57 protein-coding genes and 1 pseudogene (2 of these 58 only partly in view) are annotated in these 56,857 nt (G+C 46.4%); 34 read left to right on the forward strand and 24 right to left on the reverse strand.

Going from position 1 to position 56,857, the window contains the following annotated elements; translation table 11 throughout:
* The 10 genes from dnaG to JWH17_RS04970 all read left to right on the forward strand — a co-directional run.
* Window positions 1-1,468 carry the 3' portion of a DNA primase gene (gene dnaG, locus JWH17_RS04925; protein ID WP_205221463.1) on the forward strand. Its footprint begins 320 nt before the window's first position, so 1,468 of the gene's 1,788 nt are visible here — the last part of the coding sequence; its start codon lies beyond the left edge, outside the window; its stop codon occupies window positions 1,466-1,468.
* A gap of 249 nt (window positions 1,469-1,717) precedes the next feature.
* Complete coding sequence (locus tag JWH17_RS04930) at window positions 1,718-3,271, forward strand: sigma-70 family RNA polymerase sigma factor (protein WP_332468370.1); 1,554 nt, start codon at window positions 1,718-1,720, stop codon at window positions 3,269-3,271.
* A 4-nt stretch (window positions 3,272-3,275) separates the two neighbouring features.
* The gene (gene dprA, locus JWH17_RS04935) at window positions 3,276-4,394 is read left to right on the forward strand and encodes a DNA-processing protein DprA (protein ID WP_205221465.1); all 1,119 of its coding nucleotides are present in this window, start codon (window positions 3,276-3,278) and stop codon (window positions 4,392-4,394) included.
* A gap of 144 nt (window positions 4,395-4,538) precedes the next feature.
* Window positions 4,539-5,210, forward strand: a complete 672-nt coding sequence (gene rpe / locus JWH17_RS04940) for a ribulose-phosphate 3-epimerase (protein ID WP_205221466.1) — start codon at window positions 4,539-4,541, stop codon at window positions 5,208-5,210.
* A gap of 11 nt (window positions 5,211-5,221) precedes the next feature.
* The gene (locus tag JWH17_RS04945) at window positions 5,222-6,832 is read left to right on the forward strand and encodes a glucose-6-phosphate isomerase (protein WP_205221467.1); all 1,611 of its coding nucleotides are present in this window, start codon (window positions 5,222-5,224) and stop codon (window positions 6,830-6,832) included.
* Between the two features lie 211 nt (window positions 6,833-7,043).
* The gene (gene dsrA, locus JWH17_RS04950; protein ID WP_205221468.1) at window positions 7,044-8,330 is read left to right on the forward strand and encodes a dissimilatory-type sulfite reductase subunit alpha; all 1,287 of its coding nucleotides are present in this window, start codon (window positions 7,044-7,046) and stop codon (window positions 8,328-8,330) included.
* A gap of 57 nt (window positions 8,331-8,387) precedes the next feature.
* Window positions 8,388-9,527 carry a dissimilatory-type sulfite reductase subunit beta gene (dsrB, locus tag JWH17_RS04955; RefSeq protein WP_205221469.1) on the forward strand — a complete coding sequence of 380 codons (1,140 nt, stop codon included), beginning with the start codon at window positions 8,388-8,390 and terminating at the stop codon, window positions 9,525-9,527.
* A 73-nt stretch (window positions 9,528-9,600) separates the two neighbouring features.
* Entirely contained in the window at window positions 9,601-9,846 is a 246-nt protein-coding gene (locus tag JWH17_RS04960) for a dissimilatory sulfite reductase D family protein (RefSeq protein ID WP_205221470.1), read from the forward strand.
* A gap of 121 nt (window positions 9,847-9,967) precedes the next feature.
* Entirely contained in the window at window positions 9,968-10,696 is a 729-nt protein-coding gene (locus JWH17_RS04965; protein WP_205221471.1) for a biotin--[acetyl-CoA-carboxylase] ligase, read from the forward strand.
* Between the two features lie 257 nt (window positions 10,697-10,953).
* Window positions 10,954-11,928 carry a KpsF/GutQ family sugar-phosphate isomerase gene (locus JWH17_RS04970; protein WP_205221472.1) on the forward strand — a complete coding sequence of 325 codons (975 nt, stop codon included), beginning with the start codon at window positions 10,954-10,956 and terminating at the stop codon, window positions 11,926-11,928.
* A gap of 53 nt (window positions 11,929-11,981) precedes the next feature.
* Here JWH17_RS04970 and JWH17_RS04975 read toward each other — a convergent pair whose 3' ends face one another.
* Window positions 11,982-14,384, reverse strand: coding sequence for a ubiquitin-conjugating enzyme E2 (locus JWH17_RS04975; protein ID WP_205221473.1), 2,403 nt, complete (start codon window positions 14,382-14,384; stop codon window positions 11,982-11,984).
* A 235-nt stretch (window positions 14,385-14,619) separates the two neighbouring features.
* Between JWH17_RS04975 and JWH17_RS04980 the strand changes: the two genes are divergently transcribed.
* Window positions 14,620-15,240, forward strand: a complete 621-nt coding sequence (locus JWH17_RS04980) for a DUF4388 domain-containing protein (protein WP_205221474.1) — start codon at window positions 14,620-14,622, stop codon at window positions 15,238-15,240.
* A 13-nt stretch (window positions 15,241-15,253) separates the two neighbouring features.
* On the opposite strand, the gene JWH17_RS04985 is transcribed toward JWH17_RS04980, so the two are convergent.
* From JWH17_RS04985 to larB, 5 genes are all read right to left on the reverse strand, one after another.
* Complete coding sequence (locus JWH17_RS04985; RefSeq protein ID WP_205221475.1) at window positions 15,254-15,904, reverse strand: HAD family hydrolase; 651 nt, start codon at window positions 15,902-15,904, stop codon at window positions 15,254-15,256.
* A gap of 11 nt (window positions 15,905-15,915) precedes the next feature.
* Window positions 15,916-16,587: an HD domain-containing protein gene (locus JWH17_RS04990; protein ID WP_205221476.1), complete on the reverse strand. Its 672-nt coding sequence runs from the start codon at window positions 16,585-16,587 to the stop codon at window positions 15,916-15,918.
* 25 nt (window positions 16,588-16,612) lie between these two features.
* Entirely contained in the window at window positions 16,613-17,356 is a 744-nt protein-coding gene (locus tag JWH17_RS04995; protein WP_205221477.1) for a YkgJ family cysteine cluster protein, read from the reverse strand.
* The gene (gene secD / locus JWH17_RS05000; protein WP_205221478.1) at window positions 17,356-19,914 is read right to left on the reverse strand and encodes a protein translocase subunit SecD; all 2,559 of its coding nucleotides are present in this window, start codon (window positions 19,912-19,914) and stop codon (window positions 17,356-17,358) included. The genes JWH17_RS04995 and secD overlap by 1 nt, the downstream gene beginning before the upstream one ends.
* 139 nt (window positions 19,915-20,053) lie before the next feature.
* Window positions 20,054-20,806, reverse strand: coding sequence for a nickel pincer cofactor biosynthesis protein LarB (gene larB / locus JWH17_RS05005; RefSeq protein WP_205221479.1), 753 nt, complete (start codon window positions 20,804-20,806; stop codon window positions 20,054-20,056).
* A 145-nt stretch (window positions 20,807-20,951) separates the two neighbouring features.
* On the opposite strand from larB, the gene JWH17_RS05010 reads away from it, so the two are divergent.
* Window positions 20,952-21,974 (forward strand): hypothetical protein, encoded by a 1,023-nt coding sequence (locus JWH17_RS05010; RefSeq protein WP_205221480.1) that lies wholly within the window; start codon window positions 20,952-20,954, stop codon window positions 21,972-21,974.
* 34 nt (window positions 21,975-22,008) lie between these two features.
* Window positions 22,009-22,572 (forward strand): P-loop nucleotide/nucleoside kinase family protein, encoded by a 564-nt coding sequence (locus tag JWH17_RS05015; RefSeq protein ID WP_205221481.1) that lies wholly within the window; start codon window positions 22,009-22,011, stop codon window positions 22,570-22,572.
* An 81-nt stretch (window positions 22,573-22,653) separates the two neighbouring features.
* Here the strand turns inward: JWH17_RS05015 and JWH17_RS05020 are convergent, their stop codons facing one another.
* On the reverse strand, window positions 22,654-23,427 hold the full coding sequence (locus JWH17_RS05020; protein WP_205221482.1) for an outer membrane protein assembly factor BamD: 774 nt from the start codon (window positions 23,425-23,427) through the stop codon (window positions 22,654-22,656).
* A gap of 207 nt (window positions 23,428-23,634) precedes the next feature.
* Window positions 23,635-23,964, reverse strand: coding sequence for a thioredoxin (gene trxA, locus JWH17_RS05025; RefSeq protein WP_205221483.1), 330 nt, complete (start codon window positions 23,962-23,964; stop codon window positions 23,635-23,637).
* A gap of 274 nt (window positions 23,965-24,238) precedes the next feature.
* Here trxA and hemL point away from each other — a divergent pair, with 274 nt between their 5' ends.
* The 7 genes from hemL (at window position 24,239) to rimO (ending at window position 29,492) form a co-directional block, all read left to right on the forward strand.
* Window positions 24,239-25,528 (forward strand): glutamate-1-semialdehyde 2,1-aminomutase, encoded by a 1,290-nt coding sequence (gene hemL / locus JWH17_RS05030; RefSeq protein ID WP_205221484.1) that lies wholly within the window; start codon window positions 24,239-24,241, stop codon window positions 25,526-25,528.
* A gap of 83 nt (window positions 25,529-25,611) precedes the next feature.
* Window positions 25,612-25,845, forward strand: coding sequence for an AtpZ/AtpI family protein (locus JWH17_RS05035; RefSeq protein WP_205221485.1), 234 nt, complete (start codon window positions 25,612-25,614; stop codon window positions 25,843-25,845).
* 1 nt (window position 25,846) lies between these two features.
* On the forward strand, window positions 25,847-26,290 hold the full coding sequence (locus JWH17_RS05040) for an ATP synthase subunit I (RefSeq protein WP_205221486.1): 444 nt from the start codon (window positions 25,847-25,849) through the stop codon (window positions 26,288-26,290).
* A gap of 3 nt (window positions 26,291-26,293) precedes the next feature.
* Window positions 26,294-27,016, forward strand: coding sequence for a F0F1 ATP synthase subunit A (atpB, locus tag JWH17_RS05045; RefSeq protein ID WP_205221487.1), 723 nt, complete (start codon window positions 26,294-26,296; stop codon window positions 27,014-27,016).
* 69 nt (window positions 27,017-27,085) lie between these two features.
* Window positions 27,086-27,343 (forward strand): ATP synthase F0 subunit C, encoded by a 258-nt coding sequence (gene atpE / locus JWH17_RS05050; RefSeq protein ID WP_232370907.1) that lies wholly within the window; start codon window positions 27,086-27,088, stop codon window positions 27,341-27,343.
* 77 nt (window positions 27,344-27,420) lie between these two features.
* Window positions 27,421-28,146, forward strand: a complete 726-nt coding sequence (locus tag JWH17_RS05055; protein WP_205221488.1) for a nucleoside phosphorylase — start codon at window positions 27,421-27,423, stop codon at window positions 28,144-28,146.
* Window positions 28,143-29,492, forward strand: a complete 1,350-nt coding sequence (gene rimO, locus JWH17_RS05060; RefSeq protein WP_205221489.1) for a 30S ribosomal protein S12 methylthiotransferase RimO — start codon at window positions 28,143-28,145, stop codon at window positions 29,490-29,492. Before JWH17_RS05055 ends, rimO begins: the two co-directional genes overlap by 4 nt.
* A gap of 24 nt (window positions 29,493-29,516) precedes the next feature.
* On the opposite strand, the gene JWH17_RS05065 is transcribed toward rimO, so the two are convergent.
* From JWH17_RS05065 to JWH17_RS05100, 8 genes are all read right to left on the reverse strand, one after another.
* Entirely contained in the window at window positions 29,517-29,801 is a 285-nt protein-coding gene (locus JWH17_RS05065) for an HU family DNA-binding protein (RefSeq protein WP_205221490.1), read from the reverse strand.
* A 107-nt stretch (window positions 29,802-29,908) separates the two neighbouring features.
* Window positions 29,909-30,649: a pseudouridine synthase gene (locus JWH17_RS05070; protein ID WP_205221491.1), complete on the reverse strand. Its 741-nt coding sequence runs from the start codon at window positions 30,647-30,649 to the stop codon at window positions 29,909-29,911.
* 312 nt (window positions 30,650-30,961) lie between these two features.
* Window positions 30,962-31,177, reverse strand: a complete 216-nt coding sequence (locus JWH17_RS05075; RefSeq protein WP_205221492.1) for a hypothetical protein — start codon at window positions 31,175-31,177, stop codon at window positions 30,962-30,964.
* A gap of 33 nt (window positions 31,178-31,210) precedes the next feature.
* Window positions 31,211-31,612, reverse strand: a complete 402-nt coding sequence (locus JWH17_RS05080) for a secondary thiamine-phosphate synthase enzyme YjbQ (protein ID WP_205221493.1) — start codon at window positions 31,610-31,612, stop codon at window positions 31,211-31,213.
* A 16-nt stretch (window positions 31,613-31,628) separates the two neighbouring features.
* Window positions 31,629-32,072 carry an RT0821/Lpp0805 family surface protein gene (locus JWH17_RS05085; protein WP_205221494.1) on the reverse strand — a complete coding sequence of 148 codons (444 nt, stop codon included), beginning with the start codon at window positions 32,070-32,072 and terminating at the stop codon, window positions 31,629-31,631.
* Window positions 32,069-33,424 (reverse strand): DNA recombination protein RmuC, encoded by a 1,356-nt coding sequence (locus JWH17_RS05090; protein WP_205221495.1) that lies wholly within the window; start codon window positions 33,422-33,424, stop codon window positions 32,069-32,071. The genes JWH17_RS05085 and JWH17_RS05090 overlap by 4 nt, the downstream gene beginning before the upstream one ends.
* Before the next feature lie 28 nt (window positions 33,425-33,452).
* A complete protein-coding gene (locus JWH17_RS05095) occupies window positions 33,453-33,758 on the reverse strand; it encodes a chaperone modulator CbpM (protein WP_205221496.1) in 306 nt (101 codons plus the stop codon).
* A 1-nt stretch (window position 33,759) separates the two neighbouring features.
* On the reverse strand, window positions 33,760-34,710 hold the full coding sequence (locus JWH17_RS05100; RefSeq protein ID WP_205221497.1) for a DnaJ C-terminal domain-containing protein: 951 nt from the start codon (window positions 34,708-34,710) through the stop codon (window positions 33,760-33,762).
* A gap of 147 nt (window positions 34,711-34,857) precedes the next feature.
* On the opposite strand from JWH17_RS05100, the gene JWH17_RS05105 reads away from it, so the two are divergent.
* The 4 genes from JWH17_RS05105 to gap all read left to right on the forward strand — a co-directional run bounded on the left by JWH17_RS05105 (window position 34,858) and on the right by gap (window position 39,146).
* Window positions 34,858-35,385 carry a shikimate kinase gene (locus JWH17_RS05105; RefSeq protein ID WP_205221498.1) on the forward strand — a complete coding sequence of 176 codons (528 nt, stop codon included), beginning with the start codon at window positions 34,858-34,860 and terminating at the stop codon, window positions 35,383-35,385.
* An 84-nt stretch (window positions 35,386-35,469) separates the two neighbouring features.
* Entirely contained in the window at window positions 35,470-37,122 is a 1,653-nt protein-coding gene (locus JWH17_RS05110) for a glycogen synthase (RefSeq protein WP_319549439.1), read from the forward strand.
* Entirely contained in the window at window positions 37,119-38,030 is a 912-nt protein-coding gene (locus JWH17_RS05115; RefSeq protein WP_205221499.1) for a hypothetical protein, read from the forward strand. The genes JWH17_RS05110 and JWH17_RS05115 overlap by 4 nt, the downstream gene beginning before the upstream one ends.
* Before the next feature lie 111 nt (window positions 38,031-38,141).
* Window positions 38,142-39,146: a type I glyceraldehyde-3-phosphate dehydrogenase gene (gap, locus tag JWH17_RS05120; RefSeq protein WP_205221500.1), complete on the forward strand. Its 1,005-nt coding sequence runs from the start codon at window positions 38,142-38,144 to the stop codon at window positions 39,144-39,146.
* Window positions 39,147-39,302: 156 nt separating this feature from the next.
* Here the strand turns inward: gap and JWH17_RS05125 are convergent, their stop codons facing one another.
* The 4 genes and pseudogenes from JWH17_RS05125 to JWH17_RS05140 form a co-directional block, all read right to left on the reverse strand.
* Entirely contained in the window at window positions 39,303-39,476 is a 174-nt protein-coding gene (locus JWH17_RS05125; protein WP_205221501.1) for an ankyrin, read from the reverse strand.
* 104 nt (window positions 39,477-39,580) lie between these two features.
* The gene (gene metC, locus JWH17_RS05130) at window positions 39,581-40,759 is read right to left on the reverse strand and encodes a cystathionine beta-lyase (protein WP_205221502.1); all 1,179 of its coding nucleotides are present in this window, start codon (window positions 40,757-40,759) and stop codon (window positions 39,581-39,583) included.
* Between the two features lie 47 nt (window positions 40,760-40,806).
* A pseudogene (locus JWH17_RS05135) lies at window positions 40,807-41,370 on the reverse strand (DsbA family oxidoreductase); the annotation flags it as partial.
* A gap of 112 nt (window positions 41,371-41,482) precedes the next feature.
* Window positions 41,483-43,258, reverse strand: a complete 1,776-nt coding sequence (locus tag JWH17_RS05140) for an SLC13 family permease (RefSeq protein ID WP_205221503.1) — start codon at window positions 43,256-43,258, stop codon at window positions 41,483-41,485.
* Window positions 43,259-43,460: 202 nt separating this feature from the next.
* Between JWH17_RS05140 and JWH17_RS05145 the strand changes: the two genes are divergently transcribed.
* Both JWH17_RS05145 and JWH17_RS05150 read left to right on the forward strand, forming a co-directional pair.
* A complete protein-coding gene (locus JWH17_RS05145; protein ID WP_205221504.1) occupies window positions 43,461-44,369 on the forward strand; it encodes a cation diffusion facilitator family transporter in 909 nt (302 codons plus the stop codon).
* A 162-nt stretch (window positions 44,370-44,531) separates the two neighbouring features.
* A complete protein-coding gene (locus JWH17_RS05150) occupies window positions 44,532-44,882 on the forward strand; it encodes a DsrE family protein (protein ID WP_205221505.1) in 351 nt (116 codons plus the stop codon).
* An 83-nt stretch (window positions 44,883-44,965) separates the two neighbouring features.
* Here JWH17_RS05150 and JWH17_RS05155 read toward each other — a convergent pair whose 3' ends face one another.
* Entirely contained in the window at window positions 44,966-46,033 is a 1,068-nt protein-coding gene (locus JWH17_RS05155; protein WP_205221506.1) for an iron-containing alcohol dehydrogenase family protein, read from the reverse strand.
* Window positions 46,034-46,423: 390 nt separating this feature from the next.
* Here JWH17_RS05155 and JWH17_RS05160 point away from each other — a divergent pair, with 390 nt between their 5' ends.
* Window positions 46,424-47,311, forward strand: a complete 888-nt coding sequence (locus JWH17_RS05160; protein ID WP_205221507.1) for a DUF2971 domain-containing protein — start codon at window positions 46,424-46,426, stop codon at window positions 47,309-47,311.
* Window positions 47,312-47,358: 47 nt separating this feature from the next.
* On the opposite strand, the gene JWH17_RS05165 is transcribed toward JWH17_RS05160, so the two are convergent.
* A complete protein-coding gene (locus JWH17_RS05165) occupies window positions 47,359-48,228 on the reverse strand; it encodes a PfkB family carbohydrate kinase (protein ID WP_205221508.1) in 870 nt (289 codons plus the stop codon).
* 373 nt (window positions 48,229-48,601) lie between these two features.
* Between JWH17_RS05165 and JWH17_RS05170 the strand changes: the two genes are divergently transcribed.
* Window positions 48,602-49,186: a thioredoxin family protein gene (locus JWH17_RS05170; RefSeq protein WP_205221509.1), complete on the forward strand. Its 585-nt coding sequence runs from the start codon at window positions 48,602-48,604 to the stop codon at window positions 49,184-49,186.
* 201 nt (window positions 49,187-49,387) lie between these two features.
* Here JWH17_RS05170 and JWH17_RS05175 read toward each other — a convergent pair whose 3' ends face one another.
* Window positions 49,388-50,320, reverse strand: coding sequence for a DMT family transporter (locus JWH17_RS05175; RefSeq protein ID WP_205221510.1), 933 nt, complete (start codon window positions 50,318-50,320; stop codon window positions 49,388-49,390).
* Between the two features lie 76 nt (window positions 50,321-50,396).
* On the reverse strand, window positions 50,397-50,993 hold the full coding sequence (locus tag JWH17_RS05180; RefSeq protein WP_232370909.1) for a nucleoside deaminase: 597 nt from the start codon (window positions 50,991-50,993) through the stop codon (window positions 50,397-50,399).
* 147 nt (window positions 50,994-51,140) lie between these two features.
* Between JWH17_RS05180 and JWH17_RS05185 the strand changes: the two genes are divergently transcribed.
* The 6 genes from JWH17_RS05185 to JWH17_RS05210 all read left to right on the forward strand — a co-directional run.
* Window positions 51,141-51,608, forward strand: coding sequence for a CYTH domain-containing protein (locus tag JWH17_RS05185; protein ID WP_205221511.1), 468 nt, complete (start codon window positions 51,141-51,143; stop codon window positions 51,606-51,608).
* A gap of 686 nt (window positions 51,609-52,294) precedes the next feature.
* The gene (locus JWH17_RS05190; protein WP_205221512.1) at window positions 52,295-53,551 is read left to right on the forward strand and encodes a (Fe-S)-binding protein; all 1,257 of its coding nucleotides are present in this window, start codon (window positions 52,295-52,297) and stop codon (window positions 53,549-53,551) included.
* A gap of 792 nt (window positions 53,552-54,343) precedes the next feature.
* Entirely contained in the window at window positions 54,344-54,829 is a 486-nt protein-coding gene (locus tag JWH17_RS05195) for an RNA polymerase sigma factor (protein WP_205221513.1), read from the forward strand.
* Window positions 54,829-55,416, forward strand: a complete 588-nt coding sequence (locus tag JWH17_RS05200; protein ID WP_205221514.1) for a glycogen-binding domain-containing protein — start codon at window positions 54,829-54,831, stop codon at window positions 55,414-55,416. The genes JWH17_RS05195 and JWH17_RS05200 overlap by 1 nt, the downstream gene beginning before the upstream one ends.
* Entirely contained in the window at window positions 55,413-55,760 is a 348-nt protein-coding gene (locus JWH17_RS05205; RefSeq protein WP_205221515.1) for an early set domain-containing protein, read from the forward strand. Before JWH17_RS05200 ends, JWH17_RS05205 begins: the two co-directional genes overlap by 4 nt.
* A gap of 129 nt (window positions 55,761-55,889) precedes the next feature.
* A protein-coding gene (locus JWH17_RS05210) for a hypothetical protein (RefSeq protein ID WP_205221516.1) crosses the window boundary here: on the forward strand, window positions 55,890-56,857 show its 5' portion. The gene runs 40 nt beyond the window's last position; only the first 968 of its 1,008 coding nucleotides appear in the window; the start codon lies at window positions 55,890-55,892; its stop codon lies beyond the right edge, outside the window.

Consider the following 56,857-nt stretch of genomic DNA (forward strand, 5'->3'; position numbering starts at 1 on the left):
TAAAAAACGGCTTCAAGAGCGTGAGGCCTTGTATACAGTTAACGAGGCGGCTGTAGATCTTTACCAACGCTGCCTCGCCGGCGGGGAGGGAGCAGCTGCCGCCAGGAAGTATCTTGAGCAGAGAGGTGTTCCTGATGCCTTTGTGGAGAAGTTCAGGCTTGGGTTTGCTCCGTCTGCGGAATCAGTCGGGTGGACTTACCAAACAGATACACTGCGAAGGCGTTCACTGTCGCACAAGGTGATTGTAAAAGCTGGGCTGGCTGTCGAGAAAGACAGAGGAGGTTTCTATGACCGGTTTCGTTCCCGGATCATGTTTCCTCTACTCGATATGACCGGCAGAGTGGTTGCCTTTGGCGGGCGCATTATTGGCGAAGGGAAACCTAAGTATATGAATTCCCCAGAAAGTCTTGTGTTTGAAAAAAATCGACTTCTTTTCGGGTTGTACCAGCATAAAGAGGCGATCCGTAAAGCTCGAACCGCGCTGGTTGTAGAAGGGAATTTTGATCTGCTGCTGCTTGCTGTTCATGGAATAGACAACACCGTAGCTCCTTTGGGCACATCGTTGACAAAGCACCATGTCAAAACGCTCAGGGGGTACTGCAGGGAGGTAGTTTTACTTTTTGATGCAGATGCCGCCGGGCTGAAGGCGGCGATGCGCAGTATTCCTTTTTTTCTGGCAGAGCAGTTGGAGTGCCGTATTGCCGTCCTGCCCCAGGGGCAGGATCCTGATAGCCTGGTAAGAGAAGAAGGGCGATCCGGAATAATAAAATACGTAGAGGCTGCCCGTCCCCTGGCAGAATTTTTCTTTGATACACTTGTTGAGCGGCACGGGCTGACCCTCAGCGGGAAAGGGAGAATTATTCAAGAGTTGAAACCCGTACTGGAAGAAGCTGCAGATGTCTCGCAGAAAGCGCTTATGGTTGCCCATTTCAGCGAGAAACTGGGTCTTGACCCTGGCCAGTTTATTAGTGGAAAGACCAAGGAGAGGACTGTTGTGCAAACGGTTTCCGCAAAAGGAGGGCTTCTCGACCTGCCCCGCCAAGAACGTCAGTTGATAGAGTTCGCTATTCTTTATCCGGAATACCTGAAACAACTGCAGGAGGCAGGCATGGGAAAAGTAGTGAAAGGAGATATCTCCCAGCGTATTGTGGTTTTGCTACAGAGACTGCAGGAAGAGGGGAGCCATTCTCCTGAGCAGTTGCTGACACTGTTGGTCGAAGGGGAGGAGCGCCAATATGTTGCTGAATTGCTTATGGAGGGGGGTAGCGCCGGCAACGAAATGAATAATGAGATCGTGCAAGGCATGCTGCATGAGTTGGTACGATGGCTTAAAACTACTTCTGATCAGGAGGAGGGCCTTCGCCTTCAAGAACAAATCAAGGAAGCTGAGCAAAAAGGCGATATGGGATTATTGATGGAGCTTTTACAAAAAAAGATGATTGCTGAGAAAAAAAGGACGGGGTACTGATATAACCTGTTGAAAAAATGTGAAAATCTGGTAGCTTACAAAATTGTATTTATTGCAAGGTTGAATTGGGAAGAAGTAATCTTTTTCGGATAACGTTGTCTAATCAGGTAGTTGTGGGTTCGTGAAGATGCATGTTTCTATCTGGTTGATGTTGCATTTTTTTATTGCTTTCTCAAAGGTTGCGTGGTCAAGGCTTCTTTTTCATAACTTGGATTGTTATCTTGGGGTGAGGTAATGGAGAGTACGCATGTGAGTAGTGAAGAAGATTTAGCAAAGGGTAGTCTTAATGCTAAAGATGAGCAAAAAGCGGTTAAAAAAGTAGTGAAAGATAGGCGAAAACGCGTGGACAGACGTTCCGGCGGAGACCGACGGAGTTCTGACCGGCGTGGCGAGGGGACGAGTATTGACCCTATGAATATTTACCTTCGTGAGATGGGGAGTCAGCGTCTGCTGAGTCAGGCAGAGGAAATTGAACTTGCCAAAATGGTGGAGGAAGGTGAATCGAAAATTCAGTACGCTGTTTTGCGCCTGACTCTTGGCATTACCGCACTCAATGATATCGCTGAAAATATTCTGCGCGGCAGTCTACGAATAAACACGGTTATCAGGGGCGTGTCTGAGAATGATCCGGACAGGCTGAAAGAAATTCGCAATTCATTTCTTGACCAGGTTGAAGTGGCCAATGAAATAGATGGGAGGCGAAGGGAGCTGTTTGTTCAACTGAAAAATAATGCAAACGGTGCAGAAGCAGAACAGCAGATATTGGCAGATATCATCCAGGCAGGATGGAATATATCCAACCTTTTTCGCGAGTATCGCCTGTGCTCAAAAGGGTTACTCTCCGTCGCTGATGCCGTGAAGGAGTTAAGTGGCAAATTCAACCGAGTGCGGGTGGTCGCGCAGCAACGTGAGCTACTTGCTGCCAGAAGGGAAGTCTCACAGTCCGGGAGTAACGTCGAAGTTTCTCCGGCGGAAATCGAGCGACGAGTCACCTTGGAGCTTGCGGAGACTATCGGCGTAAGCTGGGCAGCTTTTACAGAGGTGCAGCAAGATATTGAGCTTGGTAGAGAGATTGCGAAGCAAGCCAAGGAGGCACTGGTTCGGGGTAATTTACGACTGGTTATCTCCGTATCTAAAAAATTCCTCAATCGTGGCATGCAGCTTCCCGATCTTATTCAGGAAGGCAATATAGGGCTTATGAAGGCGGTTGAGAAATATGACTACAAGCGTGGGTATAAATTTTCCACCTATGCTACGTGGTGGATCAGGCAGTCTGTAACTCGGGGCATCGCAGATCAGGGGCGTACCATCCGCTTGCCTGTTCATATGATCGAAACCATCAACCGGATGCTACGTTTTTCCAAAGATTTTCAGCGGCTGGAAAGCCGTGAGCCGACTCCGGAAGAAATGGCGGAACAATTAGGTACTGATGTCGATAAGGTCAACGTGGCTTTAAAAACAGCAAAAGACGCCATTTCCCTCGATGCGCCGGTGAATGATGAAGAGGATGCCATGCTCAGTGATTTCATTGAGGATCATGCTCATCCCGATCCGCAGGAAAATTCCATCACCGAGAGCCTGAAACGTTGCCTCTGTACAGTCATGGGATCGTTGACCCCCCGCGAGGAAAAAGTTCTACGAATGCGATATGGGATAGAGATAGGGTGTGATCATACGCTGGAGGAGGTCGGACAGTGTTTTTCCGTCACCAGAGAACGCATAAGGCAGATTGAGGCGCAAGCCATAAAAAAACTTCGTCACCCGTCACGAAGTGGCGATTTGCAGGCCTTTATGAGCGATTAAACGCGTGGCGGAGATTTGCCCGCTCGCCCAGGAATGGTTGACGCTTGGCTTTATACCCGGCCTTGGGTGCGCGCTCACCAATAAACTTATTCAATATTTTGGATCACCTGTTGAGGTTTTGCAGGCCGGCGATAAGTTACAGCAGGTTGCAGGGGTGGGACCTGAAATTTGTCGTCGACTCACTGATACTTCCTGCGTTGATGCTGCCAAAAAACGGGCAGCTGCCGAGTTACACCTTCTGACTCAAAAAAATATTTCTCTCTTCTCCCTCCAGTGCAGCAATTATCCTGCATCGCTTCGTACTATTCAAGAGCCGCCATTGCTGTTGTATTGCAAAGGAGATCTTTCTATTTTTAAAGAACCTGCGGTTGCCATAGTAGGGTCTCGGGCTGCCACGGAGTATGGGAAAAGGGTCAGTCTGTTATTGGCTCGAGGGCTGAGCGATCATGGAGTGACTATTGTTTCCGGGGGGGCTTACGGTATTGATGCTGCTGCACATCAGGGTGCTCTTCAGGTTGGAGGTAAAACTGCAGCTATTCTTGGCTGTGGTATTGATGTAACGTATCCAAAATCGCATCAAAAACTGTTCGCCGAAATAGCCGAACATGGTGCACTCCTTTCTGAGTATCCGCTGGCGAGTAAACCCGAGGGATTTCGTTTTCCGGCGCGCAATAGAATTATAAGCGGCCTTGCCATCTGCGTTATAATTGTTGAAGCTACGGAAAAGTCCGGCTCGCTTATTACAGCGCGTCTGGCACTGGATCAGGGTCGTGATGTATTTGCAGTGCCGGGCCGTATTGATTCAGTGAAAAGCAGTGGTTGTCATCGGTTGATTCAGCAAGGAGCACATCTTGTGCAGGGAGTTGACGATATCCTGGTTGAATTGCAGTTATTGGACGCTGGGAGTGGTTTCGCCAAAACTACGCAGCAAAAAAAAAGCGGAATGGAAAGTGAGGCGGAACAGGTGTTGATGTCTTTTCTTGATGTCTATCCTGTGGATATAGATACCCTGGCCAGGGTGTCAGGATTGACTACCAATGAAATTCATATGTTGCTTCTACAGCTTGAACTCAAAGGGCTGGTGCGGCAGCTCCCTGGACAGCAATACGAAAAAAATGTGTAGCCCGGATGAGAAATGCGGGGGAGCTGTCTCCGGTTGGTCGTTTTGCTTCTCATTTGATTTTATTTACGGTAGTCTGGTCCGTATTGAAGAGTAGCTGTCGGCACTCCACAGCTCATGGACAATTTTATTTTATAGGAATCTGTAATGCGATCAACAATGATAGCCCCCTCTATTCTTTCGGCTGATTTTACAAGGCTTGGCGATGAGATAAAGGCGGTTGAACAGGCCGGTGCTGATGTCATTCACGTTGATGTAATGGATGGTCATTTTGTGCCAAATATCACCATGGGACCGATGGTGGTAAAAGCTGTTCGGAAAGTAACCAGTCTGCCAATAGATGTACACCTCATGATAAGTAATCCTGATCAGTATATACAGCCATTCAGCGATGCGGGAGCAGATTGGATAACCGTTCATGTGGAGGCTTGCACGCATTTACATCGAACTATTGCTGCAATTAAAGCGTTAGGGAAGAAGGCTGGGGCGGTGCTCAACCCCGCAACCTCTTTGACCACCTTGGAGTATGTTTTGGAGGAGGTTGACTTGGTGATGCTGATGAGTGTAAACCCAGGATTTGGCGGCCAATCATTTATCGAATCCAGTCTTGGGAAGATCTCCGCTCTGCGAGCTGCTCTTGATAAAGTGAATTCAGGTGCCGGAATCGAAGTTGATGGTGGGGTCAGCCCTGCTACTATAGAGCGGGTAGCAGCGGCAGGGGCAAATATTTTTGTTGCCGGTTCTGCTGTTTACGGCAAAGAGAACTACGCTGCTGTTATAGATGAGTTGCGACTTCTGGCAACCTCTCACGATAATTAAAGGGGGGAGAAATGGAGTACCAAGATTTCAATCAACTACCTGCAGTTGCAACTTTGTCAGCCTTGGCTGCAGATCCTCACGACTTGAGTGGTCCTCATGGACTAACTGTTGAACGATTGCAAAAGTATCGTGCTTCGGCAAATGGATTTGATTTTTTATATGCCGGCCAGCGTGTCGAGCACAAGGTGCTTGACGCGCTGCAGGAATTAGCCGATCAGGCTGGTTTGGTGGACCAATTCCTTGCCATGAAGAGTGGCGCGGTCATGAATGCCATCAAGGGGTATGAAAGTGAAAACAGGCAGGTTCTGCACACAGCCTGCCGCGATATTTTTACCACATCCCGTTATGCAGAAAAAGCATCCAAGGAGGCTGAACAGGAATTGTTTAAACTCAAACAGTTTCTTGAAGCTGTTCGTACCGGCGAAATTGCCAATGCAAAGGGTGAAAAATTTACCACCATGATCCAGGTTGGGATTGGTGGCTCTGATCTTGGCCCCAGGGCTGTGTATCTGGCGTTGAAGCCTTATCGGGTCCCCGGAAGAGATGCCGAATTTATTGCTAATGTCGACCCCGACGACTCCGCAGAGATACTGGGTGGAGTTGACTTATCACGGACGTTGATCAATGTGGTTTCCAAAAGCGGGACTACCCTTGAAACCCTGACCAATGAAAAGTTGGTGCGTCAAGCTTTGAGAACTGCAGGTCTTGATCCCGCACTGCATGTACTTTCGGTGACGGGTAAAGGGAGTCCAATGGATGATCCGGATAATTATCTCGCTTCATTTTACATGTACGACTATGTCGGGGGCAGATATTCTGCAACGTCGATGGTCGGCGGGGTAACGCTTGGGTTTGTTCTGGGGTATGAAGGATTCGTTGATATCTTGCGAGGGGCCAATGAGGTCGATATTGCGGCGGAACAACGTGACATAAGAAATAATATTCCATTGCTGATGGCGATGCTGGGTATATGGAACAGGAATTTTCTCGGTTACCCAACAGTCGCTGTCCTTGCATACAGCCAGGCATTGGTAAGGTTTGCAGCCCATTTGCAGCAGTGTGATATGGAGAGCAACGGCAAATCAGTAACCAGGACGGGAACTGACGTACAATGGAAAACAGGGCCTGTAATCTGGGGTGAACCTGGTACCAATGGGCAACATGCTTTTTACCAACTGCTCCATCAGGGAACGGAAATCGTGCCTGTGGAGTTCATAGGGTTTCGCACCTGCCAGTACGGCAAAGACATAACCGTTGCCGGGACAACCTCTCAGCAGAAATTGGTTGCAAATATGTTGGCCCAGTCGCTGGCAATGGCTACCGGTAGAGGGAATGAAAATCCGGCCAAGCGGTTTTCTGGAAACAGGCCAGGTTCAATTCTACTGGCAGACAGGCTGAACCCCGAGACAATGGGTCGGCTATTGGCGATGTATGAAACCAAAATAGCCTTCCAAGGATTTTGCTGGAACATTAATTCGTTTGATCAGGAAGGGGTACAGTTGGGCAAGGTGCTAGCTGAAAAATTATTGGCACAAATGGCACTGCAAGATAGTGATGATAAGGCAAATAATGAGGAAAAGACTGTGGAATGCACCCTGTTGAAAATAGCAGGCATGGTATGATTGCCTGGCGAAAATTGTCGTTATTTTGATGGTGCTACAGCGGGTTAGGTTTTTTGTTGACAAAGATCTGTCCTCCGTTTATTGTCGCTCAGATGAATGAGCATTCAATACTGTATTGTCCGCTTTTATTCCGTGTCAACGCTTAACTGTTGATTAGTTTATTACTTTTTACCGGTTGTAATATAACCACATAATTCTAGGAGGAACACTGATGGCAAAGCATGAAACGCCTCTACTGGACGAACTGGAAAAAGGTCCATGGCCGAGTTTCGTCACCGACCTCAAGCGACAGGCTGAGACAAAGCCGGAGTGCTGGGACATTCTTGGTCAGCTTGAGCTTTCATACAAAGACAGGATTACTCACTGGAAACACGGCGGAATCGTAGGTGTTTTCGGCTACGGCGGTGGTATCGTTGGACGTTACTCCGACGTTCCTGCTCAGTTTCCTGGTGTTGAGCATTTTCACACCGTTCGTGTTGCTCAACCATCCGGCCTCTACTATACCACAGAGAACCTGCGCGCTCTGATGGATCTGTGGGAAAAATATGGTTCCGGTGTTACCAACTTGCATGGTTCCACCGGTGACATGATTTTTCTCGGTACCCGTACTGAAAATCTTGAGCCACTGTTCTGGGATCTGACCCATGATCTGGGACAGGATCTTGGTGGTTCCGGTTCTAACTTGCGTACCCCTGCCTGCTGTCTTGGTGAGTCCCGCTGTGAGTGGTCTTGTTATGATACCCAGGAAATATGTAATCACCTGACCCAGCACTATCAGGATGAGATCCACCGCCCTGCATTCCCTTATAAATTTAAGTTTAAGTTCTCCGGTTGTGCAAATGACTGTGTTGCTGCCGTTGCCCGCTCTGACTTCTCCGTTGTCGGTACCTGGAAAGACCAGATCCAGATTGACCAGGCAGCAGTTAAGGCCTATCTCAATGGTGACGAAGGCTATCCTGTAAACGGTGGTGCCCATAAGGGTGGCGACTGGGGTCCATTTGACATCCAGAAAGAAGTTTTTGATCTGTGCCCAACCCAGTGTATGTGGATGGAAGGTGATGAGCTGAAGATCGACGATGCTGAATGTACCCGTTGTATGCATTGCATCAACGTTATGCCACGTGCTCTTCGTCCAGGTAAAGAGAAAGGCGCAAGTATTCTTATGGGTGCAAAAGCTCCTATTCTTGATGGTGCACAGTTCTCAACTTTGGTTATTCCATTTATCGAAATCAATAAAGAAAACGATTTCGAAGAAGTAATTGATGTTATTGAGAAGGTTTGGGACTGGTGGATGGAAGTTGGTAAAAACCGTGAGCGCGTTGGTGAAACCATGCAACGTGTTGGTCTGCCGACCTTCTTGAGTGTTATGGAAATTGAGCCTCTGCCGCAGCACGTGAGAGAGCCACGTTCCAACCCATATGTCTTCTGGAAAGAAGAAGAAGTACCTGGCGGCTGGGACCGTGACGTTAAAGAATTCAGAAAGCGTCACGCAGCATAATTGAGTCCCAACTGACCTATAACCGAATTGAGACGTATATTATAAGGAGACAATACAATGGGTTACGATCCTAAAAATCCTATGGAAGGTCGCATTAGTGACTTAGGACCGAAGTACTACGGAGACATGCTTGCTCCGGTAATCAAGAATAATAAAGGCAAATGGCTGTATCACGAAATTTTAGAGCCTGGTGTACTGGTACATGTAAGTGAAACCGGTGATAAGGTATTTACCGTACGTTGTGGTACCCCTCGTTTGGTGACCGTGAGCTATGTTCGTGATATTTGTGACATCGCTGACGCACACTGTGATGGATTCGTTCGTTGGACAACCCGTAACAACGTTGAGTTCATGGTAGATGCGGAAGACAAGGTTGCTCCGCTGAAAGAGGCTATTGCTGCAGCTCCGAGTGGTTTACCTATCGGTGGTACCGGTGCTTGTGTAACCAACATCGTTCATACACAGGGTTGGGTACATTGTCACACCCCTGCAACAGACGCATCCGGTCCTGTTAAGGCTGTTATGGATGACCTGTTCGACTACTTTGGTTCCATGACCTTGCCGGCGCAGGTTCGTATCGCTTTGGCGTGCTGTCTGAACATGTGTGGTGCTGTCCATGCGTCTGATATTGCTATTCTTGGAATTCACCGTACACCGCCTATGATCGACCACGAGCGTATTACAGGCGTGTGTGAGATCCCACTGGCCATCGCTTCCTGTCCGCTTGGTGCTATCAAGCCTGCCAAAGCTGAAGTGAATGGTGAAGAGGTCAAGACCGTTAAGGTTAACAACGAACGGTGTATGTTTTGTGGTAACTGTTACACCATGTGTCCTGCAATGCCTCTTGCTGATCCGGAAGGTGATGGTATCGCTATTTTGGTTGGTGGTAAGGTTTCCAACGCCAAAAGTGGACCTAAATTTTCCAAATTGGTTGTTCCATTTTTGCCAAACACCCCACCTCGTTGGCCAGAAACCGTTAAAGTCGTGCGGGATATCCTTTTAGCTTACGCTAAAGGCGCCAATAAGTATGAGCGTCTAGGTGAGTGGGCTGAGCGTATTGGTTGGGAAAAATTCTTCGAGGAAACTGGCGTTCCTTTTACCGACAAATCTATTGATGATTATCGGTTGGCATACGACACTTGGAGAACAACTACTCAATTTAAGTACACCAGCCATACCGCTGCGTACACGAAGTAAATTTTACGCGATCGGCTCTGATTTTCAGAGCCGATCGTTTTTTTGACCTTTTTATATCGGTAAGGAGTCTATCATGGCACTCAGTCTAGAAGAACTGGAAGCTGCAATTATTGAAAAGGCAACCAAATCGCCTAAGCCGCAGTTATATGTTAAGGATTTTTATAAATGTGATCCTGATGCAAAGCCGCGACAAATCAAGAATGTTGCTAATGATTTGGTAAAGAAAGGTGAGTTGATGTTCTGGTCTTCAGGGTCAACCACCATGTATGCTCGTCCTGACCGAATCAAAGACGAAGAGGGAGCTGAAGGTATTAATTAGTTTTTATCTTTCTCTTTGTAAGTGAAAAAAGCGGAGCCTTTAAGGTTCTGCTTTTTTTTTTTGGGCGGAGGGGGAGGCTGTAGATAGTGAAGCTATATAACAAATTTCTATTTATCTGATAATGAAGATTCTGCACATTGATGATATCGCATCAACCAATAGTTATGCGAAGCAGTTAATACGGTCAACGCCTGATGAGCCATTACTGTTAGTTGCCCAGCAGCAATCAGGAGGAAAAGGGCAATATGGAAGAATCTTCAGCTCACCTAAAGGGGGGCTCTATTTTACAATCCTCTTTCAACCTCTGTTGCAAACCAAACATCTTCCGCTAATAACACTGGCGACCGGGGTTGCATGTGCTAGCTGTTTGGTTGCTGAAACCGGGCTGGAGCTAACACTTAAATGGCCAAATGATATCTACGTTGCTGGGAAAAAACTGGGCGGCATTCTTTGCGAATCGGAGGTTGTTGATAGCAACCACCTCCCCTATGTCATAATTGGTGTAGGCTTGAACATTAACACTACCCTAGTTGATTATCCTTCAGAAATTCAGTCTATAGTAACAACCGTACGTGAGCACACTCATTTAACTTTTTCTTTAGAAGTTCTGCTCGAAAAAATAGTTGGCCAAATTTTAGACAATATTCGTATATTATCTTCTGAACCACAAATTGTCCTCGATCAATGGCAGGACTATGATTACCTTTATCGGCGTCCGGTTGAGTATGTTGCACAACAGCAGGTTGTATGTGGAACTGGAGACGGAATAACAGACAGTGGCTGTTATAAGGTAATAGATAGTCAGGGTAAGATCCACCAGATTGTTGGCGGACAACTTAGGCCTCTGTAGATAGTCTTGATTTGTAACTATTCCGTGAAGATCTGGAAAGTGTCAATCTACCCCAAGCTGTAACTTGCCAGAAGTGTTCCAAATGTCCACCACCTGACTATTTGCTATACACCGGTATGCTAGGCGGGCAGATCGTGAAGCGTTGGGGTGCTGCTGAATAGTTACTGTAATTTTTAGAACATGTAGCCGCGGCGTCAGCCTAGGTCGGCTATTATAGTAACAAATGGTATGTCAGGTGTTATTATGCAGGAGGAAATGTGAACATAGTCGAACAGGCCAAAGAAGTCCTTACCATAGAATCTGAAGGGATTAAGGCTGTAAAAGATAAACTTGATGCTTCATTTGAGCAAGCAGTTGAATTAATAGCAGCATGTCCAAGTAGGTTGGTGGTTACCGGCATTGGCAAATCCGGTGTTATCGGACAGAAAATAGCTGCTACTTTAAATTCCACCGGCACTTCTTCTTTTTTTCTACATCCTGTTGAGGCCATGCACGGAGATTTAGGCATGGTCTCGGCAACCGATGTTGTGCTTGCCATATCCTACTCCGGTGAAACAACTGAACTTAACGCCTTACTTGGCAGCTTGCGCGAACGAAATGTGCAAATAATTGCCATGACAGGGAGCTTAACTTCAACTCTATCGAGATTTGCTGTGATTACACTCGACATTTGTGTGCCGAGGGAGGCCTGTCCGCTTGGGTTGGCGCCTACCTCCTCTACTACGGCTACTCTCGCCCTTGGTGATGCCCTTGCTGTAACTTTATTAAAGAAAAATCAATTTCGAGAAGAGGATTTTCGGCGAAATCATCCTGGCGGTAGTCTGGGTGAACGACTTAAGGTTGCTGTAAAAGAGGTGATGCTGTCCGGAGACCAGGTCCCTGTGGTGGAGGAAGGAGTGACTCTTCAAGAGACCATCGCCGAATTAGATAGTAAAAGCATTGGTGCAGTGATGGTTAGGGATAAAAACGGACGACTGAGCGGGATTGTGACTGATGGCGATATCAGGAGGTTGCTGACCAGTGGTGAGGTGCCGAAAAAGGCAATTGTTAATGATATCATGACCAGGAGTCCGGTAACCATAAGCGGAGATACCATGGCCGCAGATGCACTCAGCCTCATGCAGCAGAGAGAGATTACGGTGTTGGCAGTGGTTGCGACCAACGGTAATCTAGAGGGAATCTTACACCTTCACGATTTACTTGGTAAGGGAGAATTCAGGTTTCTGATCTGATTACCTTGGAGGAAATCATGCCTCTTGTTTGCTGGAAATGCAAACTGTGAATTTCATTCTCCCGTATACACAGACCATTTGCCGGTACCTTCATCATACATGTAATTGAGTTCCAGCCGCGACGAAGTGCCTTGACTTTTTTCTGTGCAGGTGATGATGAAAATGGATTTGTCATCCACTTTTCTCAGCAGCGCAGCATTGGGCGAATGTAGTTGTGAGCCTCTGAAGGTAGGGTAATTGGACCTGAAAATTTCTTCAAAATGTTCTTCCAGCCAGACTATTTTCTTGTTGTGCGCTATCTGTTCTTCTTTCGTGGTGATTTGTTGAGTGATTCTTCGTTGTACATCCTCTACTGAGGGATCATTTTTAAAAGGACTGTTTTTAATACGCCGCTGAATTTCTTTGGAATGACGCAGGGCCTCTTGCAGGTTATCCTGATTTTCTGCAAGGAGTACCTTTTCCTGCGTCATTGCTATTTGCACCATCAGTACGGTTTTTTTAATTTTACTGATTGATTCGTCCAGGTGCCCTTCAAAGTTATCCCTTTCCTGTTCAAGCAGGCTGACCGCTTTACGGTATTCAGTTATAGCATTGGCCCAATTTTTCTGATTGTATGCATCTCTCGCGGACGAGAGAATGCCGTAGAGACGTGCGTTGACCAGTAATCGGTGCAGGTCTCGTCGCTCCTTTACGGAGACAACGTCAGGATTGGAATCAATAAGGCGTTGGGCATGTTCGAGTTTTACAATTGTTTCCTGCCATTGTTCCTGGGTAAATGTCTCTTTTGACATATTCAGTTCATGGCGGAAGGTTGCTGCAGTGAGCCTTGAGGTAATGGCGGTTGCTGTTTTCGGGTCGGAAAGACTGCTGGATAGCTCCAGTGCTTTGCGGTAAGTTTCTGCAGCACCTTGCCAGTTCTTGCCAAGTTCGGCTTGCTCTGCAAGGGTCAGTGTTTGTTGGAGTTCAAGAGATTTGATTATGGCTTCAAGCTCAGCAACATTGTCGCTCAATTTATTTTTTTGCGCATAAAAAAAAGCCTGACGGTAAAGTGTAAGCGCATCAGCTGGGTTTTTTTGATCTACTAGAGATTTTGCCTGTTCTGTTAAGGTGGCCAATTCTCTGAGGGATTGGGCCATTGCAGAGGGAATGTATTTGCCTTGATATAGAACGTGCCCCTTTAACCCCTCATCCAGTTCTTTTGAAGTAAGTAGCTTCTCTATTTCCCTTTCCATTTCGCCTTTTTTAAAGCGAAGTACAGTAAGCCCGGATAACGATTTTTTTGCCTCATAAAGGGTTCCCTGGGCGGTTTCAAATTGTTTTTTATCTATGAGGAGCTGGCTTTTTAAAATATTTGCCTGGGAGCGACTTAATATATTTTGGTCTTTAAAATAAAAGCTTATTGCACCTATGCAAATGGCAAGCAAAACTGTCGCTGAAAGGATAATTTGGAGTGGAATCTTTGGCTTGAATTTAAGACGAGGCCGGGGAGCGGGGGCTACCTGTTTTTGTTTTTTCTTTGCAGAGGATTTTTTCTTAGTCTTGTCTTTTTTGGATACGATCAGGCTGTCTTCACTTTGTTCTTCGGCAGAGTTTCCCGGAGAACGTAGAGCAAGAGAAAATTCCTGCTGGAGGCGGGAGCGAAGGCTGTCGCTTCCGGGCATATCTACACAGACTTCAAATAGATTATCGACTACATCGACGGCTTCGTCGAATTTTCCAAGGTCCTCTAGCTGTTCAGCCAAGGCGAAAAGCTGCTCAGCTTTTTTCATACCTTTGTCGATATTTTCTTGGATAACTTCACGTTCTTGAAATTGTTCAGTTATTTCAGTTAACGCCTGAGTGGCTTCAAAAAGCTGTTTGTGCTCAATGAGCATCTGTATGTGCTCAACATCTGCAGGTGAAAATTCTTTAACAGGTTCGAGAAAATCATCAGTTTCGAGGCCAAGTGAAGCAAAGGTGTCATCAACAAGGCTATCAATTTCCTGAGAAGACTCTTCTATGGTGGCAATACTGAGTGAATCAAGGGGAAGATTGCCCAGGTGCTCTTGGTACCAGTCTGCAGCCTCTTGGTTGAAAGGATCGTTAAGGCTGTAAGTATGGCCGCAAATCATTTCTCCTATGTAGAGAACGAGATCGGCAAGGGATGGATTCTGTTGCCACCGATCAGCTATCCGGATTGCAGCAGGATCAACATCTGGGTGGAAAATATGGGTCAGTGGTTTCACTATCGGCGCAAAGTGAGGGTATCCAAAAGGGAGACTTATCTGCACCCGGTGAGTATTGCCGATCGAGACAGTGCCATCGGCGTCTTTTATATAGCCACGAAGAGTGAACTCAATTTCATAATTATCAGGTGGTTCCCCATCAGTTTTGACAATATTGATCTTAGGATAAAGCTCAAGAGAACTTTGAAGCTGTTCGAAATCGTCGACAAGCTGTTGAGAGCCCGTAACCATGTAATAACCTGTTAATTATTAAATTGAAAAAAAGTAGAAAATAGACATAGCCTCACGTAAGCCACACTCTACACTATCTAGTATAATATATTATTTACCTCAACGAAACAAGCCACATTGATTGTAAAATACTAAAAATGAAGAGAAGGTATTTTTGTAATGAATACTTTTAGTTGAGTGAATGAATATTCTGTGTACAATAGACAGTATACCTAATATTAGCCTTTAAGAGAATATGTCTGATTTCTGTGCACAATTTAAAATTGTTGAGGAGCGTAACTGCCCTTTATACAACCGGGATAATGGGTTTATTCTCACTCGTCAATCAGTGGAATTCTTTCCGGAAAAACCGTCTTGCCTCATCCTTATTCGTGAGATGACAGGTCTTCTTGTTCAACTGCTTCCCTCTATGGCAACAGGATTTGCAGAGTATAAAGATGAAATTTTTACGTGCGGTGGCTGTACCGGCCTGATTAAATTTCAATTATCAGAATTCCCTCTTTTAATTGAATGCACAGAAAATAAAGCTGATTCAAGGGCTGTTATGAGCGGTAAAATAGAAGCCATTTTACCGGCAGAGCTGCTCCAAGTTTTTCATATGCATCAAAAAACAGGTCGCTTGATCATGAACTTTGCCGACAAAGCGGCAAGGGTTACTTTTCGTGAAGGTGCTCTCCTGGCAGCTCGTTTTGAAGATCTCGACAACCATGAGGCTGTATACGCAATTCTTTCTGAAAAAAAAGGGGATTTTCAATTTGTTCCCGGGTTGCCTGAATCCTTAATGCAGGCTCGAGAAATCGGCGATTTTATGATGATCCTGATGGAAGGTCTAAAGCGAATGGATGAAGAGGATTAGCTAAGAAGCACAATCAGGGCTCGTCACACTGTCTGCCTGCTGTAGAATGAAAAGGCGGCAGGCCGGCAATTGCGGTGAAACTATCAACGTGATATTTCGCTTCCAGATTTGTATTCTTAAAGGCAATAAGGTCAATGCCGACACTGGCGCAATGGTCTCTGTCAACGGTTGAATCTCCAATGTAAATAACTTCGTCCGGCTGAACATGAAAATGATCAAGGATCATCAATAGACCATCGGGCGCAGGCTTTGGACGCTCAACATCACTGGCAGTGACGACCATATCAAACCAGGATCGAAGTTGAAAGGTGTCCAGCACGATATCCATGGTATTGGTTCTGTTGGTGGATATGGCCGTGTGATAGTTTGGTTTGATATGTTTAAGAAAGGCAGGTAGATCCGGCTCCATTACCATGTGCTTAAGAAATGGGCTATAATCAAGGGACCGGCAGTAAGAGGTAACCTGCTCAAGGTCAATATGAACATGATTGCGGAAAATATGCCGTATAGAGTTGGCAACATTGTGAATGTGAACATATTCCAGTTCCGCCTGGTTCATCTGCGGGCACTGAAAGGTTTCTAACAGATGATTATAATATATTCTGTTTGTCTCCAGTGAACTGAACATAACTCCATCACAGTCGAAAACCACCAGCTTAAGCATGTTCCTGTCCCTCATATTTGCTGGGTACCATCTGCAGTACCATATATTTCGCCATTAAGTTCATCAAAAAAAAGTTCCATGAAGTGGTGTCGCCGTTCTGCAATCTGTCTACCTATAGGGGTAAGCATCTGGTCTTTTACCTTGGACATCTTTACCTGGAATTCGCGGTAAGCTGTATCCTGCTTGGAATAGGCTTCTGTCTCCTCGGGATCCTTCTCAGGGTTGTGGAGGCATGCACCTATTTGACCTGCAAACAGAAATGCTCGTCCGATACCGATAGCGCCTATGGAGTCCAGCTTGTCCGCGTCAAAAAGAATTTTGGCTTCCATTGATTGTGGAGGGCTACCCTTACGGAAACGATGACTGCGGATGCAATGACAAATATGTTTGATGTCATCCTCCTTGTAGTCGAGCAGCATCAATTCAGAACGGGCGAGCTCTGCACTATGTTCGGCGTGACATATTTTACCTTTACTTTCCGTTTCTGCCTTTCTACCGATATCATGCAGTAAAGCAGCGGTCCCAAGAATAAGCAGGTTTGCCTGCATCTTCTTGCCGATTACCATGGCCATTCGAAATACGCGTTCACTATGGTCAGGACCGTGTGATCCTCCTTCAAGCGTACAATAATGACCACTGATAGTACGGATTCTTGTAAAACAAGATTCAGCGGGATCACTCATCGGATCTACACACGTCTTCAGATTTTTATTCCTCGAAAAATTCTTGCTTGAGCCAGGATATGGCAAGAAGCAGCAATTTCTCATCATCGCCTGCCAGACCCTGAAGTTCCATCGGGGTCAGAGGTCTTTTCATTGAAATGCTGTCATTGGCCATTTGCTGACTAAAAGTATCCAGGTTGTACAAGGCGAGTATGTATTGATCGAGCTGTGCTCTGGTTGGCTTGAAGCCGGCACGTATCTTATCGTGCTGATACAGTTCCAACAGTTTGTCGTTGAAGTGGTTGTAGGTCTCTAGTTCCTGGTCGGCAAAATAAATGTTTACATCTTGTTCCTTGCCTTCTGCAAAACCTTTGCAATGATCTTCTGTGACCAGGACAAAGGATTCGTCAACTGTACCGTCGGCTTTACGGATGGCACCCCTGCCTACAGGGTAAGCACGACAGCTTCCAGGTCGATTGTCATAGACCTTGCACCCGCTCTTATCGACAAAAACGCAACTTGCCCTTCCGTCATCCACCATGGTGAGATAGCAGATCGGAAAGAGTTGTTGTTCATCCCATTCTATGATGACATACTTTTCCAGAAAAATGCCTGACTGGAGCTTTAATTGTCTCTTAAGCCTCAGGACATCATAAGGCGTTAAGGCTAAATCAAGTTCCCTGCAACACTCTGTGAAACAGGGAACACCTGGATGACAATCAAAGCAAAATTTTTGATCTGGTTCGATGCGGCTGAAATTATTCGGCAGTGTGTCTTTCACGGTTTGCATTACCTCTTTTTGAGTGACAGGATGGGACTGGCGATAAATATGGATGAATAGGTCCCGATGAGAACACCTATCAAAAGGGTCAATGCAAAATCATGAATGGAAGATCCACCCAAAATAAAAAGGGATGAGAGGACCAGGGCAGTTGTGAGGGAGGTGACAACTGATCTACCAAGAACTTGATTGATACTGTCGTTGATGGTCTGGTAAAAGCTGGTATTTTCTTCTTTTTTCATATTTTCACGAATTCGGTCAAAAACAACCACCGAGTCATTAAGAGAATAGCCTGCCAGGGTCAGCAGTGCAGTGACAACAAGCAGGGAGATCTCCATGTTCATTGCCCAGCAGATACCCAGCACCACAAGCACATCGTGGAAGGTAGCTGTTGCAGCAGCTAAGCCGAAACTTAGATCAAAGCGAAGGGCAAGGTATATTAAAACGCCCATCAATGAAATGCCGATTGCCTGAATGGCTTTATTCCGTAATACAGCAGAGATGGATGAACCAATCTCCGACTCGCTTTCTAACAGAAACTCATGATCAGTGAGCTCTTGGGCCAGGATAGTAGTGATCTCATCACCAAAGTGACCAACGGTTTGTTCGGACTTTTTTAATTTGACAATAAGTCGGTTTTCTCCGGTAACTTCCTGGAGGTCAATATCTGGGAAGCCGTTTTTATTTAAGGCGGAGCGTACGTTTTCAAGGGCAAAGGGTTGGCTTGCGTGGTACTGCAGGAGAGATCCACCTGAAAAATCTACGCCAAGATTTGCCTGACCACGAAGGATCTGCACAAAAGCTATGGTGCCGATAATGACCAGGAAACCTGAGAGGCCGAAAGCAATTTTGCGGGCTTTCATAAAGTCAAAGTTGGCTTTATGGATAAGCCGCATAAAGGTTAAGCGCTTCAGCTTGCGGGTTGTATATAAGCTGTCGTAGACAAGCCTGGTGCAGAAAAGAACTGCAAACAGGTTGAAAATAATACCCAAAGAGAGGGTGACGGCAAATCCTTTGATCGGGCCTGTACCAAACAAAAACAGTGCCAAAGCTGTGATCAAGGTCGTCACCTGGGAATCGACGATACTCCAGAATGCCTTGCTGAACCCTGAATCAACTCCTGATTTAATCGATTTGCCGAGCGCAAATTCCTCTCGCATTCGTTCAAAAATAAGAACATTGGCATCGACCGCCATACCTATGGAAAGGATGATCCCAGCAATACCTGGTAGAGTCAGCGTGGCACCAAGCATTGCCAATCCGACAAACAGAAACAGGATGTTCAGCATCAGCGCGAAATCTGCTATAATTCCTGAGAGCCGATAGTAGATAACCATGAAAAGGAGGACGAGGAGCGCACCGACTAATCCGGAACTCAAACCTTTATTGATTGAATCCTGCCCAAGGCTCGCACCAACAGTCAGGTTCTGTATAATTTCAACAGGTGCGGGTAAGGCTCCAACGCGGAGAACGATAGCCAGGTCAGTTGCTTCTTCGTGGGTAAAATTACCGGATATCTGTGCACTGCCGCCAAGAATGCGTTCACGGATGACAGGTGCTGAACGAACGACTTCATCAAGCACAATGGCCAGTCGTCTGTTGACACTTTTTTCCGTGATATGGGCAAAGACCTTGCCGCCTCTGCCGGTGAGATCAAGACTTACATAAGGCTCGTTGAAGCTGCCTCCGATTCGAACCTGGGCATTTTTGACCATTTCTCCGGTCATGAGTACCTGACTTTCAAGCAGAATCGGTACCTGTGTTTCGGCCTTGGTCTGTTTATCGATGACCTTTTCGAAATAAATTTCCGTTCCCTGCGGTAGGCGTCCCTGAAGAGCAAGGTTGAGCTGTTTTCTGCTTTTCCCCGGCTCCCATTGCCCTGTTGATTGGACCTCAGCTAACAATTGTGCCAGGTTTAGCCCCTGTGCCTCGGCCACCAGCTTAAATTCCAGTTGGGCTGTTTGTCCGATAAGTCCCATAGCCCGATCCGGGTCTTTGACACCTGGCAACTGGACAACAATTTCATTTTCTCCCTGACGGAGAATTGTCGGTTCAGCTACGCCGAATTGATCAATACGGTTTCTGATAATCTCCAGGGACTGGTTAACTGCATTTTTTCGTATAAATTCTATCTCTTCCTGTTTAAGTTGCAGGGTAATCAGGGGGAAGCTCCCAGTCTCGGCTTTAATTTGGACGTCGAGATTGGGGAAGTCACTGGCGAGGGTACTTTGTACAGTATCTACTGCTCCGGTGTTAGGAAGGGTAAAAACAACCTTGGAAGGGTCTTCTGAGCGCATTCGCACAGCAGTGATCTGCTTTTCAGCAAGTCCGTCCTTCAGGTCTGCAGCGGCCAGGTCAAGAGAGTTTTCAATGGCTTTTTCAAGGTCTACTTGAAGAACCAGGTGCATACCACCCTGAAGGTCCAAACCGAGTTTAAGTCCTTGGGGGGCGAGATATTTTTTCCACCACTGGGGAGTATCGGAATAAAAAGACGGTGCCAGCGTCATCAGTGAAAAAAGTATCAGGGTGAGGAGTAACCCGATTTTCAGCTTTAGAGAGGTGTTCATTGCAAGTATGCCTTATATGAGTAAAGTGAAAAAGAAAAAAATCAAAACGTAAAAAAAGACGATTATACGATGATAGCCATGATCATGCAATGGGGAGATTGCATTTTCAGCAAAAAGAGAGGGCGTTATGGAGATATAATCACTTCCTGTTGATTGCGTCCGCCATGCAGGCAGCTCCAAATCCATTGTCAATGTTGACAACAGCCAGACCCGGGGAGCAACTGTTGAGCATGCCTAGCAGGGCAGAGTAACCTCCCGCCCCGGTGCCATAGCCAACGCTGCTGGGTACACCAATCACCGGTGCGCCGGTGACTCCGGCAACAACTGAAGGAAGGGCTCCTTCCATGCCGGCGATAACAATAACCGCAGTTGCTTTTTGCAGAGTGGGTACCCTGTTAAGTATTCTGTGAATTCCAGCCACACCAGCGTCATAGATGGTCTCAACCGGATGGCCGAAATACTCGAGAGTTAATCTTGCCTCTTCTGCTACCGGTAGGTCAGATGACCCTGCAGTGGTTATAATCACTGTGCCTCGGGAGCAGTCTGTTGGAATGTGATGAGGGTTGCCTGTCAGCATGTGGGCCACTGGGTGATAATGTATACCGGCAACACGTTCACAGACCTGTTGCGCCTTTTTTTCTGAGACTCGTGTAGCCAGCACAACCGTTGGAGCGGGAAGCATCCTTTCTAAAATAGCAACGAGTTGGTCCGGCGTTTTACGTTCACCGAAGATCACTTCAGGGATACCTGTGCGCAGCATTCTGTGATGGTCCAGTTGAACCCCTGAAAATGATTCGCCCGGAAGCCCTCGAAGTTTGTCAAGGGTTTGGGGTATGTCCAGTTCTCCCCGTTGGAGCTGCGTGAGCAGGTTCTTTAGGTGTGTTTCGTTCATATTTTGTTTGTGGCTGCTGGTATGCTGTGGATCATTACAGCTTCGGAAAATGTGGTAAAGCGTTTACGCTTTATCGCTGTTTTGGTAAAGTAAACCTTTTGCAATAATTTCGTTTATATCAAAATAACTTAAGAGGCACCCTGTAATGACAAAAGAAACGCTCCCTGCATTTATTCAAGCTCTGCTGCAACCTGCAGTCTATTCGCATCCGGTTGATAGTGTCAAGCTGGTGCAGACTCATATTTCCTATGTCCTTTTAGCTGGTGATTTTGTCTACAAATTCAAAAAGCCTGTAAATTTTGGTTTTCTTGATTTTTCAGATTTGGAAAAACGGCACTTTTATTGCGAGCAAGAGCTTACCCTGAACAGGCGTCTCTGTCCTGAAATATATCTGGATTTAGTGAAAATCAACCTTGATAACGATCAATTTTCTCTTGATGGCTCCGGAGAGACCGTTGAATATGGGATAAAAATGGTCCGCATGCCCGAAGAGGGGATGATGGGGAATATGATTAAAGCTGGGAAATTGCAAGAGCACCATTTGGACAACATTGTCGACACGTTGGTTCCCTTTTATAAAAATGCCGCCACAGGTGAGGACATAAATCAGTTTGGAACGGCTGCTGCCGTGGGTGTCAATGTGGTGGAGAATTTTGAACAGACCAAAGCTTTTGTCGATCAGGGGGCTCTGACTCTACAGCAGTTTAACGATATCAGCAGTTATGCTGAAAAGGTCCTTGCCCAGACGGAGCGGTTTACAAAGCGTATCGTCGGCGATCATATCCGTGATTGTCATGGCGATCTTCATTCTGTGAATATCTGTTTGACAGGAGGGCATGCATACATCTACGACTGCATTGAGTTCAACGAGCGTTTTCGTTTCCATGATGTTGCGTGTGATGTTGCCTTTCTTGCAATGGATCTCGACTATTACGGGTTAACTGATTTTTCTCAACTTTTTATTGAACGTTTTTGTCTGGCAGCAAAAGATCCCGGATTGGTTGATATGCTCGATTTTTATAAATGCTATCGGGCATATGTACGTGGTAAGATAGGTCTTTTTACAGCTGCTGATCCTGTCGTTGATGCGGGTGTCCGGGAAGAATGTCTGCGAAATGCTGCAAAATATTTTGAGCTGGCTCATCGGTATGCCCAAGACGGTGAATAGTCTGGATATGGTGGAGGGCGAGGGGAGATAGAAGGTGGAAAAGAAAGTAATTGTGTTTTTTGGTATGACGGCTTCCGGCAAATCAACCCTTGCCGGTACGTATGCTGCAGCCAATGCCATTCCCTACTATAATACCGACCGGATGCGAAAGAAGCTTGCCGGACTATTGCCCACCGACAAGCGTCCGGATGCGGTCGGAAAGGGGATTTACAGTGCAGATTTTACCCGTAAAACCTACGCAGCCATGTTGAAGCAGGCTGCCGTTGATATGGAGCAGGGGCAATCTGTTGTCTTTCTGGATGGCTCATACAGTAATCTGGAAGAAAGGGAGGCCGTTGTGGAAATGGCTGGTCAATACGATGCCACCCCACTTTTTATCTATTGTACATGTTCGGCTGATGAGGTCAGGCGTCGTCTGCAAAAAAGAGCGGTTGATGAAACAGCGGTTTCTGACGGACGGTGGGAGATATATCAGCATCAACTGAAAGCTTTTGTCGACCCTGCACTCGGTACTGGAGGGCGTCTGGTCACTCTTGATACAGAACAAAAACTTTCCGCATTATTGAAAACTGTGGAGCGCCTGCTGGCGCAAGAATAGGTGACAGGCAGGTATCTTTTTCTGGGCTGTGGCGTACGAGCCTGCTGTTTGGCCTGTTCTCACAGCGTTGCTTGGTTGACGCTATTGGTTTTCATCCGATTCCCATAGGGTCCAGCTCGGCATGGAGATTTCAGGGAGCCATTTATTGATACCCCATCGTGGCGGCTCTCCTGCTTCCAACTTTTCCAGGAGCGCTTGGGCTTTGGGGGCTATAGTGGACTTGGGATACATAGCCAGTAGATATTTTAACCTGTGGATGGCTTGGTCATACTTTTCTGTTCTGACGTAAAAAACGGCCACAAAGTATTCATGGTTGACCAGAAAATCCCGTGCGGCCTGAATTCTTGCCTTAGCCTCTTTTGTGTAGGGCGAGGTGGGAAAAGTGCGCAGAAGCCTGGAGAACGATTTGATGGCATCTTCGGCACCGGTTATATCTCTATCAATTCTATTGGAGCGGGTAAAATCACACATCCCGATTTGGAAAAGAACATACGGGATTGCCTCGTTTGTGGGATGGCGTTCTTCAAATTCCTGGTAAAGGAGTTTTGCTTCCAAGTAAGATTTGTTGTAATAGTTGGCGTCTGCAGCTTTAAGCTCAGCAAGCATTGCCTGTTGACTGAAAGGGAATTCGTCAAGAATTTTTTCAAATGCCTTGATGGCACCGCTGTAGTCGCCCACTTTATATGCATCCATCCCTTTCGTGATCAGGACCTCGGGAGACCCCTTCACTTCCTCTTCTTCTCCAAAAGTGACGCTGTCAAACATGCCTTGAAAAACTCCACATCCAGAAAGAGAAAACAGCAATAGGAGTAGCAGCGCAGCGGTTATATTAGCACGATAGGGGGGGAAAGTCATAACGCCTCCTGATGGTGATGGCATGAAAATCCAACACCAGGTACTGAGAATTCATAAAATAAAATTTCGCTGTTGTGGCGGGAGGTTAAAACCACTCGCTTTAAAACAACCGGGGATCAGTGCACTGTTGGTAATTGTTATCTATAAAAAAAACAAAAAAAAACGGTCCTCTGTCATTTGAGCAGAGAACCGTTTTGGGTAAAAAAATCAAACAGCTTTATTCATTAAATCCTGAAGTTGGCTTTTGCCGACTGCACCTGTAATCTGGTCGACAACCTCTCCACCCTTAAATAAAATGAGCGTGGGAATGGCACGGATTCCAAATTTTCCGGGTGTGGCAGGGTTATCGTCCACATTCATTTTTGCGATGAGTACTTTACCGTCAAATTCATCGGCAAGATCATCAATTACCGGGCCAATTGCTTTGCATGGACCACACCAGGGGGCCCAAAAGTCTACCAGACAGGGGAGGTCATTGCCTATGACTTTTGCGTCAAATTCGCTGTCCGATACGTGCATTACCTTGTCACTTGCCATTTTGTTTTCTCCTTGTTGCGTCCGTTAAGAATTCTTGTCGTGAGAAAATATTTAAATTCTCAATGGTTATGTATATTTTAGCCGCATTGGTAAGCATTCTACCTTGAGCTCCTGAACGTGACAAGAGAAAATTATCATCTTTAGCTTTCTGTCAAGTCGTGGGGAGTGATTTCGTTTTCGTTTTGACATCGTAAAAGACTAAGTGGTATACTGCCGGATTTGAGAAAAGACATCGTTCAACTAATTACTACCCAATATCAGGAGTTGTGGGCTTATGATCACTAATCGTTCTGTTTCCCTGTTTTCAAAAGCGCAAGCTGTTATTCCCGGAGGCGTAAATTCTCCTGTCCGTGCTTGTCGTTCTGTCGGTTGTGATCCGTTGTTTATTCAAAAGGCCTCGGGATGCATTGTGACAGATGTTGATGGAAACGAATTTATAGATTTTGTTAGCTCATGGGGCCCAATGATCGCCGGACATGCACAACCTGAGGTTGTCGATGCAATACAGCAGGCGGCTGTCAATGGGACAAGTTTTGGGGCTCCAACGTCAGTGGAGGTTGAATTAGCCGAATTGGTGTGTGAGTGTGTTCCTTCCATTGAAAAAGTTCGATTTGTTAACTCTGGAACTGAAGCCACCATGAGCGCAGTCCGCCTGGCTAGAGGCTATACCGGAAAGAATATGGTGGTTAAATTTGACGGCTGTTATCATGGCCATTCTGATTCTTTTTTGGTTAAGGCGGGGTCAGGACTGATTACCCTGGGTATACCTGGTAGCCCGGGAGTACCTGACGATATAGTAAAAAATACGCTTTCTATTCCCTATAATGACAAGGAAGTACTTGAACGTACTCTGCGGGACGAGAATCTTGACATTGCCTGTGTCATCGTTGAGCCGGTTGCCGGAAATATGGGAGTGGTTGTTCCAGACATGAGTTTTGTTAAAAAATTACGTGAGTTGACAACTGAGCTGGGCATCGTTCTGATTTTTGACGAGGTTATTACTGGTTTCAGGCTTTCCCTTGGCGGAGCGCAGGAACGATTCGGTATTACTCCAGACCTTACTTGTCTGGGCAAGATCATCGGTGGTGGGCTTCCTGTCGGCGCCTATGGTGGCAAAGCTGAAATCATGGATAATATTGCCCCTGATGGGCCTGTCTATCAGGCGGGGACTCTTTCCGGTAATCCTTTAGCAATGAGTGCCGGTCTTGCCATGCTGCAATTGGTGCGAAAGCCTGATTTTTATAAAGACCTTGAGCAAAAATCAGACTGGTTTGCCGCTGAGTTGCAACAGATTGCAGATGCCGCTGCTGTGCCGACCGTACTTAATCGTATCGGGTCCATGATGACCTGCTTTTTTACCGATGAACCGGTAACGGATTTTGAATCGGCCATGAAAGCGAACACCGAAATGTATGGAAAACACTACAGAAATATGCTGGAAGGAGGTATGTGGCTTGCCCCTTCTCAGTTCGAGGCGACATTTATATCTGCTGCACACGATCGTATTCATTTGGAAAAAGCTTTGAATATGATTGAGTCGTCATTCAAAAAATTGATGAATTAGATAAAAAAATATTGCGTTTGGTTGTTGTGCATGATACCTGTAGCACGAACTATTTAACCTGTTGGATACGGGAGTTTCGATTGATGTCTGAGGATCGAAGAGAAATGTTTCGGCAGCTGGCCGAATATAGTCACATCGGCATAACTTTTGTTTCCTCTATTATTATCGGTTTTGGTATCGGCTGGTTTCTGGATAACAAAGCGTTTGGTGGTAAAACCACACCGTATCTAACCTTTATTTTTTTTGGATTTGGGATTGCTGCAGGTTTTAAGAGCCTTTGGCAACTAACCAAAAAAATATCGGATGATAAGAAGTAAGATGAACAAACAAAGTAAACACGACCCTGATGCAGCATTAGTGCGATATATAACCGGCTTTAGCTGGTTATTACTTGTGGTGTTCACTGTCGGAAGCTGGTTTGTATATAGCGACCAGTTCGCGTTATCTGTGTTGATTGGTGGCGTGTTGGTAAATGTAAGTTTCTTTTTGCTGAAAAAGGATATAGGCCAACTGCTCCATAAGGTCAGTGAAGCCGGTATGGCTGCGGATGCTGTTTCGCGTACGGAAAAGATTCGGTTTTTTATTAAGTTTTATGCCCGTCTAGTGGTGTTGGGCTTATTGTTAATTTTGCTGGTTGCCAAACTGCCTATCAATATGATCGGTTTAAGTCTTGGCCTAGCGACAGTCATGCTCAGTGTAATCCTTGTTGTCCTGAGCAGAGGCAAAATATTTTATTCCGAGCAAAGTTTGAGGAGCGTATAGGTTATGGAACATCCAATATTATTTATTTCGATTATTCTGGAAAAGCTTGGACTTCCGGTGCCGCATACGGTAACTGGACATGGCTTGCTGGAACAGCTCTGTACACCGTATATGACCTATACCTGGCTGGTCATGGCCTTTCTTATCATCGTGCCGAAGCTGACCATGGGAAAATTGGAAATGATCCCCGGCAGTGGGCAGAATTTTTGGGAAGTCATGGTCGGTGGTCTGATGGACTTTTTTACCGAAAACCTGGGCGAAGATGGGGCGAAGATGTTGTTTCCCATGATGGCTACCTTTTTCTTTTATATCATTCTTGCCAACATGATCGGCTTGATTCCCGGTTTCATGTCTCCAACTTCGAATTTGAATATCACCCTGGGCATGACCATTATTGTCTGGGTAACGCACCATGTACTTGGATTCAAAACCCATGGGCTCAGCTATTACAAACATTTCATGGGACCAAGTAAAGCTCTTGCTCCATTTATGTTCTTACTTGAAATCATCAGTAACTTTGCGCGATTGATTTCACTTTCCATGCGTCTTTTTGGAAATATCTTTGCCAAGGAAGTATTGCTTGCAGTTTTATTCATGCTTGCAGGTGCTTTTTTTGCCCCGCTGCCTATCCTCTGCCTTGGCGTGCTCGTCAGTGTTATCCAGGCTGTGGTTTTTGTTCTTTTGGCAGTGCTGTATTGCGCAGGTTCTCTGGAACACGCACATTGAGTTTGAAGTTTATTTATTGAGTACGAAGAAGGCCAATCATATATTATTATCTAATGGAGGATGTTGAAAATGGAACTTGCTATTGCTTTGATTTGTATAGGTGCTGCTTTGAGTATTGGTTTGGCAGGACACGGCGCTGGTGTTGGTATGGGTAATGGTCTTCGCGGTGCATGTGATGGCGTTGCTCGTAACCCAGAAGCCAAAGGTGCTATCACCACTACCATGATTCTTGGTATGGCTCTTTGTGAATCTATTGCGATTTACGGTCTTGTTATTGCCTTTATCCTGCTTTATGCGAATCCTTTCAAAGCAGCTCTTGGACTGTAATTTTACAGATCAAGCAAAAAAGTAGTCAAAAGCTGCGGCATTAAGCCGCAGCTTTTTTTTTGGGGTTTGTTTAGCCTATGGAACAATGTATTGTAAACCCGGTTCGGGACAAACGCGATCCTGAGCTCCCTCCTCTGGGGATTTTTGCTGTTAATCCTACAGATGCCTTCAATTTTCCTGCTCTAGCCGAAATGTATGGCTTGCAGCAACATTTTCTTTTTCATTCGAAACTGTATTCCTCTGATCGTTTTTTTCTGGCTGGACCTGCTGTTGGTGCTCCCATGGCAGCAATGTGCCTGGAAAAATGCATTGCCCTTGGCGCCCGATATGTCATTGTGTATGGATGGTGCGGAGCTGTTTGTGATCTTTTAGCATCAGGCGATGTGTTTCTACCCACCAGCGGGTTCAGCGAGGAAGGGACCAGTGACCATTATCCAGGAGCCGGTAATTTTGCACCGGATGTCAATTTAATGGGCAACGTTAACAAGGCTCTTTCTCAGGCAGGGTATAACACTAAACAAGGTCCTGTGTGGACCATTGATGCTGTTTATCGGGAAACTAAAGCAAAGGTGCGGTATTTTGGCGAACAAGGGGCATTAGGGGTCGATATGGAGTATACCGCATTAAGTGCTGTTGCAGCTTTTCGCGGTATAAGCCTGGCTGCAGTGATGTTGGTTTCAGATGAACTGTATCATGAAAAATGGCGACCACAGTTTAACAGGAAGACATTTCGCCGAAAAACCAAGCAATTGTTGGCAGATCTCTGTAGGGAAGCCGATGGAGGAGGATTGAAAGATTTATGAAAAATATACATATTGTCAGCCTGGGCTGCCCCAAGAACCTGGTGGACACAGAAGTGATGCTTGCCCTGCTTGAAAATGCCGGATACCAGGTGGTTGAGGAGCCGGAGCAGGCAGATATACTGCTCGTCAATACCTGTGGTTTCATCCAGCCGGCAGTTGAGGAAGCCGTAGATGAGATTCTTCGTCTTGCTGAGTACAAGCAAAATAACGAAGAGGTAGTACTTGTGGTTACCGGGTGCATGGTGCAAAGGTATGGTGCACAACTTGCTGAAGAATTACCGGAAGTAGATATATTTCTCGGAGTTGATGAATTTCCACAGATAGTCAATTTTCTTGAGAATAAACGCCAAGGGGAGAGCATGCTCGCGGTGGGGGACGAATCTTTGTATCTCATGGACGCCTCTGTGCCGCGCAAGATTTCAACTCCATTTTTCAGAGCGTATTTAAAAATTACCGAGGGGTGCGATAACCACTGTACCTATTGTATGATTCCCTCAATTCGCGGCAGGCTGAGGAGTCGAACCATTGAGGACCTTACTGCCGAGGCTCAATTGCTGGACAGTAAGGGAGTGAAGGAGCTGACGCTCATTGCCCAGGATCTTACAGCGTATGGTGATGACCTGAAAGATGGCGAGACCAATTTAGTCTCGCTTTTGCAGACGTTGGTCAACAAGACGCAAATTCTGTGGTTTCGTTTGCTTTATCTCTATCCGTCATCTGTTGATACGTCTCTCCTTCAGCTGATGGCGGCGCAGCCGCGTATTGTCCCCTATCTTGATATACCTTTTCAGCATGTGAGCGATAGGGTCCTGAAACGGATGAATAGGCGCTATGGTTTGGCCACACTTGATGACCTGGTCTCCCGGATACGTTCTTTCGTTCCTGAATGCGCCCTGCGTACTACTATCATGGTAGGTTTTCCTGGTGAAACAGAGGAAGACGTGGACATTTTAACCCAAGCTTTGCAAAAATGGCAATTGGACCATGTAGGGGTGTTCCAGTATCAAGACGAAGAAGGAAGCATTGCCGCCAATTTTGCTGATAAGGTCCAGGAAGAGGAAAAGGCAAAAAGATACGCCCAGGTAATGAGTCTGCAGGCAACAATAAACAAAGAGCGTCAACAGCGCTTTGTCGACAAAATAGAACCGGTTTTAATCGAAGGTGTGAGCCGTGAGAGTGACTTGCTGCTAGAAGGCCGCACCAGATTTCAGGCACCTGATATTGACGGCTGCGTGTATATAACCAGCGGTCAAGTAAACCCGGGGGATATTGTGCCTGTACGTATCAGCGAAGCGCACATCTACGACTTAGTTGGGGAAGTGGTCCCTGTTAAATCGATGGAATAGAACGTTTAATGCTGCCCGTAGCGGCTAGTCTTTGGGTTTGTTAACCTGCTCTCTCAAATCTTTGCCAACCTTGAAAAATGGCAATTTTTTGGGAGAGACCTTAATTTTTTCTCCGGTTTTGGGATTCCTTCCGGTGTAAGATTCGTACTCTTTTACCACAAAACTCCCAAATCCACGAATTTCTATGGACTCACCACGGGCAAGAGCATCACTCATGGTATCAATTATAGTGTTGGTAATGGAAGCAGCTTCGCGAATTGGAATATCCATTTCTTCTGCCAATGCTTCGATCAGTTCGGATTTATTCATTTCTGTCTCCCCTGTCCGTCGGTAACGTATCTGGATAAAAGCCTCCCTACTCAAATGTTTGGGAGAAAAATGTAAAACAGGAACTACTATTAGAAAGCTATAAAAACTTAAGCAGGTATGTTTTTGATTGTAAAGGGAATTTTTCCTAAAAATAGCTTTTTTAGATCATTTTTTGTCAAAGTACGATATTTTCCACTGGAAAGTGTTCCTAATTGAAGATTTCCGTAGGCGGTTCGTTTCAAATGCAGGACTGGATGACCGATTGCTTGAAACATTTTACGAACTTGCCGTTTTTTCCCTTCATGAATTATAATCTCTATTTTGGATCGTGAACGGGATTTTACTAAAAATCGTAATTGTGCCGGATAGGTTTTCTGCCCATCAATGAGTATACCCTTTGCCAAACGCTGCATGCCGGCCGCAGATGGCATGCCTTTGACCGTTGCCTCATATGTTTTGTTAATTTCATAACGTGGGTGAAGGACGTAGTTGCCAAGGGCGCCGTCATTGGTCATCAACAGGGCGCCCTCAGTGTCCAGGTCAAGGCGACCGACGGGAAAGAGTCGCGCATTAATTTCAGGAAGCAAGTCTGTGACAATGGGACGTCCCTGCGGATCGGAGAGGGTCGTTACATATCCTGCCGGTTTATTGAGCAGTAAGTAGATTTTTTTTTCAAGATTGATAGGGTTGCCGTCAAAGGTTATACGGTCTTTTTCCGGATCTACCTTATAGCCCATGTGGGTTACAACCTGATCGTTGACCCGTACCCGTCCTCTGGCGATAAGCTCTTCGGCGCCTCTTCGAGAGGCGATACCCGCCTGAGCTATGATTTTTTGGAGTCGTTCCATACGTTGATGTAATTGTCCTTCCACAGCCATGATGTAAGCAGAGGCTAACCAGGGGCTGAGGCAATGTTTTCTGTATCTACCTGTTATTATAATACCGAAATAACGATTTATCTGTAACGTAATGGTATAATAGAGGAAATTTTTTCGTCAACCAGCGCCTATGTGGCGGGATCAACCTCAAGCACATCCGTATACCAGGGCTTCATTCTGCAGTCAAAGACAACAGGCGGTTCCAAACCGACGTGAAAACGTTGTCCTGTTTGTCCTCCGGCATGGGACATTAGCAAGGGCAGAGTTATGTCTGCTTGGAGATCAATGACGATGATGGGGATCGTCGAGCAAAAGGCTGTGATATTCTTCATCGGAAAGATGATTGCGCATTATCCCCATGAGCTGTTCGACGAGTTGGTTAATTTCATCATCGGTCATGCGAGGTACAAGTACATCGGTGAGTTTTCGTTTTGAAAAATGTTCCAATAATTCCTGGAGAGATTTTTCATCTGTAGCACGGTTAAGGCCAAACAGCATGGAATACCCTTGAAGATAAAAGAAACGGCTGTATCAGCCAGGCAGAATCTGCCAAGTGAGTTTACGCTGACGAGGTCCATCGAATTCACAGAAAAAAATGCGTTGCCAGGTGCCGAGTTGCAGCTGCCCCTGAGCAATGAAGATGGTGACGGAACTGCCTGTCAGGGTTGCCATAACATGGGAGGGTGAATTTCCCTCCCTGTGTTTATATGGATAATCAAGGGGAACAATCCGACGCATGGCGCCAATGATGTCGTCCTGCACGTCAGGATCAGCCCCTTCATTGATAGTGACTCCGGCGGTTGTGTGTGGATTAAAGACAGTACATAAACCTTGGGTAATGCTTTGTTCTGTTACGATGTCCTGCAACCGCCTGGTCACATCGATAAGTTCCATGGGTGAGCGTGTTGCCACACCAAATTTTCCGGATAACATGTGGTGTGACTCGTTGTTATTGTAACTGCCACTGGCCGTTGGCATCACGACAGGCTGTGGTGTAGGTCTTTTGGCTTTTCCCGTCAATAATTGCATTTATTTCCGCTTTTCTGCAGACTTGGTTAGTCGTCGGGTTCTGGAACGCAGGCTGTGGCGTGACGGCATACTGGTTGCCGCTGTCAGGGTTAACCCAAGATGAACGTTGATTGGAAACTCCGCGTTCGTAGACATGGTTTAACTGCTGTTTGTCGTATTTGTCCATTTCATTACCAACGATATAGCCGAGCATGGTTCCCACAGCAGCACCAATTAAGGTAGCCTCGGTGTTATGGCCGATCATCTGCCCGATGAGGGCGCCTCCGGCCGCACCGCCTACAGCGCCGGTTTGGGCCTTGTTCATATTTGCACAACCCGATACCAGTGCCAGCAGGATAATTGCGGTAATTGTCATATTTCTCATGATATTTCTCCTTGTGAACGTGTTGTCTGTTTGAGAGCTTCTGTTAATTCTCTATCAGTTTGTACACCCAGTTCCTTGAGGTACTCAGCTCTTTTTATCAGGTTGCCGTTGCCGCTGCTCAGTCTTTTTTTAGCCAGATGCCAAGCCTGCTGCGACTGGTGTAAACGTGTCCCTATTTCTTCAAAGGTTTCAATAAAGCCTACAAATTTATCATAAAGATTCCCAGCCTGTTTGGCAATGATTAAACCGTTTCGGTTTTGTTCATCCAGGCGCCATAGGTGTTGTATGGTCCGCAGTATAGCCAGTAAGGTTGAGGGGCTGCATAAGACAACCTGTTTGCGCATGGATCGGGAAAGGATTTCCGGATCGTTTTCCAGTGTCTTTTGAAATGCGGTTTCAATCGGGATGAAAAGCAGCACGAAATCCATACTGCTGACACCTTTAAGTTGGTGGTATTGTTTAGATGAGAGCGATGTAACGTGGCGTTTAACGGAATCAAGGTGCCTTAATTCGTATTTTCGGCGTCGCTTTTCATCGTTTTCGCTATGTGCTTGGGTAAAGGCCTTTAAAGAGACCTTGGCATCAATGATAACGTCTCGTTTTCCAGGGAGGTGGACAATCACATCCGGTTGGCGTTTTGATCCTGATTCGGTATGCAAACTGACTTGGGTTGTATACTCCACGCCCTTGCGCAGGCCTGATTCTTCTAGTATTTTTTCCAGGACCATTTCACCCCATTGGCCCTGTAGCTTATTTTTTCCCTGGAGCGCCTCGGTCAGGTTAACGGCATCGTTACTGAGACGTTCGTTGAGTTGGCGGAGGTGCTGTATTTCGGTGGTGATGGCTACCCTGTCCCGTGTCTCACGGTCATATACATCATCAACTTTATGCTGGAACTCCTGGAGCTGCTTGTGAAAAGGAGAGAGGAGCAGCTTGAGTGTTGATTCGTGCTGATGATTTATGAGTGAACTCTTTTCGGTCAGGATTTCACTGGCCAGGAGCTCAAACCTTTGTTCAACCTGCCTCTGCGTTGCTGCCAGCAACAGTTCACGTTCTTCAAGCTGATTTGCCATACCGGAACACCTAGCCCGAAGTCCTGCATTGTCACGACCAAGTGTTTCGTGCTCCTGACGAAGGATATCACGCTCCTGACGTAATCTGTCGATGAGTAGCTGTTGTTGTTCCGTGTCCTGAGAGAGCCTGTCAAACCGTATCTGAGTGACCAGGAATTGTCTGCGTATTCTCCCTACAAACAGTAATACCAGAAAGGGGGTGAGGAGTAGGCCGCATCCCAAGCCTATGCTCATGGCAACAGGGTCTAGCTGTTGGAAAAAATATTGAATGTGGGTCACCGGCGAAATACAGGGCTGTCAGATACTATCACGTAAGCCTGCGCTTAAGTAGACGCAGTTCTTCAAGCTCTTCAATCAAATCAAGTACCAATGCGCATCCCGGCAGGTTGATTTGCAAGTCTTTTTGCAGTCGCACTGCAGTCTGCACCCGTATGATTTCAATGGTTGTAAAATGCCATTTCGTGGGGGACAAACCTTGGGGTGAGATAACCCCCTCCTCTACCATTTCATGAATCTGTTCTGCCGTTACTCCGCATAAACGACAGATTTCCGCCAGGGAGCATTCTATTTCTTCGTTGAGCACGGTGCCTTGTAAATATTGAGTATCTCCCATGTCAGGCCCCCATTTTTTGACGAGGATTTACGGGCATGAGTTTGGCCATGGTCGTATAGAGTTGTTTTTGCTCATCTGTTACTGCTTCCGGTACCACCACTCTCAAGGTAACTATTTGATCACCTTTTTGGCGTTCAGTGCACAATCCTTTTCCTCTGAGGCGTAATTTTTTTCCGCCCTGTGAACCTTTTGGAATCTTGAGGGTTACATTGCCGGCAAGGGTAGGCACTGTCACCGATGCACCCAGGGCGGCTTCCCAAGGAGTAATGGGCAGCGTCATGTGAATATCTCGTTTCTCTGCGTGAAAAAGGTCGTCTTCCTGAAAGGCAATATCAAGGTAAAGATCGCCTGCCGGACTGCCTCCAACTCCTGGGAGACCTTGGCCTTCAAGCCGGATTCGCTGTCCCTCAATGATACCTTTGGGGATAGCGACATGAAGGGTGTGCGGGGTTGTTATGACGTGGCCTTGGTTATCAACAACTGGTCTGTTCAGCGTCAGGGTCTGCTTGGTCCCATGAAAGGCATCTCGGAGGTTGAGCATAACTTTGGCATGCTGATCCTCCCCTTTCATGCGGAAGGTTGTGTGATGTCGTTGCCTGCCATCAAATTGAGCACGGCCAAACAGGGTCTCAAAAAAATCACTGAACCCTGTAGGGTCGGCCCCTGTATATCCCGTACCACCAAATTGGAAGCCTGCATCCCAGTGAGGGGGCGGTTCAAAGTCCTGTCCGTTTTGCCAGTGACTGCCGAATTTGTCGTAGGCTGTTCGTTTTTCAGGATCTTTAAGCACCTCATATGCCTCGCCGATTTCTTTGAATTTTTTTTCGGCTTCAGGCGACTTGTTGACATCAGGATGGAATTTTCGCGCACCTTTCCTGTATGCCTGCTTGATTTGCTCCTGAGTAGCATCGCGAGAGACGTTCAGTATCTGATAGTAATCTTTGTATTCCATAGGCTATCTTATTTGAATCTTGAAAAAATCTCAGTTAACAATACACTAAGAGCACCCTTGAAAAAAGAAAAGAAAAAAATAACGGCATTTTGCTATTGATGACTCTCTCTGCTTTCCTTTATGCTGAAAGTGATTATGGAAAAAATAATGCAAAGTATCCTATTGACCGGATTTCGTGCCACTGGTAAGTCGTTGATCGGCCGGCTCCTCGCAGAACGACTTGGGTATCGCTTTGTCGATACTGACCATGAGCTCTGTCGTCGTACGAAGCAATCGGTGGAAGAAATTGTTGCAGAGCGGGGATGGCAGGGCTTTAGGATGCTTGAACGTGCCCTGTTGCAGGAAATGGCAGGGCAACAAAAGATAGTGCTTGCTGTTGGCGGCGGAGCAATTGAGCATGAGGATATCTGGCAACTTTTACGAGCACATTACTTTATCATTTGGTTGCAGGCAGACAAAAAGACCATCCTCAGCCGTATGGCAGCAGATGATAAGACCAGTACGCAACGTCCTGCCTTGACCTCGCAAAATTTAGAGGATGAAATAGAAGAGATTCTTGCCCGGCGTTCTCCTTTATATGCATCCGGCTCTGACATGGCAGTTGATACCGCAACCGGGACGCCAAAGCAGCTTGTGGAGCAAATACTTTCCACTCTGGTTAAGGTCTCTGCATGACTTTTTGTGGCTTTTTCGCCTTTATTTTCAACGGTTATCCAGCAATGAAAGTAGATGGTAACCAACACTTGATCGAGAACTCCTGTGAAGACTAAACAAAACGTACGGAGTAATGCCACGATTTGGATGGTGAGTCGTGAATATGAGGGCCTTGCCGGTGCCGGCGGTGTTAAGGACGTTTGCCGTCAGCTAGCAGAATCGTTGGCTGGAGAGGGGGGAGCTTCGGTTAGGGTGATCTTGCCCAGATATGGTTTCATGGATCCCAAACAGCTTGGATTTAGCCCGCTTGCTATTTCGGGAACCGCAACAGGCGTTATTGGTGACCAGCAGTTTGCGGGCTGTTTTACTGTGGACATGAATTATCCTGAGCAGGAACGTCGCGAGACGGTGGCCATTTGGTCGCAGACAATAAATGGGGTGATCGTCTATCTGGTTGAGGCAGAACGTTTTGGGAAAAAACTGGGAGTCTATACATACACCAGTGAAGAAGAACAGGAGGCATCCTGGAAGAAACAGGGGAGCGGGCATTACGATTATTTTGCTATGAATATACTGCTCCAGAAGGTTGCCTTGGAGATGATGATTCTAGGAAACGATGCTCCATGGGTCATCCATTGTCAGGACGGACACGCTGCCGTTCTTCCCGCTATGATGCGGGAAAACAGTGGTTACAGGCATTTTTTTCGCCATACGGGAGCGGTGGTAACTGTGCATAATGCAGGGACTGGTTACCATCAGGAGATAGATGACCTCAATTTTGCCAAGGCTGTAACCGGGCTACCGGAAAGCATTATTTGGGAGAATCTGCTCGGCAACAGCTTTGATCCCTTTTTAGCGGCTGCCGACTATGCTGTGCTGAATACCGTCAGTGAAAATTACGGGCGAGAACTCCAGCAAACGGCAGAAGATGCACGTACTGGGTGGCTTGGTCATGCATTGAAAGCAAGAAGCATCGAGTTGCGAGGGATCACCAACGGAATAGATCCTGCAAACTTTGACCCCCTTTCTCCCGGAGAGCTCGGGTTAGCAGCCCCCTTTGATGTGCTTCGGGGCGAGCTTCAGGGAAAGCTGGCCTGTAAAAACGATCTGTTGTCACACATCGGGCAGCAGAGGCAATGGGAATATGTAGAGCAGTTTGGTTACCTTGCACCTGTGTCCGAGGTTCCCCTTTTCACCTTTATTGGACGGCTTACCGGGCAGAAAGGTATCGATATTGTCTTGGAATGTATTCAGCAGTTTTTTGCTGAAAGAGATGATATGCAGTTGCTTATTCTTGGCTCTGGTGAAAGCTGGGTAGAAGATGAACTGCAGTTGCAGGCGGAGCATTCAGGGGTAACAGGCCGGTTTTGTTTTTTAAAAGGGTTTGACTCGGCTCTGGCTAATAGAGTCTATGCTGCCGGAGATTTTTTTCTTATTCCATCCTTGTACGAGCCGTGCGGATTAACTGATTATATCGCTCAACTGCTGGGGAACTTGCCCATTGTTCATCATGTAGGAGGGTTGGTGAAGGTGCTCGACGGTGAAACCGGTTTTGCCTATCAGGAAAATAGCTGTCAGGGGGTGATGGGTGCCATGGAGAGGGCGCTTACGATCTATGACCAACCAGAACAACATCGACACATGCAACAGGCAGCCGTGAAGAATATTATGAACTGTCATACATGGCGCCATGTAATGAGTGAATATATTGTACTCTATGAACAGGCACAAGAATTAACAATCGGGGCCGGACAATGAACCTGCAATATGCCGCAGAATCCTCAGCATCTCAATTGCGGACACCGTGGTTGGAAAATCGTCGCAAGTTTTTTATCCGTCAGGTTGTCAGTGATTTTTTTCAGGCATATGAAATGTATCATGGTCTTTATCAGGATTTTTGCCACAGCTACCATTTTGCAATGTTGGAGGCAAAGGATCTATTGCAGGCAGCAACAATTGCCCTTCGAACTCGTCTTCTTGAACAGCTTACCGCAATGCTGGGGGCGGAAACCAGCAGAGGGCTTTTGTGGCGGCTCAAAGATCTCTGCCATACCGTTTGGCCGGAGAGTGAGCGGCAAAAAAATGTCCTTGGTTCGCTGGTTGACTGGCTTATAGGCTCCCTTTTTCATGAAGCTATGAAACTCAAGGAGAATCTTTATTTACTCAACAATTACGGACCGTCTGTTTTTCCTGTTGACCAGGATACAGGCTCGGAGAATATGGCGTATGGCGCTCGCCCTTTCTCGGTGTCGCAGGTGATCGATACCCATGAAGTATTCAAAAGGATAGCTGTCGATACCGAGCAGCAGGTGGAGCGTATTGCCCTGACCTTTGGCAGGGCAATTTACCTTTTACGGCTTATGATGTCGTCATTTGCAGAGAATGAACTCGTTGTGAGGCTGCTTGTTGAGAAAGAGGAGGTTGTCGGCGAGATATGGGGAGAATCTCTGGAGTCTATTTTTGATGATATGTTTTACGGTAATGCACTACATGGTTACTGCATTGCCGGTAACAGCTATTTTAGGAGTCAATGGTATCACCACTCGCAGGCAATGTTCAGGCGTGCTTTACAGATTGATAAACAATGCCAAGAAGCTGTCATTAAATTGATACAGCTTGAAGCGATAACAAGTGATATGGAAGGGCAGTTCGGCAAGACAGCATAGTAGTCAGGTAAATGTAATTTTTTATCGATTTTTATGAATGCAGGATGTGCGACGGTAGCTTTTTATGCCGGATAATAAGCAGAGTGTTGCTTGGATACAAAGGAGAAAGAGATGAGCATTAAGATCGGGATTAATGGGTTTGGCCGGATCGGGCGTAATATTTTTCGAGCGCTCAGTAAAGATGCATCATTTGCCGATATTGAGGTTGTCGGTATTAATGATTTAACCGATGTAAAGACCCTGGCACACCTCATAAAGTATGATTCTATCATGGGTGTGTATGAAAAAGAGGTTGAAGCAGCTGAAAACAGTATTGTGGTTGATGGGCGTACTATTCCCGTGACCGGGCACCGATCTCCTAAAGATATTCCATGGGGCGAGTATGGAGCGGAATATGTTCTTGAGTGTACGGGACTGTTTCGTGATCACGACTCTGCAGCCCCCCACATTGATGGCGGGGCGTCCAAAGTTATTATTTCCGCCCCTGCAAAAGGAAAGGTCAAAACCATTGTTATGGGAGTGAATGAAGACGAATACGATGCCACCTTGCACCATGTGGTATCAAATGCGTCCTGTACCACTAACTGCCTGGCTCCCGTAGCCCAGGTTGTTTTGGATAATTTCGGTATTCAACGCGGCCTGATGACAACTGTACATGCCTACACAGGAGATCAGCGATTGCTGGATTTTCCCCATTCAGATCTTCGACGGGCACGGGCAGCTGCCATGTCTATGGTGCCGACCAAAACAGGGGCAGCAGCAGCGGTTTCACTGGTTATTCCCGAGCTGAAAAATAAATTTGACGGGCTAGCAGTGAGGGTTCCCACCCCGGATGTGTCACTTTTGGATGTCGTTATTGAAGTGGAGCGCGAAGTAACAGCACCCGAAGTCAATAATGCCCTGGAAAGTGCGGCAAACAGGTACCTGCGTTATACAGAGGAGCCGCTGGTGTCTATAGACTTTCAAGGTGATCCCCATTCTTCAATAGTGGATGGTCTGTGTACCCGGGTACTGGGGAGGAGTGTAAAGATAATGAGCTGGTATGATAATGAGTGGGGATATTCCAACCGCATGTTGGATCTGGTGCTGCATATGGAGCAATCAAAAATTATTTAATTTTGATTGGTCAGGGGGAGCAATAAAATACGGGTGGGAAAAATAAAAAAAAACCGGATTGCCTGTGCTGTAAAAGTACTTGGTAATCCGGTCTGTTGTTTCCTGCCCGGAGCGCCATGCTTAACGCGACCAGGCAAGAGCAGTACAATAAGACAGTTAGTCTTCTACATACCCTGTTCCATTGCAGGTAGGACATTTCTGATCAGGGGTGCATACCTGACCATCTTCGGCGTCATTTCCTTGCCATTCTCCGCTGGTTTCACATACGCCATCAATTACACCTTTTCCCTGGCAGGTAGGGCATACAGATTTCTTGGTTTCCTCTGACATTGTTTCCTCCTTAATGAATTGAAAAACAAAGCTTTGTAGTATGCAACACTATAAATCAATAATCTGAAAAAGAAAAGCGTTCAGCACATATCTCTATAACATACTTACTGAAAAACCATGAATCCTTTTTTCAGGTCATTGATTAAATCTCCAGGATCTTCAAGTCCGATATTAAGACGGATAACAGTACGGTTTGCATAGTTGCCTTGTTTGCGACGATTGCTGCTGCCAATGGTAACCAGGCTTTTATAGCCTCCCCAGCTGTAACCAATGCCAAATAAGTCAAGGTTGTCAACAAATTGAGGCAGCAGAGGGCCCTCCCATTTTTTATGAACCAGGAACGCAAACAGGCCCGACGATCCGCTAAAATCTCTTTGCCACAGATGATGCTGCGGATGACTGGGCAATGCCGGATGGAGTACCCTTTCAACGGAAGGTTGTTGCTCAAGCCACTGGGCTACCTCCAATGCGGCCTGCTGGTGATATGCCAGGCGAACAGGCAGGGTTTTTAACCCTCGCAGGGCCAGGTAGCAGTCCTGGGGCGGAGCAAATGTTTCCATCACCTGATAAAAATTGTCAAATTCTTCAGCATAGCGTTGGTTGACGCTCACTGTACCCAACAAGACATCAGAATGACCGCTGATGTATTTGGTTACGGATTGAATGATGATATCCACGCCAAGAGCAAAAGGGTTAAGGAAAAGCGGGGTGGCCCAGGTATTGTCCACCACCGTTATGATGTCTCTTTTGGTGGCTTGTTTGGTGATAGCTGGGATGTCCTGAAGCTCAAAGGTGTTTGAACCCGGCGATTCGAGGTAAATGAGTCGGGTATTGGGTTGGAGGTACTGCACGATATTGCTACCGATGTCAGGTGGAAGAAAATCAATCGCAACATCGTATTTGCTAAGGATTTTGCTGCAGAAAGCGGCTGTCGGTCCATACACATTGTCGCAGATAAGGACATGATCTCCGCTGGAAGTAAAGGTAAGCAGGGTATTGATGATAGCGCTGATGCCGGATGGAAAGGCTCTGGTCAGGGCACTCCCTTCCAGTTCCTCCATTTTTTTTTCAAAGGATCGTTGCGGCGGCAATCGGTCGGTACCATAGACGATGCCTGGGTACTCCCCTGCATTGGCCAGGCGCAGGTCTTCGCAATTGTCAAACAGAACAGTTGATCCCGTATACATGGCGGGATTGATGGTCTTGATTGTTTTGCCACCCACTGTATCAAAGCGTTGTTCTTCGTGTATCAGTTGAGTGGCGAGATGTAATTTTTCGGTCATTATGTGTAGAGGCCTGTGGCAAGTTCGTTGACAGATTTTGGTGTTTTTTACTTGATTTTCATTGCTCCTGCAGAGCGTAAAAAGTGCTCAAAGCGCTCATAGCTTTGATAGCCGGTAAGGCGCTGCCCAGCGAAGAGTATCGTCGGCACAGCCGTTATACCGAGCGATCTTGATTTCTGCCAGTCATTCTCAACAGCTTCGGCATACTTTCTGGTGCGTATAATTTCCGCGGCATCTCGAGCAGGCAGTCCACTAGCGGTTGCAAGCTTGAGGAGAACATCGGGCAGTGCCAGGTTCCGGCCGTCTTTGAAATAGGCAAGAAAAGCAGCCTTGTGAAAGGGCTTACCCCTGCCGTGCTCTTCGGCCCACAATCCTGTTTCTTGAGCCAGTCGGCTGTTATACGTCATTGTTCGGTTCCCAAAAGGAAGGCCGAGTTGGTCTGCTGTCCGGCGCTGCTGTTGAACCATTGCTCTGATTGCCGCACTGGAACCGGCAAACAGCTGCTCAAGGGACATGCCCTCTGTCGGTGTGCCTGGATGGAGGGGGAAGGCACGCCAACGGGCTTGGACCGCATGTTCTTTGGTCAGTTTTTCAATACACCCGGTAATGAAATAACACCAGGGTCAGACGTAGTCTGAAAAGATAGTCAGTATAGGTAACATAGACAGGTGCTCTTTTGTGTTGGCGATTGGTGTATCAGGGTTCAATGCATCGTGTCATATTTTAAAAGGGCCAGAAAATTGGAATTGTGCACATACCTGCCATGACTACAAATATATTGAGGGGGATGCCAAGCTTCAGATAATCCTTGAAACTATAACCGCCTGGGCCGTAGACAAGCAAGTTGGTTTGGTAACCGACAGGAGTTGCAAAGCAGGCACTTGCCCCAAAACAGACGCCGATGATAAATGGTTTTGGATCAACTTCGATACCTATAGCGGTAGAAATGGCTATGGGTAAGAGCAAAACAGCAGTCGCATTATTACTGAGAATCTGGGTGCTGATGGAGGTGAGCAGGATAATCGCTCCAAGCACCACAACCGGAGAAAAGTTCGCAAAAAGTCCCAAAAAAGTCTCTGCATAGAGCTGGCTGGTACCGGTTTTCTGCATGGCAGCCCCCAGGGCAATGGTGCCTGCAATCAAGAGGAGTACTTCTCCCTGCAATGCTTTGTAGGCGTCTCGCATTTGCAGGCAACCGGTGACAATCATTAAAAATGCCGCTGTCAGAGCGCAGGTCATGATATCTGCCAGGCCCAGTGTGGCCGTTCCAACCATGCCTATAAAGTTAAGAATCGACCATGCTGCTTTTCGTTTATGAATAAGCTCTTCATAGACATCCTCAATGACGAGGTAATCGGTGTTATTCCGGATGGTGGAGAGTTTGCTGTCATTGCACCAGATGAGGAGCACATCTCCTGTTTTGAGCAGCACATCGTGAATCTGATGTTCACTTATGTGGAGATTACTCCTTTTCACTGCAATAATATGTACTTCGGAATCGCCGGCAATGTCAGTGTTGTGCAACCGTTGGTTACAGAGGGGGGAATGGGGAGGGATAATCAGCTCAACTACAATAGGGGCGTCTTTTTGGGCCCCAAGGGTCAACCCTTTTTCCGTTGTCGGCAGTTCTACCTCTTCCCTGTGAAGAATATCGACCAAGTCGTTGAGTGAACCTTTTACGAGTATGATATCCCCAGCGGAGATGATTTTCAGGTCACGTTCAGGGCGGTAAATATGAGAACGGGAAATGAGCTCCAGTACACTGAGCGAGGGGTATTTACGTCTGAAAATATCTGTAGGTGATCTACCGATAAGTGAGCTGTTCTCTGGTACCTGCAGTTCCGCAAGGTATTTGCGGTGTTCTCCATTTTGGAGCTGGCAGACAGGATTCGCCAGTGCAGGCAGTATTTTTGGAGCGGCAATAAGAAGAAATAGAATACCTACCAAAGCTATTGGCACACCGATAATGGATAGCTCAAACATGGACAGGGGATCGTATCCATATGATGCACTCAGATCACTGATAATTATATTGGTAGAAGTACCTATCAGGGTACAGGTGCCGGCAAGGATGGAAGCGTACGAGATGGGGATCAGAAATTTGGAAGGACTAAGGCCATATTCGCAGCACATGGTCATGACCACAGGGATAAAAAGGATAACCACCGGCGTATTGTTGATGAAAGCTGATGCCACTGCGACCAGTAATAACATAATTGCCAGGGCGACTGTGAAGCTGCCTCGAGCAAGGGTGATCACCCTTCGGCTGATAAACTCAACCCCGCCGGTGCGCATCATACCCTTACTTACCACAAACATCGCACCCACTGTGATAACGGCTGGGTTGGAGAAACCTGCCACCGCTTCTTTGGGTGACAGGATGTTGGTGACCACCAGCAGTACGATGATGCCGATGGCAGTCAGGGCGACGGATATTTTTTCTGTAACGAGGAGGTAAAGCGTAGCCAGGAGAATAATGGTGGTGATCCAGATATCCATACAGTTTGCTTCCTGTTGAGGAGAGGACTCAGGTGCCTGCCTGTATGCAAGAGCGTAGAGTGGCAGGGGAGGTGTAACTATGCAGAGAAATAATAAAATTAATTATCTTTATGGTGCTGAGCAAGAAAAAAGATATAATTATAGGGGGGATGCGGTTGTACCGGCAAGGAGGCGTTTATGAGAAGAGTGAGCAACGAATACGATGAAAAATTCTGAAAAAAAGATCAGGGCTGCTAAATTTTCCATTGTCACGGCATTGAGCCTGGCTGTTATGAAATTTACGGTGGGGATTCTCACTGGGTCAATGGCTGTTTTATCCTCAGCCATTGACTCCATGCTCGATATCCTCATGTCTGGAGTGAATTTTCTGGCCATTCGACAGGCAGAACAACCTGCTGATGAAAACCATCCCTATGGTCATGGCAAATTTGAGACCATGGCTACGTTGATTCAATCGCTTGTCATCGGCGGGTCAGGTGTATGGATCTTGATTGAATCCGTGCGTCGCCTGGCAGCCGGAGCTGCCCCCACCGGATTAGGTAGCGGAATTGCGGTGCTTGCTTTTAGTGTAATCTGTTCATGGGCGATTAGCAGGTATCTCCTGAAAGTTGCCAAAGAGACTGACTCCTCTGCCCTGGCAGCGGATTCCCTTCATTTTTCCATGGATGTGTACACCAACCTGGCATTGCTTGCCGGGGTAACAGCGATGGCCTTTTTCCGGCTGTATTGGATTGATGCTGTGCTTTCCATGCTTGTGGCCTGCTATATACTGTATGAGGCTTTGAAGTTGATCAGGCTTAGCCTCAGGGAGGTACTTGATGAGCAGTTGCCCGAGCCGCTACGTAAACAAGTCGAGTTTATTATCAAGCAGCATTGTGGGAAAAAATACAATTTTCACAATCTTCGTACCCGAAAGGCAGGGTCACACAAGCTGATCGATTTTCATCTGACGGTCTGTAAAAAACTTACCGTTGCCGAAGCCCATCAGCTCACCGATAAACTGGAACACGAAATCGCTAACGCTGTTCAGGGGGCGGACATCACTATTCATGTTGAACCCTGCACCTTTGACAATTGCAACGAGGAAGATTGCGGCGGGTGCCGCAGATAGTCGGCTTTCCCTTCATTTTTCTGTTTATGAAGAGGTCAGTTTTGGAAATTATTATTGTCAGCTTTTTCCGATGCTGGTATTACTGATTCTGCTGATTTTTCGGGTAAGTTGAGTGACTTACCTGGTGTAGACTAGATAATATATTTTGCAAAGGAGGAGAGTGTGGCAAACTTTTTATTTGTATTACGACACAATGACAACGAAAAGGCAACTCGTTGCTTTCAATTTGCCAAGATAGCTCATTCAAAGGGGCATAAAGTTAATATGTTTTTGATTGACAGTGGTGTGGATTGGGCAATGAAGGGTCAGGACGGGAGCATCAAGACAGATACCGGCGATTGCCCCAATGACTATTTGCCGTATCTGATTGAACAAGAAGTTGAAACCGGAGTCTGTACCCCTTGCGCCAAAAACAGAAACCTTGATGAAGCAAATTTTCATCCCAATATGCTTTTGGATGGAGGCCCTCACTTGATTGACATGGCTGCCGAAGCGAAAGTCTTTAATTTTTAATCGGAGAGGTCGTTTTCTTTAGAGGCAAGTGAGCTATGCTGCCTCACCCGGATTAGCCAGTGGTGAGACAGCATATATTTTACCTACATCCGTCGGTACAGCTCCAGGACCCTTTCTCGGGTCATTTTTTGTTCCCAGTCCTTGCCAAGGCAGTTTTCCCATAATGGCGTTAATCCCAAAGCAACCGTGGCCATGGTGTTGAGCTCTTCTTCACTGAGATCGGCAGTCAGGTTGCGAGGCAGGGTAATACCGTGCTTGGCCATCATTTGTCGAAATTCACGTACTCCTTCAGGGTAAATATCCTCGAGATAATCAAAGGTTATGCAGCAACCGATACCGTGGTGGGTGCCAAGAACAAAAGAAAGACCATAGGACAGCGCGTGGCAGGCGCCAACCTGGGAGTAGGCGATGCTCATGCCGCCAAAATAGGAGGCCATCATGAGTTTATCATCTTTTTCCGGATGATCTTCTAAAAAGACTTGTCTGCACAGCTCAATGGATTTTTCACCGTACGCCTTGCTGAACTCGTTGATGTACGTTCCCTCAAGCGATTCAACATCGTGGATATAACAATCCATGCCGGTATAGAACCATTGCTCTTTGGGAACGTCGGCAATGAGCTCGGGATCGAGGAGTATTTGATCATACAGAGTGTAATCGGAATTAATGCCGAGTTTTTTTTCCGGACCGGTCAAAACCGTGGTACGGGAAATTTCAGCACCGGTTCCGGATAAGGTAGGAACGGCTACGTGATAAACCGCTGGATTGTTGATCAGGTCCCAGCCTTGATAATCAGCAGCTGAACCTGGGTTGGTCAGCATCAGGGAAACTGCCTTGGCAATATCCATCGTAGCTCCGCCGCCAACACCAATGATACCGTCAGGGATAACAGCATAGGTCTGCTTGATTTGCTCCACCAGTGCGTCAATGTAGCTGGTTTTGGGTTCGTCATCCACATTGACATGGAGGATCATGTCATTTCCCTTGAGTGGCAGCCTTTGCTCCAGAGTTTTTCCTTTGAAAACATCATCTAAGACAAATATAATAGGAGCATTTTGATTGCCTCGCTTTGTTTCAAGAATCTCACCGAGTTGATTGAAGCAGCCACGGCCGAAAATAATATTTGGTACAATTTTAAAATTTCTATACATAGGGAATTTGTGTGTTAAATGTTTGGTAACTGTTCTGAAATATATGCTTTGTTCTGTCGCACGATAAAGTTGTTAAAAAAGGTGAAGGTGTATAAACCCTCAAGAGCTAACGCGATTACAGGGCAATGAAAAGACATACTACCTAAATCCTGCACGTCGAATGTTAGAAAAAATAAATTCTACCATGAAAAACAACATATTGAGCAGACAATTGATTTGAAGTTCTATTCACTGTATGGGTGAACCTGATGCCCACTAGGCTGCATACCAGATGGGTTTTGAAAACTCAAGCTGTTCTTCGGCTGCTTTTTTTCAGATGTTTGTTTCTGCCAAGGGCAACCATAGCGGTTGTATATTGGTTATATTCATTTTGGGAGTGTAAAAGAAAAGGTGGAAGAGATCAGAAAATTAACCGAGCAATTATTTGGAGATACTCCCAAAGAACTCCTTTATCACTATACAACCCTGACCGGCTTATTGGGTATAGTGGGCAGTAATAAATTATGGGCCAGTGATATCAGGTATATGAATGATTCTGCTGAATTGAAGCATTCAGCAGATTTAATCAGGGTTGAAGTGCAGGAACGATTGGCCAAGGGGCAGGGTACGGCTGACCTGTTAGGGCAATTTGTTGATTGGGTTGCCTATCGAATCACCAACGGCCATATGCTGTTTGGAGCCTCGTTTCGCTCCCATGGTAACTTGCTCAGTCAGTGGCGCGGATACAGTACCCATGGCAAGGGTGTCAGTTTAGGCTTCTCTGCTGATTATATTGTTGAATGTGCACGCAAGCAGCATTTTCAGATTGGCAAGTGTATTTATGATCCGGTACGGCAGCGTCAACTCATTGCCAAAGTAGTGGACGCCATAGAGCATAATGTGGCCCACCAGGTACGGGGCGGAGAGACCTGTGAAGAATTATCCGGCCTGTATCACCTCGTATTTGAAAAGATAGAAATTGATTTGTTACGGATTGCAGCAATTTTGAAGCATCCATCCTTTCGTGAAGAAAAGGAATGGCGAATTGTCTCGCCGGTATTGATCAGTCGAACCGAGTCGTCGTTGTTGTTCAGAGAAGCTAATGCTATGCTGGTCCCCTATGTGGAATTTGAGCTCCAGCTGGCGGTAGGGCAACCGCCGCAACTGGATCACTGCTATCTTGGGCCAACATCCAACATCAATATTTCAATGAACTCGTTGCAGATGTTTCTTGGCCAGCATGGAATTGTGCCTGCAAAAGGGATCGACTACTGTCAAATTCCTTACCGCCAGAGGTGAGCCTAGTCCTTTGCAGGACTGGGGCGGGTGCGTGTATGATACCAGCTTTAAATGAACCGTTCCTGTTCTATCCAACTTCTGGTGCCAAGAGAAGTACAGGAAAGACTGGCTATTTCAGCTGCCCTGGCAATACTGGTAAGGTAGTCGTGTTGGAGAATGAAATGGCAAAATGCTCCATGAAAAATATCACCGGCACCAAGGGTGTCCATTGGTTTGACGTCCATGACAGGTATTTCCGTCTTTTCAGACTTGTCTACTACCACCACCGGATCAGCCCCCCTGGTAATGGCAATTTTTTGAATGCCATGGTTTTGTAAAAAGCGAATAACAGCTTCCTGATCGTTGCATTCAGGGGGGAAGAAGTCCGCAGAGCAGATGGCAAAATCAATAAAAGGCAGTAGTGCTTCTTCCCCTTCCTTCCAGCTTCCCCCGTCAAGCACGATTGGAATATGCAGCGTCCGTGCTTTTTCTGCCACCAGCACTGCCTGTTCCATATAGTGTCCATCCAGCATCAGGATATCCTTGTTTTCCAGCAGTGTTTCGTTTGACGCATCCCGCTTAAGCCGTCTGGTATCCGTGTTGGAATAGACAACCATGCGATTGCCGTTGGAAAGGTCAACAATGATCGATGCCATTATCGGAGGCCGTTCAGGTTGACTGGTGTAGTCTTTGACGTCAACTCCCCAATCGCTCAGTTCGTTTTTTATATACACCCCACCGGGGTGATTACCAATCCCGGTGATAAGGGTTGAGGTATTCCCGAGTCCTGCAAACGCGACGGCAGCATTTGTTGCCGGACCACCAGCATAGGAAAGCAGTCGTTCGTTTTTTAGCTTTTCATTGACACCAGGGAAACGGGGAACATAGTGGATGATGTCAACCGTTGTAAGGCCCAAAAAAATGCCATTGTAAATCATGGTAATCTGTAAGCAAAATAAAAGGGGGGCTGTCTGTTGGCGTTCAAACCGGAGAAGAGTTGTCACCGGAACAGGCACCAAGAGGCAAGACTTATATTAAGTTAAAGCTGTATAGTATACTGATTTTGTTTTGTTTTCAACTGGTAATAGGCTGAGAACTACTCTCGATTAAGGGGGCTTTATACCAGCAAAGCATTGGGTGGTCCCTTTATACGTCTGTGGTCGTGTTGGTAAAAAGAAAGAAGATGATTATTATATGCGCTGAAATAATATAGGTGAATTTATCGAAGAATAGTCCCTCTCGATGACTGTTATGAGAGTAAGCTAAACATATTGTTTGAAGACAAATACATGCTACCATAGGAGCTGGAAAATGGTTTTAACCGCATCAAACATGTTGGAAATAGGAACAAAAGCACCTGCTTTTACCCTGCCGGATACTACCGGTAAAAACATAAGTCTTGAAGATCTTGCTCCGCAAGCTGGTCTCCTGATAGTTTTTATGTGCAACCACTGCCCTTACGTGAAACATGTAGGGCCGGAACTGGCTGCCATTGGCAGGGAATATGCCTCGAAAGGCATTAGCATGATCGCTATTAATGCAAACGATGCTGCAACCCACCCTGATGATAGTTATGAGAAAATGCAGGAAGAGGTGAAAAAACAGGGCTACACTTTTCCATATCTCCATGATGCCTCTCAAGAGGTGGCTAAACTTTATCAGGCTGCCTGCACCCCGGATTTTTTTCTGTTTGATAGCCGGAAACTGCTGGTTTATCGTGGGCAACTTGATGATTCCAGGCCGGGAAATAACATTCCGGTAACAGGAAAAGATCTGCGGGGTGCCCTTGATGCATTGATCAAGGGAGATCCAGTCGCAGAAGAGCAGAAACCCAGCATGGGGTGTAATATAAAATGGAAGCCAGGCAATGAACCTCGCTATTTTTCTGCCGGCTAATCATTAAAAATATCTTGAATGGTGAGGATTTTTTGTCCAAGCTTAGGTCTGCCTCAGCTTCTGAGCTATGCTCAGGAAATTACCACAGGCATATGATGTCTATCGCCTTCTTTTTTGCCTCAAAGGATAATTTTTTGAGCATGAGGAGATAAAACTCGGATTTTAAGAGAGTGGACGAAAAGGCAGGTCTACAAGATGGGCTTATGAGTGGTCATGGCGAACAAAGGCGATAAGCCCCACAACAGTGATCAGGATACCGATAAAGCCAAGGCTGTTGGGAAAACCACTGCCAAGGATAAGGATCTCTCCAGCCAAGGCAAAAAGCACCTCGCTTGACTGGGTTGCATCCACAGCGGCAAGTTTACTGGCATTATCAGCCAGGTGACGTGCATTAAGAAAGAGGGTTGTCGCGATAACACCGGAAAAGAGGGCAACCAGGGCAACGGAAAAAAGTTGCCCACCCGAAGGAGAGGCAGGAGTGACCACGGCAAAGAGCACGAGCCAGAACGGAAAACTGCCGGTGGTTAAGAGAAGAACTTTGGCAAAGCCGTTTTCTAAAAATTGTGCATCGATAAGCGGCAGCCTTTTGTGGCCGTTTTGTGCCTCCCACACCAATTGGTTACCCAGTGGGTAGCAGAAGGCCGCGGCAAGGACGGGGAGGGCCCCCAACAGGAGTTCGCTCAGACGGGTTGTTTCAATCTGGCTGACATTGACCAACAGGACCCCGCAAAACACCACCGAAGAAAAGAGCCAGATTTTGGGGGAGAACCTCCTCCCAAAAAGAAGCAGCACAAAAAGAGAGGCAATGATGGTAAGTTGCCAGGTCGTTGCCACCACCCACCCAGGGGAAAAATCTGCTGCAAAGCAGATGAGTGCATAGAAACCACCAAACCCGATACTGCCGCTGAGTACCCAGAATTGCCAGTGGCGGATGAATTCCCGCATGAGTTGGAAACAATACTCCCTGCCTTTAGAGGCCATCAGGCAGAAAACAAGAAAAACAAACATGTACCCATAGCGCAAAGAGGCTGACCAGAACCAGTGCCCACCTTCAAGACTCATAGATCGGTTGAGGATAAAGGTGGTGCTGAAAAAGAGTCCTGCCAAAAGGCCGAGAAGCATTATGCGGATCATAAGGTTAGGTAAACTCTTGGGAAAGGGTTCTCTGAGTCATCATCGGATAGATGTAGTTGTCGATAAGGCTGCATGCTCAGCCAAGTCGTGCGTTGTAAACAGGTCGCCCGGAAGCCGCGAACTCTTCAAATTGCGCAACCGCTTGCTCGTGGAGAACATCTTCCTGGAGAGTAATCCCACGCTTTTCCAGCTCTTGTCGCCATTGGGGATGTATCGGCCCTTCGTCAAAGCCTGTGATGGCCTCCAATTGGCTGCCTGCACCGGCAATAACCAGCGAGCGGATACCTGACCAGAGTACAGCGCCAAAACACATGGCGCAGGGGCACCAGTTTACCACCAGTTGGTGGGAGGGCATGCCAGGGCCACCAAGGTCATAGGTCTGCAGCTGAGCTTGAGCAAGTGACAGGGCCATGATTTCGGCATGGGCGGTGGAGCAGTTGCTGGGCACAACCCTGTTCACCCCAATCGAGACCAATCTACCATTTGCCTCTTCAAAGACAGCGGCTGCAAAAGGGCCACCTGTATCGTTTTTGAAGTTTGCACCGGCGAAAAAGAGAACTGTCTCCATTCTCTGTTCAACGTTTGGCATTACAGGGGGCAGCTCTTGTACTTTATCAATGGCCCATTGTGGGAGTTGGAGCGTAAGTTGGGTTACAGTGGTATTGGTTTGCATGGCGTACGGGTTGCTAAAATGAAAGGTAGGAGGATGTGATGGGCAAGGTATCCTGAAGTCTTCAGAGATACCTCCCTTTTGCGGGAAAGAGTACCTGAAAAACAATACTAAAGGAAATAGAATAATTCCAGCACAAGGAGAGCAGGCATGGGAATAGAAATAGAACGAAAATTTTTACTGGTTGGCGAAGCGTGGAAAAAATTGGCCCAAGGGGTTCGTTATCGTCAAGGATACCTGAGTACAAGCAAAGAATCGACCGTGCGGGTAAGAACCATTGAAAATACAGGCTACCTGACCGTAAAAGGAAAGAGCACCGGGGCGACCAGAAGCGAATTTGAGTATGAAATCCCGGTGGAAGACGCCAATACCATGCTCGACCAGCTATGCGCCAAACCGCTGATTGAAAAAAAAAGGTACAAGATCGAGTATGAGGGCTTTACCTGGGAGGTGGATGAGTTTTTTGGTGAGAATCAAGGGTTGGTCGTAGCCGAAATAGAGCTTGAAAGTGAAGACCAGCCCTATACAAAACCGGAATGGGTGGGAGCAGAAGTGACCCAAGACCAACGCTATTTTAATTCAAATCTTGCTCGAAATCCTTATTGCCGCTGGGAGTAAGCATATCTCAAAAGAACCTTTTTGCAGGGCTCACTGCAAAAAGGTTTTGTTAAAGCCATGCAGAGCCGCCACTCCAGCTATAGGGGCCACTCATTTAGTTCCCTTTAGGTTTTTTATTCTATTACCTAAATCTTGCATGTCAAACATGACAAAAAAAGCTTTTAATTATGTTTTTTCAGACTGTTATCGGTTTTATCAACAAGAAATCAGTTCACTTTTTATGTGAGTTACATTTAAGAGCATTTTTCTCATGCTTGCCACCCTTCGGGATTGCCAATTTTACCGAATCTGCTTTGTTTGCGCACAGTTGAAGTACTACAGTACGTCTGCGTGTACGCAGCCTCGCACCTTCGGCAAACTTGGCAATTGCAGGATTTAGGTATTAATTGAGTATATCGCTATCGGTAATATTACCAGTAGGGTCGAATTCCGTTTTCGATAGTAATTTTTCCAACTGTGAAAAATTAGTGCAACTAAACATGAAATCCCCGCGAATGAGGGGCTGGCGAAACAGTAAATGTACAGTAATAAGGTTCAACTACCCACAGCATTCTTAAGCTAATATTGGTATGATGCATCCTATATTTGCGAATCCTAATCATAAAGGGGTGTGTTCAGCGAATCAACTTCAGAAGTGACAAACAACCTAAACTGATTCGTACGGTAAGGAAGGGAGTAGAGCTACAATGGCAATTTCAGATCATTACGGTGAAGAAAAACAACGCTTTCTAGAGAACTGTGTACAGTGTGGGATTTGCGCTGAAGTATGCCCGATTTTGCCCCATGCTGACATGAGAGATATTTCCTCACAGGACATTCAGGAAGGGGTTTTTAGCTTCATAGATACCGGGACTCCCAACCAGCATGCTTATACAAAAGCTTTTGCCTGCATGGAATGTTTCAAGTGTACTGCGAATATCTGCCCTGAAGACCTCAACCCAATGTTAGTGAATGAGCTTATTAAGGGTGAGTATATTTCTCGTGGGTTGGCAGAAAAGGCATATGGTGACCAGCAAGAACCTAGCAGCATTCACCGGGTACTTGCCAGCATTCAGGTTTCAGGGTCTGATTACCGCAAAATCACTAAACCGAGCAATAAAAAGAACGCCCGTTACATTTTCTTTCCTGGCTGCAACGTTTATTTCCAACCGGACAAAATCCTTAATGCCTTGGATATTATGGATGCAATCGGTGATGACTACGCATTTCTCCCTGGATTGGATAATTGTTGCGGAGATAGTTGTATGTTTGCGGGCGATATAAACAAGGGGGGACAGCAGGCCGAATCACTGATTGCCACAATCGCTGAGTTTCAACCTGAAGCTGTTGTTTTATGGTGTCCAACCTGTCATTGCCGTTTTGATAAGAGCATTGCACCCACCTTGGATATTCCTTTCCAAATACTGTCTTTTCCGCAGTATCTCGCCGCAAACATGAACAAACTCTCCCTTTCAGATGCTTCCGCCGGGGTAGTTACCCTTCATGAACCCTGCAAGTCGGCCTACACCAGTTTAGACTTCGATGGACCCCGTGGAGTATTGAGGCAATTGCCAGGGGTGACTCTTACTGAGATGACGCATCATGGCCCGGAAACAAGTTGCTGTGGCAGTGGTGCTGACTGCTGGTTCCAGGAAAGTTCTTCCCAGATGCGTGAGAATCGTTTGAAAGAAGCAGATCAAACCGGTGCGGATCGATTGGTTACCATATGTCATTATTGTGGACAAACATTTGGACAAGAAGAAGAACGTTTTAATTTCAAAGTTACCAATTATGTTAATATGGTTGCTAAAGCTATGGGTATCCAGCGTGATGATACGTTTAAAAAATATGCTCTCTGGCGAGATTTGGATCGTATTCTAAGCGACACGGCCAAGTCTCTTCAAGAATCACCTTTTGAAAAAAATAAAATCATTGAGGTGATAAAAACTGTTTTCATCAGATAGACGAAATATCAATTGAAAAGGTTAAGGTTACCAGTTCAAATCATTGTACAATCACAGAGACATTAAATTGAAGGTGTTTCCTGTTTATACGTAACAAATCCTCCCCAGCAAAAGTCAATATCTTTCCACTATATGTTGACCTCGTGTCTACAGAAGATGTAAAATCCTGTAGTTGACTTGTAGCCGTTGCAACGCCACATGTACTCCACAAAAGATCACAAAAAAACCTGCTACATTGTGGATCAAACATTACTTATCACACAAATTCAATAAGTTGTACTATATATCCGCCGCCGCTTTAATTCAAATATTTTTCAGGATTCCGAGAACTTACCCCATACTTGAATTGATAGTGGTTTCTTTTTGCTGAGCAAAGGGAGAAGGCAAGTTGCCAATATTTTGTGCCGGAGGGCACAGCCTGCTGTTAACCCTATCGGGTTGTCAGGAAGAGGGGGCTGTTACGAGTTGGAATTAGAGATGCTTCCGGATGATCTTGGACGGCATAAACTTGCTGGATTTTAAAGATGCCCATAGGGCTTAGCTGATGTAGAATTTCAAAGGATTAGCTACTTCCTGACACCCTCAGTCAATTATTTTCCAGAAAATATAATAGTAGAATATTGTATTGTCTATTTTAAATGATAGGGCAGCGCACAGGTATCATTCCGATTCGTCTCTCCCCTTTCAGTCACTTTCCTTCCCAAAAAAAATAGAGAAAGAATGTAACCTTTTTTATACCGTACTGTTGTATCTATAGATAGCTGTTAACGTAGAACTCTACAGGGCATAACCGTGGAAAAAGTAGCTACATATCAACGGTTTTATACGGACCAGAAGAATCGGCTTTTCAGTTACCTGTTTTTTCGGTGTGGTGACAGAGAGGTCGCCAGGGATATTACCCAGGAGAGTTTTACCCGCCATTTTAAGCAGTATGGCACTGCGCAGAAGACACTCATCCCCAGCCTGCTGTTTACCATTGCCCGTAATGCGCTGGTGGATTATCAGCGCAATCGATATAAGCAAAATACCTTAAACCCTCCTCAGGTTGTTATTCCCGATGAGGAGTCGACCTTTATCCGTAAAGAGGAGCATTCGCGAATCCTCCAGGCAATGGGCAAACTCTCTGAACAGGACCGAGAAATACTCACGCTGGCAGTTGGCGGTATGGCCTATAAGGAGATTGGCGCTCTACTGGATTTGAGTATTGCCAATGTAAAAGTGCGCGTCCATCGGGCAAGGAAAACACTTCAGGAGCTACTAAGCGACAAGGTGATATAATGGAACAGTTCATAAGCATGTACATTGATAATGAACTCTCCCTGGATGAAAAAAAGCTGTTTGTAGGTCAGGTTGCAATAAACAAGCGATACCGCGAAGAGGTGTTGGACCTGCTCGAGCAGGAAAAACTGCTGGCCGGTGCACTGGTCCATGATGTAGCTGATCTGGAGATGCCCTCTGGAAAAAGTGCAAACACCTGGCACACCCTCGGCTTGGGGCTGGCAGCATGTGTGGCGCTTTGTTTTTCTTTTTTCGCGGGATCCTTTTTTCCGCAAACTGTTGATCAACCACCTGGGAATAGTGTTGCTATAGTGGAGGCAGTAGCACAGCACCGCTTTGTCATTTACCAGCAAGGTTCGGCGCAGGTGGAGATAACAGGCAGTTTTACTGGCTGGCAAAAGGTGGCCCTCGTGCCGTCCGGTACCAATGGGTACTGGGAGGTAACCTTGCCAGTGGTATCTGGTGAACACAGGTATACCTTTATCGTCGATGGTAAAAGGCTTGTTCCAGATCCAACTGTGGATATCCAGGAGGCAGATGATTTTGGAGCAATTAACTCGATTTTAGTCGTGGAGGGTAAGGCATGACTACTTGGTTGAGAGCAAACTGGATTGCGGGGTTGTTGTTTGTGTGCCTGCTATTTTTTTCGGGCTGTGCACCCAAACATTCTATTCGGGTTGCTGGAGATTCGATCACCGTCTATTGCGAATATCCTGAAGCGAAAAAGGTTGTCTTTGCATCATCCGCTGATCGTTTTCAACTGCATGAGGCAGCTCAAGCAAAGGGTGATAGCTGGGTGGTTACTGTGCCAAAGGCAAAAGAGTTTACCTACTTCTATATGGTCGACGGGGTCGTTACCTTGCCTGAGTGCAGATATACGGTGATGGATGATTTTGGTGGGAAAAATTGTTTTTTTTCTGAAGAGTTGTAACCCCTGTGCTGTTTAGGCGTTGTATTAGTAAAGATGAAAAAAAACTGTTGTTATTGAGCTTAATAAATTGCCGTTTCATACGAACGTGGTGGTTATGACAAGTAACTTCAACTCTCAGGAGAAGAAGCGATGAAAAATATATATGTCGTTTTAATTGGGATGTTTTTTGCGACCTGCTCACTCGCTTTTGCAGATGAGCCGGTTACAGATGCTGTTGAATTGCAGCAGCGATCGCAGACGCGAGAGATGGCACAATTCATTGTTGATCAAGAGGAATTGCCGGCTCTTTTAAAGGCCATGCAAAGACAACGCTTTACCCATACCAATCAGGTTCAGGTGCAGAAAGTTATACAGGACGCCGAGCAAGAAGGACTTCCGACCAAGCCTCTAGCTGATAAAGTGTATGAAGGCATTGCCAAAGATGTAGATGAACAGAGGATTTTTCAGGCGATGACCACAGTGCGAAACAGATATGCTTATGCCTATCGTCAGGTTCGGCAGTTAGTAGATGATGCCGAGGATACACAGGTTTTGGGCAAGGTCGTTGCTGAAGCCTATACCGCCGGATTGCAACAACAAGATTATGATGAGATTGTGGAGGCATTGCAAACTCGTTTGCGAACAATGACCCGTCAGGAGGCGCGGGAGTTGGCCCTTGAGACTATGCTCACCGTCAGATTAATGGCACGGCGCGGGGTTGAATCAGTAACTGTTAGTGCCGTAGTGGTCAGCGCTTTGGAACAGTCATATGACGATGTAGATATGCAACAAATACAGAAGGCTTTCACGAGAAGGGCACGAAACGGTTCTGCCCAGGGGATTGCAAATCAGCTTGGTGAGCACATTGGCTCAGGAGGAACTGCTCAGAATTTTGGGAGATCATCAGGTTTTGGGCAGTCTCCTGGTGATGGGGCAGGTTCAGGGGGAAATTCAGGTGGCTCATCCGGTAATGGTGCCGGTAGCTCAGGCAGTTCGGGCGGTTCAGGGAATGACTCCAGTGGATCCGGCGGGAACAGTGGAGGTTCCGGTGGCTCAAGCGGCGGAGGTGGCTCTAATGGCAGCAGCGGAGGATCGGGCGGCTCAGGCGGCCAAGGTGG

The sequence above is a fragment of the Desulfogranum marinum genome (assembly GCF_016918565.1).
Taxonomy (GTDB): domain Bacteria; phylum Desulfobacterota; class Desulfobulbia; order Desulfobulbales; family Desulfobulbaceae; genus Desulfogranum; species Desulfogranum marinum.

Excerpts from the sequence above, each read along its gene's own strand:
- rpe (WP_205221466.1), top strand. The coding sequence starts at position 4,539 with ATGCGATCAACAATGATAGCCCCCTCTATTCTTTCGGCTGATTTTACA.
- JWH17_RS04945 (WP_205221467.1), top strand. The coding sequence starts at position 5,222 with ATGGAGTACCAAGATTTCAATCAACTACCTGCAGTTGCAACTTTGTCA.
- dsrA (WP_205221468.1), top strand. The coding sequence starts at position 7,044 with ATGGCAAAGCATGAAACGCCTCTACTGGACGAACTGGAAAAAGGTCCA.
- dsrB (WP_205221469.1), top strand. The coding sequence starts at position 8,388 with ATGGGTTACGATCCTAAAAATCCTATGGAAGGTCGCATTAGTGACTTA.
- JWH17_RS04960 (WP_205221470.1), top strand. The coding sequence starts at position 9,601 with ATGGCACTCAGTCTAGAAGAACTGGAAGCTGCAATTATTGAAAAGGCA.
- JWH17_RS04965 (WP_205221471.1), top strand. The coding sequence starts at position 9,968 with ATGAAGATTCTGCACATTGATGATATCGCATCAACCAATAGTTATGCG.
- JWH17_RS04975 (WP_205221473.1), bottom strand. The coding sequence starts at position 14,384 with ATGGTTACGGGCTCTCAACAGCTTGTCGACGATTTCGAACAGCTTCAA.
- JWH17_RS04980 (WP_205221474.1), top strand. The coding sequence starts at position 14,620 with ATGTCTGATTTCTGTGCACAATTTAAAATTGTTGAGGAGCGTAACTGC.
- JWH17_RS04985 (WP_205221475.1), bottom strand. The coding sequence starts at position 15,904 with ATGCTTAAGCTGGTGGTTTTCGACTGTGATGGAGTTATGTTCAGTTCA.
- JWH17_RS04990 (WP_205221476.1), bottom strand. The coding sequence starts at position 16,587 with ATGAGTGATCCCGCTGAATCTTGTTTTACAAGAATCCGTACTATCAGT.
- JWH17_RS04995 (WP_205221477.1), bottom strand. The coding sequence starts at position 17,356 with ATGCAAACCGTGAAAGACACACTGCCGAATAATTTCAGCCGCATCGAA.
- secD (WP_205221478.1), bottom strand. The coding sequence starts at position 19,914 with ATGAACACCTCTCTAAAGCTGAAAATCGGGTTACTCCTCACCCTGATA.
- larB (WP_205221479.1), bottom strand. The coding sequence starts at position 20,806 with ATGAACGAAACACACCTAAAGAACCTGCTCACGCAGCTCCAACGGGGA.
- JWH17_RS05010 (WP_205221480.1), top strand. The coding sequence starts at position 20,952 with ATGACAAAAGAAACGCTCCCTGCATTTATTCAAGCTCTGCTGCAACCT.
- JWH17_RS05020 (WP_205221482.1), bottom strand. The coding sequence starts at position 23,427 with ATGACTTTCCCCCCCTATCGTGCTAATATAACCGCTGCGCTGCTACTC.
- trxA (WP_205221483.1), bottom strand. The coding sequence starts at position 23,964 with ATGGCAAGTGACAAGGTAATGCACGTATCGGACAGCGAATTTGACGCA.
- hemL (WP_205221484.1), top strand. The coding sequence starts at position 24,239 with ATGATCACTAATCGTTCTGTTTCCCTGTTTTCAAAAGCGCAAGCTGTT.
- JWH17_RS05035 (WP_205221485.1), top strand. The coding sequence starts at position 25,612 with ATGTCTGAGGATCGAAGAGAAATGTTTCGGCAGCTGGCCGAATATAGT.
- JWH17_RS05040 (WP_205221486.1), top strand. The coding sequence starts at position 25,847 with ATGAACAAACAAAGTAAACACGACCCTGATGCAGCATTAGTGCGATAT.
- atpB (WP_205221487.1), top strand. The coding sequence starts at position 26,294 with ATGGAACATCCAATATTATTTATTTCGATTATTCTGGAAAAGCTTGGA.
- atpE (WP_232370907.1), top strand. The coding sequence starts at position 27,086 with ATGGAACTTGCTATTGCTTTGATTTGTATAGGTGCTGCTTTGAGTATT.
- JWH17_RS05055 (WP_205221488.1), top strand. The coding sequence starts at position 27,421 with ATGGAACAATGTATTGTAAACCCGGTTCGGGACAAACGCGATCCTGAG.
- rimO (WP_205221489.1), top strand. The coding sequence starts at position 28,143 with ATGAAAAATATACATATTGTCAGCCTGGGCTGCCCCAAGAACCTGGTG.
- JWH17_RS05065 (WP_205221490.1), bottom strand. The coding sequence starts at position 29,801 with ATGAATAAATCCGAACTGATCGAAGCATTGGCAGAAGAAATGGATATT.
- JWH17_RS05070 (WP_205221491.1), bottom strand. The coding sequence starts at position 30,649 with ATGGAACGACTCCAAAAAATCATAGCTCAGGCGGGTATCGCCTCTCGA.
- JWH17_RS05075 (WP_205221492.1), bottom strand. The coding sequence starts at position 31,177 with ATGCTGTTTGGCCTTAACCGTGCTACAGATGAAAAATCTCTCCAGGAA.
- JWH17_RS05080 (WP_205221493.1), bottom strand. The coding sequence starts at position 31,612 with ATGTTATCCGGAAAATTTGGTGTGGCAACACGCTCACCCATGGAACTT.
- JWH17_RS05085 (WP_205221494.1), bottom strand. The coding sequence starts at position 32,072 with ATGAGAAATATGACAATTACCGCAATTATCCTGCTGGCACTGGTATCG.
- JWH17_RS05095 (WP_205221496.1), bottom strand. The coding sequence starts at position 33,758 with ATGGGAGATACTCAATATTTACAAGGCACCGTGCTCAACGAAGAAATA.
- JWH17_RS05100 (WP_205221497.1), bottom strand. The coding sequence starts at position 34,710 with ATGGAATACAAAGATTACTATCAGATACTGAACGTCTCTCGCGATGCT.
- JWH17_RS05105 (WP_205221498.1), top strand. The coding sequence starts at position 34,858 with ATGCAAAGTATCCTATTGACCGGATTTCGTGCCACTGGTAAGTCGTTG.
- JWH17_RS05115 (WP_205221499.1), top strand. The coding sequence starts at position 37,119 with ATGAACCTGCAATATGCCGCAGAATCCTCAGCATCTCAATTGCGGACA.
- gap (WP_205221500.1), top strand. The coding sequence starts at position 38,142 with ATGAGCATTAAGATCGGGATTAATGGGTTTGGCCGGATCGGGCGTAAT.
- JWH17_RS05125 (WP_205221501.1), bottom strand. The coding sequence starts at position 39,476 with ATGTCAGAGGAAACCAAGAAATCTGTATGCCCTACCTGCCAGGGAAAA.
- metC (WP_205221502.1), bottom strand. The coding sequence starts at position 40,759 with ATGACCGAAAAATTACATCTCGCCACTCAACTGATACACGAAGAACAA.
- JWH17_RS05140 (WP_205221503.1), bottom strand. The coding sequence starts at position 43,258 with ATGGATATCTGGATCACCACCATTATTCTCCTGGCTACGCTTTACCTC.
- JWH17_RS05145 (WP_205221504.1), top strand. The coding sequence starts at position 43,461 with ATGAAAAATTCTGAAAAAAAGATCAGGGCTGCTAAATTTTCCATTGTC.
- JWH17_RS05155 (WP_205221506.1), bottom strand. The coding sequence starts at position 46,033 with ATGTATAGAAATTTTAAAATTGTACCAAATATTATTTTCGGCCGTGGC.
- JWH17_RS05165 (WP_205221508.1), bottom strand. The coding sequence starts at position 48,228 with ATGATTTACAATGGCATTTTTTTGGGCCTTACAACGGTTGACATCATC.
- JWH17_RS05170 (WP_205221509.1), top strand. The coding sequence starts at position 48,602 with ATGGTTTTAACCGCATCAAACATGTTGGAAATAGGAACAAAAGCACCT.
- JWH17_RS05175 (WP_205221510.1), bottom strand. The coding sequence starts at position 50,320 with ATGATCCGCATAATGCTTCTCGGCCTTTTGGCAGGACTCTTTTTCAGC.
- JWH17_RS05180 (WP_232370909.1), bottom strand. The coding sequence starts at position 50,993 with ATGCAAACCAATACCACTGTAACCCAACTTACGCTCCAACTCCCACAA.
- JWH17_RS05185 (WP_205221511.1), top strand. The coding sequence starts at position 51,141 with ATGGGAATAGAAATAGAACGAAAATTTTTACTGGTTGGCGAAGCGTGG.
- JWH17_RS05190 (WP_205221512.1), top strand. The coding sequence starts at position 52,295 with ATGGCAATTTCAGATCATTACGGTGAAGAAAAACAACGCTTTCTAGAG.
- JWH17_RS05200 (WP_205221514.1), top strand. The coding sequence starts at position 54,829 with ATGGAACAGTTCATAAGCATGTACATTGATAATGAACTCTCCCTGGAT.
- JWH17_RS05205 (WP_205221515.1), top strand. The coding sequence starts at position 55,413 with ATGACTACTTGGTTGAGAGCAAACTGGATTGCGGGGTTGTTGTTTGTG.